Annotated in this window: 41 protein-coding genes and 2 tRNA genes (1 of these 43 running past the window's edge); 26 read left to right on the top strand and 17 right to left on the bottom strand. The window is 46.0% G+C overall.

The features are described 5' to 3' along the window. The 6 genes from QUF61_RS08990 to QUF61_RS08965 form a co-directional block, all read right to left on the bottom strand. Nucleotides 1-1259, bottom strand: the beginning of a protein-coding gene (locus tag QUF61_RS08990; protein ID WP_289681381.1) for a DUF4178 domain-containing protein. Its footprint begins 1810 nt before the window's first position; the window shows 1259 of its 3069 coding nt (coding positions 1-1259); its start codon is at nt 1257-1259; its stop codon lies off the left edge, out of view. 30 nt (nt 1260-1289) lie between these two features. Beyond that, on the bottom strand, nt 1290-2180 hold the full coding sequence (locus QUF61_RS08985; RefSeq protein ID WP_103922424.1) for a DUF350 domain-containing protein: 891 nt from the start codon (nt 2178-2180) through the stop codon (nt 1290-1292). A gap of 165 nt (nt 2181-2345) precedes the next feature. After that, nucleotides 2346-4127, bottom strand: coding sequence for a response regulator (locus QUF61_RS08980; protein ID WP_103922425.1), 1782 nt, complete (start codon nt 4125-4127; stop codon nt 2346-2348). Next, a complete protein-coding gene (locus QUF61_RS08975) occupies nt 4120-7275 on the bottom strand; it encodes a PAS domain-containing hybrid sensor histidine kinase/response regulator (protein ID WP_289681380.1) in 3156 nt (1051 codons plus the stop codon). The genes QUF61_RS08980 and QUF61_RS08975 overlap by 8 nt, the downstream gene beginning before the upstream one ends. Nucleotides 7276-7408: 133 nt before the next feature. Next, complete coding sequence (locus tag QUF61_RS08970) at nt 7409-8290, bottom strand: hypothetical protein (protein ID WP_289681379.1); 882 nt, start codon at nt 8288-8290, stop codon at nt 7409-7411. Between the two features lie 13 nt (nt 8291-8303). After that, nucleotides 8304-9296: an AAA family ATPase gene (locus QUF61_RS08965; protein WP_103922533.1), complete on the bottom strand. Its 993-nt coding sequence runs from the start codon at nt 9294-9296 to the stop codon at nt 8304-8306. A gap of 374 nt (nt 9297-9670) precedes the next feature. Here QUF61_RS08965 and QUF61_RS08960 point away from each other — a divergent pair, with 374 nt between their 5' ends. The 4 genes from QUF61_RS08960 to QUF61_RS08945 all read left to right on the top strand — a co-directional run bounded on the left by QUF61_RS08960 (nt 9671) and on the right by QUF61_RS08945 (nt 16118). Continuing rightward, on the top strand, nt 9671-11908 hold the full coding sequence (locus QUF61_RS08960; RefSeq protein ID WP_289681378.1) for a RelA/SpoT family protein: 2238 nt from the start codon (nt 9671-9673) through the stop codon (nt 11906-11908). Nucleotides 11909-12023: 115 nt separating this feature from the next. Next, complete coding sequence (tssG, locus tag QUF61_RS08955) at nt 12024-13466, top strand: type VI secretion system baseplate subunit TssG (protein ID WP_289681377.1); 1443 nt, start codon at nt 12024-12026, stop codon at nt 13464-13466. Nucleotides 13467-13479: 13 nt separating this feature from the next. Further along, complete coding sequence (locus QUF61_RS08950) at nt 13480-14682, top strand: hypothetical protein (protein WP_289681376.1); 1203 nt, start codon at nt 13480-13482, stop codon at nt 14680-14682. A 14-nt stretch (nt 14683-14696) separates the two neighbouring features. Continuing rightward, on the top strand, nt 14697-16118 hold the full coding sequence (locus QUF61_RS08945) for a DUF4139 domain-containing protein (RefSeq protein ID WP_103922431.1): 1422 nt from the start codon (nt 14697-14699) through the stop codon (nt 16116-16118). A 106-nt stretch (nt 16119-16224) separates the two neighbouring features. Here QUF61_RS08945 and QUF61_RS08940 read toward each other — a convergent pair whose 3' ends face one another. Next, on the bottom strand, nt 16225-17574 hold the full coding sequence (locus QUF61_RS08940; protein WP_103922432.1) for a S41 family peptidase: 1350 nt from the start codon (nt 17572-17574) through the stop codon (nt 16225-16227). Between the two features lie 358 nt (nt 17575-17932). On the opposite strand from QUF61_RS08940, the gene QUF61_RS08935 reads away from it, so the two are divergent. The 7 genes from QUF61_RS08935 to QUF61_RS08905 all read left to right on the top strand — a co-directional run bounded on the left by QUF61_RS08935 (nt 17933) and on the right by QUF61_RS08905 (nt 22622). Continuing rightward, a complete protein-coding gene (locus tag QUF61_RS08935; RefSeq protein ID WP_177428697.1) occupies nt 17933-18568 on the top strand; it encodes a Cj0371 family chemotaxis-regulating polar lipoprotein in 636 nt (211 codons plus the stop codon). Between the two features lie 20 nt (nt 18569-18588). Then, nucleotides 18589-20034 carry an aminomethyl-transferring glycine dehydrogenase subunit GcvPB gene (gcvPB, locus tag QUF61_RS08930; protein ID WP_289681375.1) on the top strand — a complete coding sequence of 482 codons (1446 nt, stop codon included), beginning with the start codon at nt 18589-18591 and terminating at the stop codon, nt 20032-20034. Continuing rightward, a complete protein-coding gene (locus tag QUF61_RS08925; RefSeq protein ID WP_103922434.1) occupies nt 20018-20404 on the top strand; it encodes a diacylglycerol kinase in 387 nt (128 codons plus the stop codon). The genes gcvPB and QUF61_RS08925 overlap by 17 nt, the downstream gene beginning before the upstream one ends. Nucleotides 20405-20417: 13 nt before the next feature. Further along, entirely contained in the window at nt 20418-21377 is a 960-nt protein-coding gene (gene trxB / locus QUF61_RS08920; RefSeq protein ID WP_103922435.1) for a thioredoxin-disulfide reductase, read from the top strand. A 5-nt stretch (nt 21378-21382) separates the two neighbouring features. Beyond that, nucleotides 21383-21904, top strand: a complete 522-nt coding sequence (gene moaB / locus QUF61_RS08915; protein ID WP_103922436.1) for a molybdenum cofactor biosynthesis protein B — start codon at nt 21383-21385, stop codon at nt 21902-21904. Nucleotides 21905-21987: 83 nt separating this feature from the next. Next, on the top strand, nt 21988-22512 hold the full coding sequence (locus QUF61_RS08910; protein ID WP_286019595.1) for a MotA/TolQ/ExbB proton channel family protein: 525 nt from the start codon (nt 21988-21990) through the stop codon (nt 22510-22512). 33 nt (nt 22513-22545) lie between these two features. Further along, a tRNA-Arg gene (locus QUF61_RS08905) sits at nt 22546-22622 on the top strand. A gap of 88 nt (nt 22623-22710) precedes the next feature. Here the strand turns inward: QUF61_RS08905 and QUF61_RS08900 are convergent. Further along, a complete protein-coding gene (locus QUF61_RS08900) occupies nt 22711-22878 on the bottom strand; it encodes a hypothetical protein (protein WP_177428203.1) in 168 nt (55 codons plus the stop codon). Between the two features lie 51 nt (nt 22879-22929). Here QUF61_RS08900 and QUF61_RS08895 point away from each other — a divergent pair, with 51 nt between their 5' ends. Further along, on the top strand, nt 22930-23058 hold the full coding sequence (locus QUF61_RS08895; protein WP_289681374.1) for a hypothetical protein: 129 nt from the start codon (nt 22930-22932) through the stop codon (nt 23056-23058). A 266-nt stretch (nt 23059-23324) separates the two neighbouring features. On the opposite strand, the gene QUF61_RS08890 is transcribed toward QUF61_RS08895, so the two are convergent. After that, on the bottom strand, nt 23325-23819 hold the full coding sequence (locus QUF61_RS08890; protein ID WP_103922438.1) for a Uma2 family endonuclease: 495 nt from the start codon (nt 23817-23819) through the stop codon (nt 23325-23327). A gap of 147 nt (nt 23820-23966) precedes the next feature. Here QUF61_RS08890 and sucC point away from each other — a divergent pair, with 147 nt between their 5' ends. The 4 genes from sucC (at nt 23967) to QUF61_RS08870 (ending at nt 31312) form a co-directional block, all read left to right on the top strand. Beyond that, the gene (gene sucC, locus QUF61_RS08885) at nt 23967-25139 is read left to right on the top strand and encodes an ADP-forming succinate--CoA ligase subunit beta (RefSeq protein ID WP_289681373.1); all 1173 of its coding nucleotides are present in this window, start codon (nt 23967-23969) and stop codon (nt 25137-25139) included. Beyond that, on the top strand, nt 25136-26008 hold the full coding sequence (gene sucD / locus QUF61_RS08880) for a succinate--CoA ligase subunit alpha (RefSeq protein WP_289681372.1): 873 nt from the start codon (nt 25136-25138) through the stop codon (nt 26006-26008). Before sucC ends, sucD begins: the two co-directional genes overlap by 4 nt. 135 nt (nt 26009-26143) lie before the next feature. Continuing rightward, nucleotides 26144-26482: a nitrogen regulatory protein P-II gene (glnB, locus tag QUF61_RS08875; protein WP_103922441.1), complete on the top strand. Its 339-nt coding sequence runs from the start codon at nt 26144-26146 to the stop codon at nt 26480-26482. Between the two features lie 321 nt (nt 26483-26803). Then, entirely contained in the window at nt 26804-31312 is a 4509-nt protein-coding gene (locus QUF61_RS08870) for a choice-of-anchor D domain-containing protein (protein ID WP_289681371.1), read from the top strand. A 58-nt stretch (nt 31313-31370) separates the two neighbouring features. Here the strand turns inward: QUF61_RS08870 and QUF61_RS08865 are convergent, their stop codons facing one another. From QUF61_RS08865 to QUF61_RS08845, 5 genes are all read right to left on the bottom strand, one after another. Continuing rightward, a complete protein-coding gene (locus QUF61_RS08865; protein WP_177428698.1) occupies nt 31371-33491 on the bottom strand; it encodes a two-component system response regulator in 2121 nt (706 codons plus the stop codon). Continuing rightward, nucleotides 33488-35677: an ATP-binding protein gene (locus QUF61_RS08860; protein WP_289681370.1), complete on the bottom strand. Its 2190-nt coding sequence runs from the start codon at nt 35675-35677 to the stop codon at nt 33488-33490. The genes QUF61_RS08865 and QUF61_RS08860 overlap by 4 nt, the downstream gene beginning before the upstream one ends. Nucleotides 35678-35679: 2 nt before the next feature. Next, nucleotides 35680-36207 carry a YfiR family protein gene (locus QUF61_RS08855; RefSeq protein WP_289681369.1) on the bottom strand — a complete coding sequence of 176 codons (528 nt, stop codon included), beginning with the start codon at nt 36205-36207 and terminating at the stop codon, nt 35680-35682. Beyond that, nucleotides 36207-38156, bottom strand: a complete 1950-nt coding sequence (locus QUF61_RS08850; protein WP_103922446.1) for a TonB-dependent receptor plug domain-containing protein — start codon at nt 38154-38156, stop codon at nt 36207-36209. The genes QUF61_RS08855 and QUF61_RS08850 overlap by 1 nt, the downstream gene beginning before the upstream one ends. A gap of 338 nt (nt 38157-38494) precedes the next feature. Further along, a complete protein-coding gene (locus tag QUF61_RS08845) occupies nt 38495-39763 on the bottom strand; it encodes a cytochrome c family protein (protein ID WP_103922447.1) in 1269 nt (422 codons plus the stop codon). 364 nt (nt 39764-40127) lie between these two features. Here QUF61_RS08845 and QUF61_RS08840 point away from each other — a divergent pair, with 364 nt between their 5' ends. From QUF61_RS08840 to QUF61_RS08830, 3 genes are read left to right on the top strand one after another with little or no spacing between them, the layout of a single operon-like run. Continuing rightward, a complete protein-coding gene (locus tag QUF61_RS08840; RefSeq protein ID WP_289681368.1) occupies nt 40128-41591 on the top strand; it encodes a multiheme c-type cytochrome in 1464 nt (487 codons plus the stop codon). 4 nt (nt 41592-41595) lie between these two features. After that, nucleotides 41596-42237, top strand: coding sequence for a cytochrome c3 family protein (locus QUF61_RS08835; protein WP_103922448.1), 642 nt, complete (start codon nt 41596-41598; stop codon nt 42235-42237). Further along, nucleotides 42234-42485 carry a hypothetical protein gene (locus QUF61_RS08830; RefSeq protein ID WP_103922449.1) on the top strand — a complete coding sequence of 84 codons (252 nt, stop codon included), beginning with the start codon at nt 42234-42236 and terminating at the stop codon, nt 42483-42485. The genes QUF61_RS08835 and QUF61_RS08830 overlap by 4 nt, the downstream gene beginning before the upstream one ends. A gap of 419 nt (nt 42486-42904) precedes the next feature. On the opposite strand, the gene QUF61_RS08825 is transcribed toward QUF61_RS08830, so the two are convergent. Continuing rightward, nucleotides 42905-43735, bottom strand: coding sequence for a glycosyltransferase family 2 protein (locus QUF61_RS08825; protein ID WP_289681367.1), 831 nt, complete (start codon nt 43733-43735; stop codon nt 42905-42907). Nucleotides 43736-43837: 102 nt separating this feature from the next. Between QUF61_RS08825 and QUF61_RS08820 the strand changes: the two genes are divergently transcribed. Beyond that, a tRNA-Met gene (locus tag QUF61_RS08820) sits at nt 43838-43914 on the top strand. 140 nt (nt 43915-44054) lie between these two features. On the opposite strand, the gene QUF61_RS18210 is transcribed toward QUF61_RS08820, so the two are convergent. Continuing rightward, a complete protein-coding gene (locus QUF61_RS18210) occupies nt 44055-44201 on the bottom strand; it encodes a M48 metallopeptidase family protein (protein ID WP_407079421.1) in 147 nt (48 codons plus the stop codon). Between the two features lie 558 nt (nt 44202-44759). On the opposite strand from QUF61_RS18210, the gene gltB reads away from it, so the two are divergent. From gltB to QUF61_RS08790, 6 genes are all read left to right on the top strand, one after another. Beyond that, nucleotides 44760-49397, top strand: a complete 4638-nt coding sequence (gene gltB / locus QUF61_RS08815) for a glutamate synthase large subunit (RefSeq protein WP_289681366.1) — start codon at nt 44760-44762, stop codon at nt 49395-49397. Between the two features lie 145 nt (nt 49398-49542). After that, nucleotides 49543-50952 carry a CHASE2 domain-containing protein gene (locus tag QUF61_RS08810; RefSeq protein WP_289681365.1) on the top strand — a complete coding sequence of 470 codons (1410 nt, stop codon included), beginning with the start codon at nt 49543-49545 and terminating at the stop codon, nt 50950-50952. 4 nt (nt 50953-50956) lie between these two features. After that, a complete protein-coding gene (locus QUF61_RS08805; protein WP_289681364.1) occupies nt 50957-51787 on the top strand; it encodes a hypothetical protein in 831 nt (276 codons plus the stop codon). An 86-nt stretch (nt 51788-51873) separates the two neighbouring features. Beyond that, nucleotides 51874-52503: an REP-associated tyrosine transposase gene (locus QUF61_RS08800; protein ID WP_289681363.1), complete on the top strand. Its 630-nt coding sequence runs from the start codon at nt 51874-51876 to the stop codon at nt 52501-52503. A gap of 215 nt (nt 52504-52718) precedes the next feature. Beyond that, nucleotides 52719-55529 (top strand): CHAT domain-containing tetratricopeptide repeat protein, encoded by a 2811-nt coding sequence (locus tag QUF61_RS08795; RefSeq protein WP_289681362.1) that lies wholly within the window; start codon nt 52719-52721, stop codon nt 55527-55529. Nucleotides 55530-55663: 134 nt separating this feature from the next. Next, entirely contained in the window at nt 55664-56353 is a 690-nt protein-coding gene (locus QUF61_RS08790) for a zinc metallopeptidase (RefSeq protein WP_289681361.1), read from the top strand. A gap of 23 nt (nt 56354-56376) precedes the next feature. Here QUF61_RS08790 and QUF61_RS08785 read toward each other — a convergent pair whose 3' ends face one another. After that, a complete protein-coding gene (locus QUF61_RS08785; protein WP_289681360.1) occupies nt 56377-57411 on the bottom strand; it encodes an ABC transporter substrate-binding protein in 1035 nt (344 codons plus the stop codon). Nucleotides 57412-57671: the final 260 nt, after the last annotated feature.

Raw genomic sequence — 57671 nt, 5'->3', positions numbered from 1 at the left:
TTTTCCAGTTGATAAGCAGAAAGGGTTCTGCCGGTAAAATATTCAATTTCATTACGGCTACGCTCTACGCTGTAACGTTTTTGTCCATTTTTAAAGTCAGCATAGTCTGACTGATCACCGCAGGCCACTTTCCAGGGAAATGCGCCATCAACATAAGTGACCTTATTACTGCCATCTTCAATAAAGCGATATGGTTTTTTATTAACTTTTATCCATTCACCTTCATCCAAATCAAAAGGATCGGCATTAGGCGCAGATAAGGTGGCATGTAGCAGGGTGTATTCATTTTCAGATTCTTCTAAATACAGATAGCCCTTTTTTTCATGCCACAACAGATACAAACGGGAGACATAACCCTCATCATCAGTGTTGAGCTGGCGTCCACAGATTGCGTAATCAATACCGGAAAAACGTGCTTGTTGACCAATCTCATAAATAAAATCAGCATTGAATTGTTTGGGGTTTTTGCCCATTACTTCAGCCGCTGCGCCGCTGAGATCATTTTGACTGCCGCAGTATTCACACACCAGGGTTTGAATTTCCTGTTGTGCAGCGGGTTTTTTCAGGGGTGCGGCACAAGAAGCACATTGAATGCTGTCGCTGGACTCACTGCGGGTTTCAATGGCCTGTAGCGTCCCATCCTGGTCTTTAACCGTCAGTTGCCCATGTTCAAGGGCTTGACCGATAAAACAATGCGGCTGCTGGGTTTGGTCATACTCCAGCGTGGCGAAATGCTGACCATCTTTGGAAGCCAAGTCGGCATATTGATATTTTGAGTCTGGCAGCAAGGTAAAAGGCAGTTGTCCCCAGCCCCCGATGCAGGTTGCTTCACCCAGTTCGCGAACTGTAAAATAGGTACCGTCCAGATTCAGGCTGCGCCCCACTTGAAGCTGTCCGGCAGCCGGTAAAGTAGTTTTGGCGCTAACGGGTGTTTCCAGTGTCAGTTTACGCGCATCCTCACTGAGCCAGATGGTCTCACCATCGGTAAGTGCCAGATACCATTCATCCCAGTGACCGCTGGCATGAGCGTAACGCACATGACCAATCACTTCAAAGTTTTTGCCGTTGAGCTGACCGGTGGCCCCGTCAAATAAACGGGTGTCGGCTTCCGGTAAAATGGATTTTTTACCCGCCTGTAATACGGCTTGTTCATCCCAATACAAGGTGCTGGAACAATGTTCACACACCAGCATCCGAATGCCTGGGTTTTTACTGGTTTGCGGACTGCCGCAATTAGGGCATTGAATCTGTTGACCCATGATCGACTACTCCTTGTTACATCCTGACTCTTATCCCAGCAGCCCCAGAAAAATCAGACCCACCGCCATATAAATTGAGGCTTCCAAAGCACCAATGGCGATATTACGCTGTTCAGTGACCTCCTGACCGACATTGACACCGGGCAACAGAATAAAACGTGCGGCAATAGCAATCAGGGTTTGCGCAACAAACAAGGCTAGAGCTACTAATAGCCATAAGCCTAAGGCCCAGGCTAATTGTTCACTTTGGTATAACACCAGACTGGAAGTGCTGGTAATTGCCAGCGCCAGACCAATACGATGACCGGAAAAACGAATGGCCAAGGCGATATTATTGGTTTCCAGTTCCTGATCCAGAGAGCGTTTTGGGTGGCGGCGCATAAACACCCAGCGCCGATACCAGGTTGCCAGATACATGATGAGTTGAGAGAGCGCAAAACCCAGTAATACAATGCCAAAACCCAGCCAGGAGTCTTCTTCCACCCACATCATTACCGCACGCACAATAATCGCTGTGGCAATCATATTGCCAGCATCCACCAGCCCCGCTGCTGCATTGTCAGACAATATCAGTTGATGAATGGAGACTTTTGCAAACAAGACATGATCAAATAACTTGCGGGTAAGCCACATCAGCAAAATACCAAAAACCCCGTAAGCCGCCATCATCACCAGTTCCTGCCGGGGTGATGCGGCCACCTGCCCACTGACCGCGCCCATCAGCATAATAGCAATACTGATAATGGCACCCGCCAGGGAGATGCCCAATGCAAAATTATCATCTTCCGCCAGACGCTCATGCAAAGAAGCACTGGCAATTAGGTTGGAGAAAAAACGGAAACCAGTCAGTATGCTTAAAACAATAACAAAATCAATTAAGTAATACATTAAAACAGATTCATCAAGACTCAGATAAGTCATTACATCAATCCTCGTAAAATGCGCGTAAAAGAAATTGGAATACTGTATCACATTCCAGGTTTAAAAAACCCAGGAGGCTGTCTGAGAACAGAGGTCGTGGCGATTAGACGGGGGTTTAGAAGCCATTTTTTGCGCCATAAGCGCAAAAAGAAGCTTACGTTGAACTCAGGTTAAATATTTTTTTATTTCCAGTAACTGAAAATTTTCAGCCAGGGTAAATAAGTGTTGTAACTGCTTGCTTGAGGTATTTTCAGCTTGTTGCATTTGTTCTTGTAAATAATCCTGGAAATCTTCCATATCCCCCATTTTCAGCATAAGTGTTAACTTACTGTGTTGCTCCGGGGACAATATGCTGACATCAGCCTCTTCTATTTCCTCATTTTGTGTTGAAAAATCAAGCTGCATTGGCAGATGCTTGGCAAGTACCCCAAGCAAAGTATTTAACTGAATAGGTTTACTGATATAATCATGACACCCGGCCTGCAATGCCTTATCCTTTGCTTCTTTAAAGGCATTTGCTGAAATGGCAATAATCGGCAGATCGATAAACTCAGAAATATTTTGTAGTTTTTGCGTGACTTCCAGACCATTTAAGTCCGGCAAGCTTAAATCCATGAGTATGGCATCGGGTTTCCAGCTATGTGCCAGTGCCAAACAATCCTTGCCACTAGAAGCGATTGTGATACTGAAATTGAAAGGCTCTAATAAGCTGCGCGTAATACTGCTACTATCGCTCATGTTTTCGGTTATCAGAATTTTAAAAGGCCCTGCTCCTGCCGTGCGCAGATAGCCATTAATTTGAACATTATCATCAACTGTTTGCGTATCATTTTGTACAGGCAGGACTTCTTCTGTTGGCAGACTCACCTGAAAGCAGCTACCCTGACCAGGGACGCTTTTTAGTGTAATTTCCCCGCCCATGATTTCAATCAGGCGGCGGGTAATAGATAAGCCAAGCCCCGTACCTTGTTGTTTATGCGAGGCATTACCAGCCTGGATAAAGGGTTCAAATATTTTTTTTATGGCGGACTCAGGAATACCAACGCCGGTATCTTTAACCGTGAGTATTAACTGGTTTTCAGAAAATGCGGTATGCAGACTTACCTCACCTTGTTCAGTAAATTTAATCGCATTACTCAGTAAGTTCATCATAATCTGACGCAGGCGTTTTTCATCACAATATAAAGTTGCCGGTAAGTTATCCGCAGCTGAGTAATTCAGGCTTATATTTTTCTGCTGCGCACGTATGAGAAACATCTGATTGAGGTCATTAAAAAAACTTTTGCTATCCAGGTTGCCAGGGAAAAGTTCAAAACGCCCGGCTTCAATTTTTGCCAGATCCAGAATGTCATTAATCAGCGTCAGCAGGTAATCGCCACCACGTTTAATACTTTGAACCTGATTAAGCTGGCGCTCAGTTAAGGCTTCATCTCTTTCCAGAATCTGGGAAAACCCCAGTACGGCATTAAGCGGTGTACGCAGTTCATGGCTCATGTTGGCAAGAAAAGCGCTTTTAGCACGATTGGCTACTTCCGCCTGATTTTTTGCTTTTTCCAGATCAGTTTGTAGCTGGTAAATGCGTAAGTGGGTTTCCACCCGCGCCAAAACTTCTTCGGCCTGAAAGGGCTTGCTGATAAAATCAACGCCACCCACGCTAAAACCTTTAATTTTATCTGCGGTTTCTTGTAAAGCACTGATAAAAATAACCGGAATATCACAGGTACGGGCATCCGCCTTTAATCGTGTGCAGGCTTCATAACCATCCATCTGCGGCATTTTAATATCAAGTAAAATCAATGAGGGTGGCATGGCCTGCGCTGAAGCCAGACCCAGCATTGCGCTGGGCATTTTACGCACTTCATAATCATGCTGCGCAAGTATGTTTTCTAACACATCCAGATTGGCAGGGGTGTCATCAATCATCAGGATACTGGTGGGGTTATGCATTTTTTGCCTCGCTAATGGCGTCTAAAATACGCTGGTACTCATAGAGATTAAACCAATGCGTTAAGCTCGCGGCAAGCTCTGTATGCTGGTCTTGTATGTGTTCTAATAATTGCTGAGTTTGTTGTGAGTTACCACGCAACATAGATTGTTCCAGTTGTTCTAATATATCAGGGGATAATACAGATAAATCCAGTGTGTGCGTTGATAAATTGTCTGAGTTGATGGCAACAGCTTGCGTATAAACCCATTCCAGTGCCAGGTGTTGCTGCAAAACCTGTTGTAATTGTATTTCATTTACAGGCTTATCAATATAACCATGACAACCTGCTTTTAATGCGGCTTGCTTGGCCTTGTCAAAAGTGTGCGCGGCAATGGCGACAATCTTTGTTTGTTGCAGGCTTTCCTGCTTGAGCAGCACGGGAAGCACTGCCAGGCTTTCCATTTTCGGTAATAGCAAGGTCAGCAATATTATATCTGGTTGTTGAGCCAAAGCCTGTTTTATACCTTCCTCACAATCTTTTGCTTCCAATACAGTAAAACCCAAGGGTTCTAATAAATCAATAATCAGTTGCCGATCAACTTTGGTATGATCAATTACCAGCACGCGATAAGGTACTGACTGATGATCGTTGCGTTGATAAGCAATGGCAGGATGCTGGCTTGTGCTTGATTTTTCATCCCGTTTTTGTTGTTCAAGCACGGGGAGAGGAATTTTCAGCTTAAAGCAAGTACCCACGCCCTCTTCACTATTAATGCTGATGGTTCCCTGCATTTGTTCAATCAGATTTTTACTGATAGACAGACCGAGTCCTGTGCCCTGCTGTTGATAATATTCACTACCCACTTGTACAAAAGGCTGGAATAAGGTTTTCAGGCGTTGCGTTGGAATACCAATACCGGTATCGCTAACTTGAATTTCAAGCATGCCATTTTGATAGGCTGTTTGTATATCCACCTGCCCTTGTTCGGTAAACTTAATTGCATTACTGAGCAGATTCATACAAATTTGTCGTAAACGTTTTTCGTCAGCAGCGACAGTATTGGGTAAATCAGTATTTGCCTGGTATTTAAGCATGATACCTTTTTGCTGCGCCATCACTTGAAAAAGGGTGTATAAATCTTCAAAAAATCGGGGTAAAACACAGTTATGGATATGTAATTCCAAACGTCCGGCTTCAATTTTAGCGAGATCCAACACATCATTAATTAATAACAAGAGGTGATCGCCACTGTGTTTAATGGTGTTTATTGCCTGTTTTTGTTTGTCGGAAAGTTGTGTGTCTCGTTGCAGAATCTGCGCATAACCCAGCATGGCATTTAACGGGGTGCGCAGTTCATGACTCATATTGGCAAGGAAAACGCTTTTGGCGCGGTTTGCCGATTCTGCCTGTTGTTTGGCCTGTTCCAGCTTCATTTCAGTTTCTTTTTGCAGCACCAGATCCAGTTGCAGTTGGCCTTCCATTTTTTTGCGTTTGCTGATGTCCTGTAACATGGCAACAAAGGTGATGACTTCTCCTGCTTCATTACGAATCGCAAAGGCGGAGGTTAATGACCAGATAAATGTCCCATTTTTATGTTGATAACGCTGTTCTAAAATAAAACTGTCGCGTTCTTCTCGCAATAATGCGCTTAAAGTATGTTCGTTTTTATGTTGTTTATCAGATAAAAACAAGTTATAGAGATTCATGCGCTTCAGTTCGATTTTGTTATACCCCAGCATACGCTCAACCGCTGGATTGCAATCTTGTAAAAAACCTTCCGCAGTCAGCCAGAGTATGCCAATAGGAGAAAAGTCAAAAACGGACTGGTAGCGGGTTTCCGTAAGTTTACGTTGGCTAATGTCAACCATCATCCATACCACGCCCTGACTCAGATCGGGCGGGGCAATAGCGCGACCACTGATATGACACCAGAATAGCTCACCTGACTTCTTGCGAAACACCTGTTCAACCTGCTGCACTTTGCCATCAGCGGTCTGGGAATAAACCTGTTTGCCGAACTTGATATAGCTGGCATGGTCACAATATAGCATTTCTGTTGATTGACCCAACAAAGCCTGCTTTTCATAACCAAGCATTTCCAGCAGGCGCTGATTAAGATCATAAATTTTACGATATTGGTTGGTGACTAAAATGCCCGCGCTGCTATTATCCAAAATAGCCTGTTTCCAGGCTAACAATTCCTGCCCTTTTTCTGCTAATTGTTTATGTTCAGTGATATCATGAACCATGATGAGCAGATAATCAGGATCGTTGTGATTGTGGTGTATCAGCGTCACCGTTAAGTCAACCCAGGCTATATTGCGATCTTTACGCAGAAAACGTGGCTTTATGCTGTAATGGGGCAGCTCTCCTGCAAGTAATTGTTTAAATTTTTTGATATTAAGTGCTCTGTCTCCAGTATGAATAATATGTAAAAAATCAGTCTCTAATAAGGCGCTGCGTTGATACCTTAAAATTTCACACAAGGTATGATTTACTTTTAACCAGGAACCATCCTGCGTAATAAAAGCAATACCTACCGCAGCGTGTTCAAAAACGGCCTGAAATAAGTTGGTGATTTGTTGATTCTGGTTTTGCGCGACTGTACGTTGCTTGAGTGTTTCATTAAAATACTCAACCATCTGGGAGAACTCATCGTGTACCATAGGCGGTAAACATAACACCGGGTTGCTATCAGAAACTTTATTGAATATTTGCTGATAGCAACTTAGTGGACGTGCAACGCGGGTATGCAGAAAAAATAAGAGTGTAGTCAAAAATAGGGCAAAAATGATAAAACTCAGACTAATTAGCAATTGTAACCATTGATTGCTTTGCAGGATATCTGTTTCCGTTTGTCGATGTAATATTGTTAAAACCGTGCGCATTTTAGTCAGCAACAAGGCTAAATTTTGAACATTCTCCTGATATAAGCGTGGATTTGCATCCACCTTAAATATTTTGGCAAAGAATTGAGCTAATTTTTCATGACTGTGTAACAGTGTTTGGTAAGCTGAATTATCAACGAATTCAGCTTGACTGCGTTGCAGTGACAGGGATAGGCGATTGTATTTTTGTTTCCACTGAGAGATAGCATGATTTTCGGGATAAAATACATAATCAGTAGCCAGGCTGGACAGCAGATTGAGATCTTCGGTTAAGTTCACAATCTGTCGCTGTAAGCTTGTATTTTGTTCAAATTGTAAAAATACATACAGCAAAAGTGATAAAGCTAATGCAATCAAACTGATGCCGATATAATGGAATCGGCTAATTAATGCCTGAATATTCACGGCTGAATTAACAACGATAACTCAGCCAGGCAATCCGCACGATTAAAAACGTCACGAATAAAACCAGGCCTAAGACTAAAGCTGCCTCCAATAATGCGCTTTGCTGATAATTTTGATACAACGCGGGACTGGACAATACCACCAGTTTCCATAAACTACCGGGAATTTGCAGATGTTGGTGAATTGAACGCTGTTCTGCGCGATCAAGCTGATGCGCCCGTTGCAATGTTTCCCGTCCACCTTTTGCCGTGATCTCAATCAAACCCGGATCATCTTGTTTGAGTAACATTAATTGATAACCCGGTAATTCATAGTCAGCCAGAATCTGCGCAAGTATATGCGCCTTAAAACTGACCAGAAAAATACCTTCTTGCTTTAGCCCTCGTTGATTGAGGAAGGGACTCATGATGTTGATATGATGTTGTGATTGGTGAGGATGCGTATACAGTGGATGCAAATGATCCGCGCCATGCTGGCGGCTCATCTGGGAAAAGCGTAACAAGTCATTTTGGCAATGTTCTGAAATAGGCGGTGCTTGCTCAGTGAATTTCACAAAACCGTTCGCATCAGCCAGCATAAAATTAGAATAATCGGGAAAATGGCGTTTAACGCGCTGTTGCATGGCAACACGCAGCGCAGCATTATCCGGATATTGTACCAACTTGGCAATTTGCGGGTGGTGTTCCTCGCTGAACAGCAATACCCGCGTTTGCAGGTCTTGAATACGCTGTAATAACTGATTTCCCGCGCCCTTGAGTAACGCACTTTCCAATACCTGTTGGTTGGCTGAAAAGCGGTTTAAGCGATCCATGGTATTCCAACTCAGCAGAATAAACACCATCAACAACAACATACTGGATACCAGCATAATCTGAAAACGCGGAAACATGTTGTTTTAATTCCTAGGGTACTGGTACGGTATTTAACAGTTCATCAATCACATGGTCTGCGGTTTTACCTTCTGCTTCAGCAGCAAAAGATAAAATCAAACGATGGCGCAACACGTCATGGGCAATGCTTTGAATATCACCGGGGGATACGTAATCCTGTCCATGCAACCAGGCATGTGCGCGGGCGCAGCGTTCCAGGGCAATGGTGGCGCGTGGACTGCCGCCAAATTCCAGATAACGCGATAATTCCGGATGATAGGCCTGCGGATTGCGCGTTGCCGCAATCAAATGAATCATATAGGTTTCCAGCGCTGGATCCAAGTGCATATCCAGTACTTCACGCCGGGCGCTGAATAATATGTCCTGAGACAACACCTCAGTTTCTGTTTCATGGGTTTGAGTTGTCGTTATCGGCTCTTCCGCACAATTTTCCCGCGCTTCCTGCCGCGCCAGTGACAGAATCGTTTGTTCTGTATCTGGGCTGGGATAATCGATGAGTACTTTCATTAAAAATCGATCCAATTGTGCTTCCGGTAAAGGATAAGTACCTTCCTGCTCAATCGGGTTTTGTGTTGCCATCACCAGAAATAAACGTGGCAGCCCCCAGGTTTCCTTGCCGATGGTAATCTGGCGCTCCCCCATCGCTTCCAATAAGGCCGATTGTACTTTTGCCGGTGCCCGGTTGATTTCATCGGCAAGCACCAGATTATGAAACAGTGGCCCTTGCTGAAAGACAAAAGAGCCATCCTGTGGCCTATAAATTTCAGTACCGGTTAAATCAGCGGGTAATAGATCTGGAGTAAACTGCACCCGGTGAAAATTACCTTCCAGCCCACCGGCAAGGGTTTTAATTGCCGTTGTTTTCGCCAATCCCGGTGCGCCCTCAACCAGGAGATGACCATCGGCTAACAAGGTAATCAATAAACGCAGTACCAATGCTTCCTGTCCGACAATGCGGTTTTGAATACTGGTTTTAAGCTGGTTTAGCGCATCTTGCGTGGACATAAGCGTATTTCTCGTTTCAATGTATAATAAAATAACGGTGTTACGCAAAAGCTTCTTTTTTGCAGGTTTTGAAGGTTTGAAACACAAAAAAACCACTTTTGCTTCACGCTGATTTGTATTTGCACCTTGCCAAACACTATTTTGGTGCAAAAAAGCAGCAACTGTGCAACATCAGTACAACATAACAATCATTAAAGATAAAAAAATAACGGTATTTTAACATAAGCTGAATCTAGGAGGCTGTCAGGCTTAGGGAAATTTTATCATTCTTCAAATCCTGCAAATCCTTGCTTCAGCTTAATCCGCCGATTATTTGGACGATTGCCAGAAAATAGTGTAATCGTTATCGCTTGGTCTTTGGAATAAACCACCTTATGAATACAAATGCACTTAATATGAGCGAACCTGCACACAGCAACAGCAAACCCGGCTTGTTACAACTAGATGCCTGGTTTGAACAAGTCAGTCAAGATCGCACAGCTAAGGAACGGGATACCCTGATACGCGCTTTTAAACTGGCGCAGCAACGCTGTCAGGATAAATTACGCCCCACCGGTGAACCGGCTATTAACCATGTTTTTACCGTGCTTGATTTACTGGCGCAACTGAACATGGATACCGACACGCTGATTGCTTCTATTTTGCATGATCCGGTGGAAACCGGTGATCTGGATGTGCAAACTGTGCGCCAGCAGTTTGGGGACGCTGTCGCAAAAATGGTTGATGGTGTGAATAAAATGGGTTTTCTCAGTGAGCTTAAACTTGATGCTGAAGAAAATCTGAATAATCAGGGGCAAAATCAACAAACGGAAAACCTGCGCCGGATGATTCTGGCGATGGTCGAAGATGTACGGGTGATGTTGATTAAACTCGCTGAACGCCTGCATGAAATGCGCATGTTACGCCATTTATCCGCTGCCCAGCAACGCCGCATTGCCCACGAAACCTTGGATATTTTTGCACCACTGGCCAATCGCCTGGGTATCTGGCAGATTAAATGGGAGCTGGAAGACCTTTCTCTGCGTTATCTGCAACCTGAGCAATACAAGCAAATTGCCAGTTTATTGCAAGAGCGCCGCACTGATCGGGAAGCACATATTGCGCAAATGATGCAGCAAATCAGGGAAACGCTGGAGCAGGCAGGTATCCAGGCGCAGGTCATGGGGCGTCCCAAACATATCTACAGCATCTGGGAAAAGATGCAGCGCAAGCAACTGGATTATCATGAACTGTATGACGTGCTGGCGGTGCGGGTTATCGTCAATACCGAACAGGAATGTTACCTGGCGCTGGGTTTGATTCACAAACAATCACCACCCGTGCCGGGGGAGTTTGATGATTATATCGCCAACCCCAAAATCAATGATTACAGCTCCTTACATACTGCGGTCATTGGCCCCAATCAGCAGACCTTTGAAGTGCAAATCCGCACCCAGCAGATGCACCATCATTCCGAGTTGGGCGTGGCCTCCCATTGGCGTTATAAGGAAGGTTCTCATCCTGATGAGGATTTTGAACGTAAAATTGCCTGGATGCGGCAAGTGCTAACCTGGCAGGATGAAGAAGTCAGCGCGGGGGACTTTATTCGGCGTTTTCAATCAGAATTACATGAAGCCAGAGTTTATGTGCGCAGCCCTGAGGGTAAAATCATTGACTTACCCAGTGGTGCAACACCGATTGATTTTGCCTATTATATTCATACCGAATTAGGGCATCGCTGCCGTGGGGCACGGGTTAATGGACGCATTATGCCCCTGACCTATCCTTTGCATACCGGCGATCAGGTTGAAATCATCAAATCTGAACATGCGCGCCCCAACCGGCGCTGGCTGGATGAGCAACTGGGCTATGTTAAAACATCCCGTGCACTTACCCGGATTAAACAATGGCTGAAACAACAAGATGATGAACACCATGTTGCCGAAGGGCGATCTGCGCTAAATCGTGAGTTATATCGCTTAAATGTTGCGGATGCCAATTTATCGGAACTGGCAGAGCAGTTTGATTTTGAAGACCTGGAAGGGTTTCTTGCCGCGATTGGTCGTGGCGACCTGGAGACTTCGGAAGTAGTGACCTCTTTTGGCAGCAAATTATTACCCCATCATGCCCAACCGCGCACCTTGCGCAGTCATCCGCTGATGTCACACAGTAGCGCCGTAGACGATGCCCATATTAAAATGTTCACTGCCGATTGTTGTCACCCGGAACCCCATCAAGCGATTACCGGTTATTTTACCTCCCGTGGCGTTGAGGTGCATCGTTCAGACTGTCTGAAAGTGATTACCTGGAAAGCCGCCAACCATCCAGGGCTGGTCACGCTGAACTGGGAGAGTCTGCCGGAACAAAGTTATGCAGTGGATATTGAAATTAAAGCCGATGACCGGTTTGGTTTAGTACGCGACATCAGCAGCATTCTGTCCGATGCCCGGGTTAACATCATGGCAATGCAAACCCAGACGGACAAAGAAAACATCGCCAATATGGTGATGAGTATTGAAATCAGAAACTTGCGCCAACTGAGTAAAGCGCTGCTGCAAATTGAAAATCTACATCACGTTTATGGCAGCCCCCGGGTGATCAACATGAAAAACAGTGTAGAGCCAATAAATTGATAAACCAATTGTGTTCTCAGACAGCCTCCCAGGCATCGCCGCTGGCTGGGAAATATTTATTTCTGGGCTGAAAAACAAGACTTTGTTTATTGGCTAACGCATGATATAACAGGTTATGCCCCCATTAAAACGCCGTATTACAGTGTTGGAAAGCTTATTAAAAGAGGCACATCGCTTTGAATTTTATCAGGCGGTGCGCCTATTATTACAATGTGCGCCAGCAGCCCATCGCCCTGCACAACATAATAACCCGATGCAGGAAGCTATCTGTTTTCGCTCTAAAGTCGACATTCGCTTTCCTGCAACTGAGATTGATGAGATTGAAGTCCCGGACGCGCAAGACCCCAACATAAGCGATACCCGTCCACAAATGCAGGTTAATTTCATGGGGCTGGCGGGTGCTAACGGCCCCTTGCCCACACCCTATACTGAACTGATTATGGATCGGGTATGGAATAAAGACACGGCGCTAAAAAGCTTTCTGGATATTTTTAACCATCGTCTGTTATCACTGCAATACCGGGTGCGCAGTACCCACCGTTTGGGTTATGGCGAAAACACCCCCTGGCAATCACGCTTTGCGCGCTTTTTATTTTCTCTGTTTGGCATGGGTACGGAAGGTTTGCAGCAGCGCATGCAGACTGAAGACCATGCCTTATTGCATTATGCGGGTATATTACAGCATGAGCCACATTCCCAGGTTGCGCTGGAAGCCATGTTATCGGATTATTTCCGGGTTAAAATGAAGGTTTTACCGTTTATTGGGCAATGGTTAGAGTTATCAGAAGATGCCTGCACCCATCTGGGTTCCGCCAAAGGCCAACAGCAAAGCCTGGGGCAGGGTGCGGCTTTAGGCAGCCGGGTCTGGGATCAACAAGGCAAACTGCTGATACAAACTGAAGCCCTGGATTTCCAGGCTTTTCTCAATTTTCTGCCCATTGGCTGGGGATTTATCCCCTTATGTGAACTCACCCGTTTTTTTATTGGCCCCGAATTGGATTTTGATCTGGAAATTCGCTTAAAAAAAGCAGCCGTGCCTGCTTGTACCCTGAGTCATAAAAAGGGTGCGCGCCTGTCCTGGACCAGTTGGTTGAAAAGTGCTGATTTCCAGCAAAATCCACAGGTTACGCTACGCCCCAAAAAATTATTAAAGGAAAAATCAGAGACCACGATTCCATTGCTGGCTTACTTACCCCAGGAAGCGCGTGAAATGATACACAATAATATGCAGGTGCATAACCTTCCGATGCATACCGTGGTCATACAACAGGGGGATCAAAGTCATTCCCTGTTTTTAATTCGCTCCGGGTCGGTGCAGGTTGTCCGTAAAACCGTAGAAGGTCAGGAAAAAACATTGGCCAATCTGCAAGTGGGTGATTTTTTTGGAGAATTTTCTTTACTTACCGACAAACCCCGCATGGCAACGGTGATTACCACCGCAGACACCAAATTACTGGAACTGGACAAAGCCGATGTGGAATGGATTATAGAAAAATATCCCAGAATCCGACAAATGCTAATGTCTATTTATACTCATCGTAACCATTATAAAGTCTAACAGGAGAACGCTGATGTCTTATCCATTTCAACTCAGCAAAATTGTAACAACGGCTTTTATTTTAGCACTGGTACTGTTTGCACCCTTAGAGGCCTGGGCGCGCATTAAACTCATCACCCTGCCCCCCCGTGAGCGTGTGGAAGTACATCTTGATAATGCCGCAGTGACCTTAGTGGAAGAAGAGCGCCTGGTGCCTTTGATTCAGGGCAATAATCAAGTTGATTTTTCCTGGGCCAATACCGGTATCGACCCGGACAGTATTGTATTTCGGGTGATGGAACCCAGTGGCGATGCCGTACAGGTATTATCGGTGAGTTATCCGCCTGGGGAGAATGCACTGGTCTGGAATGTTGGTGCGCAACAAACGGCAACAGCCCGGGTGCGTATCAGTTATATACTGCATCAACTGTCACGCAGTTTCAGCTATCGCGCACTCAGTGACGGCGAGGAAAAAACCCTGAGCTTATCACAATACCTTAAGGTGAAAAATCATGCCGGAGAGTCATTTACTGACAGCCGGATTCAGGCAGGTTTTGGTGGTGTTTTTCAACGCTCTATTGCGCTTAATGAAAGTCAGAAATTGTTATTTGCATCTTATACCAATGTACCGATAGAAAAAACCTATACCGCAGACCTGGAAGACTATGGTTATCTCAATGCGCCACAAAAAAAATTAAAAGTCCCCATGCATTATGTCTTAAACAATGATGCCGAGCATCATTTAGGCAAAACCCCGCTGGCGGCGGGGAAAGTGCGTATTTTTCAAACGGACAGCCAGGGCAGTCAGGTATTTATTGGTGAGGACTGGGGACATTTTACACCGCGCGATGATGAAATGGCTTTATACCTGGGCGTGGCACAGGATATTGTGGTCAAGCGCAGCATAGAAAAAAGCGAGCAACAGCGGGTTGCTGGCAACTTATACAACCATAAAGTGATTATTCGTTATGAAATTGAAAATTTCAAAAATAAAGCCGTTGCACTGAACATTGCAGAAAACCTGTGGGCCGTGCGTAATGAGTTGCGCGGTTATACCGATCAGGATGTGGAGTGGGAAATTCTGGATGAAACCACGTTCAGCACGGCTGCCGATCCGGAAAAAAGCAGTTTTGAAAAATTATATTACACCACGGATCTGCCTGCGCGCAATGCCGATGGCAGTGCCAGGAAAATCGTGCACAAACTGGCAATTTTACTGAAAAATGAATGGCGTTAAGGGAGTTATAAACCATGAATATTTTTAAGTCTTGTTTGTTTATCAGCTTGTTATTTAGCAGCTTGAGCGTGTTTGCCAAAAATATTGATTTATCAACCGTACCACCGCGTCAGCAGGTGCAATTAACCATTTATAATGCTGAGGATTTAACCCTGGTGCGGGAAAAGCGCACTTTAAGTTTCAAAAAAGGTAAAAATCCCCTGCAATTTTCCTGGAGTAACACCTTAATTGATCCCTCCTCGGTGGAATTGCGTTTTCTCAACCACGGCGCTGAACTGGAAATTTTAGATATTCGTTTCCCGCACGATAAACCGCAAATGCTGTACTGGCAGATACACAGCGAATATCAAGGTGCAGTTGAATTGGAAATCAGCTATTTCACTTCCGGCATTTCCTGGCAGGCGGATTATCTGGCAATTGCCAATCCTGAAGAAACCACGCTGAATCTGGAAAGTTTTGTACGCATCCGTAATCATTCCGGGGAAGATTATGAAAATGCCCAGGTGCGTCTGGTGGTTGGCACGATTAACCTGGTTGAATCAATTAGCAGTCTGACCAGTAGGCAAACACAAATTAAAGCATCCGGGCGTTATCAGAAAAAAGCACAAAACAAGCGCCGTATGAAACACGCAATACGGGCCTTAAAAACAGAAGCCACGATGGAAATGGCAGATATGGCTGTGCCAGCGGCTATGGCTGCGCCTAAAGAAGTGGCTAAAGAAAGTCTCAGTGAATATTTTTTATACACGATTGAAGGCACGGAAACCATTGCTGACGGCTGGAGCAAGCGCCTGCGCAGCTTTAAAGCGGATGCCGTGCCAATGCAGGTTGAATACCGCTATCGCCCACGCGAATATGGTAATCAACTGGTGCGTTTATATCTGATGAAAAATGACTCGGCCTCTGAACTGGGTAAGACGCCCTTGCCGGAAGGACAGGTTCAGGTTTTCCGGGAAAAAACGCAACAAGGCTTAAACTGGCTGACTGCGCAACACCTGAAATATGTACCGATAGGCGATAAGATTGAATTAAATCTGGGGGTTGACCCGGAAGTACAATTTGAGCTGCGTAAATTAAAAGTCTGGCGCGATGCCTTTTTAATGAAATTACGCGGCCCTAACGTCTACCGTAAACTGGATAGTGGCAAATTACAGTTTGACAGCCGCAGCACTGTCGCGGGTTGGGATAGTCACACCCGTTACAGTCAACAAGTGATTAATTACACGCAACGTCCCATTCAACTCGAAGTACGGCGGCAATATGAGGGTGATGTATTATTTCGCAGCGATCTAAAGCCTACACTGCACGATTTTCGCACTGTGCAATACCAGGCACATATTCCTGTCGGTCAAAAACAGGAATTAACCTATGAAGTGGTCTTACGACAGGGTAAAAATGCACATAAGAATAATGTGACATTAGAGACGCTTAAATAACCTGAGTTATGCTGGTTTCTTTACTGTATTTTTTGTGATGATATTGTTTTGACCAATGCCAGACCTTCCAGGTTTTGAAAACCTGGAAGGTCTTTACTCAGATAAATCAACGCTGGCTGATAATACTCAAGCCTTTTAACAAATTAAGTGCTTCATATAAGACATAATCACGTTTAATTAACGGTATATCTTCATCATCTTTGGCTTTCTGCTTATCAGCTTTATCATCCCCATTTTCACTATCTTTGTTATTTTCAGCTTTTTTATCTTCATCACCTTTTTGCTCTAAATGCCCCCGCAAATCTGATTCAGAAACAATAATGGACTCATCCGGCATTTCCACAGAATCAATTTTAACCCGGTTAACCTGAATATCCGGCTCAATGCCTTCAGCCTGGATAGAACGACCGGAAGGGGTGTAATAACGCGCCGTGGTGATTTTTAAAGCCGCGTTGTTACCAATCGGTTGAATACTCTGTACGGAGCCTTTACCAAAAGTTTTAGTACCTAAAATAATTGCGCGTTTGTGATCCTGCAAAGCCCCGGCAACAATTTCAGAAGCGGAAGCGGAACCGCCATTCACCAGCACCACCATCGGCGCGTCACCCAGCAAATCTTTGGGTTTAGCGTTATAACGCAGCTCGGAATCCTCAATGCGGCCTTCGGTATACACAATTAAACCTTTTTTCAAAAAGGTATCAGAAACGCCCACCGCAGCGCCTAATACACCGCCGGGGTTATCGCGTAAATCCAGCACTAAACCTTTTAAGGAGCCTTCATTGTCTTTTTTCAGCTTATTAATTGCCTTATGTAAATCACTGGCGGTATGATTTTGAAACTGGCTAATGCGGATATAACCATAACCGGTTTCCAACACACGACTTTTAACGCTTTTAACCTGAATCACATCACGGATAATTTCAATTTTTAAGGGTTTTTCAGAACCTTTACGGACAATGGTTAAATTGATTTTAGAACCCGGTTTACCGCGCATGACCTTAACCGCTTCCCGTAGCGTCATGCCCTTTACCGGGGTTTCATTGAGGCGCACAATCAAATCCCCTGATTCAATGCCGGCACGTTTTGCCGGTGTGTCATCAATCGGTGCAACCACGCGCACAAAACCATCTTCCATGTTGACTTCAATGCCCAGACCACCAAATTCACCACTGGTGCCGACTTGTAATTCTTTAAAAGCTTCTTCGTTAAGATAAGAGGAATGTGGGTCCAGACCACTCAACATGCCTTTAATGGCATGTTCGAGCAATTCTTTATCGGATACTTCCTCCACATAATTTTCTTTGATCCGGGTATAAATCTCGGTAAAGGTATGTAAATCTTCCAGCGGTAGTGTGGGAATTTTATGTTCGCGCTCAGCAAAGACGTTATGACCTAATGAGATGAAAATACCTAATAAGGTTCCCAGTAATAATGCGAATATATGACGTGATTGCATCACGGTGTCTCCAATTATTAAAAAATTTCAGGCTATTATATACTTTCAGCATATTGGAATGTGCGGCTTTTTATCATATTTGACCTTGAAGTTTTCATACTTGCCCTGCAAATATGAAAGCTCAAGTTGACAGTCGCTGGTTTAGCAACAGCTTTTTAGCCCTCATTCAGCACTTATCATATGAAAGCTGCTAAAATCTCACGCCATTATTATGAATCGTCCGATATACACTTGTATTAGATATACTATCTGGTGCATCTCTCTGAGAGTTCAAGAGGCTTTGGACAATCGGTAGCAATCAGGCGACTGAAAACACTTGGTTTTCTATTTTTATTATTTTAAGACAAAGGAAATTTAAATGAAATTGACTGCAATATCGCCAAAATTATCGCCTGTTATCATTGCCAGTCTGGGCTTGAGCCTGGGATTGTTATTATCTGGCTGCGGTGAAGGTCAGAATAATCAAAGCCGTAGCGATGACGGGGCAAAAATTGCGGAAAGCGTCAATACGCAGCAGAATTTTTTTCTGGTGATCGAACAAACCGGTGTTCAACCTGATACCTATAAGCTGGTGGAAAAACATCCTTCCACCGGTGCCACCCGTGCGGTTTTGCGCGATATGCAGGGCAATGAAAAAATGCTCAGCGAAGCAGAATTAAAACAGCTTGCGGAAGCTGAAGCGGCTAAAGTAGAGGCAGGTACTTCGCGTTTAACCCAGGAAGGCACGGCTTCTGAATCCTTAGGTCTGGGGGAAACCATTATGGCTAGTGCCGCAGGTGCCTTAATTGGCGGCATGATCGCCAACAAACTGGCAGGGAACAATAATTTCCAGCAGCATCAACAGCAAGCGAACCAAAACGCAGCAGAAGGCAATAAAAAAGCCCTGGCAAATAATCAGAAAACACAGGCGGCTGAAAAAGCAAAAGCCACCAGCAAAAGCCAAAAATCAGGTTCACGCCGTGGCACGCGCCGCAGCCCAAGAAGACGGCGTTAAACAATAAAAAGGTCTTTGATATGCTGATTTTTGAACATAGCAGTCCGGGGCGCAACACAGCTTCCTTGTATCCTGCAAAGCACCAGGATATCAGCGATATTCCCGAAAATTATCTGCGTAAACAGCCAGTCGCTTTACCGGAAGTGTCAGAATTGCAGGTCGTGCGGCACTATACCCGCTTGTCACAGAAAAATTTTTCCATTGACACGCATTTTTATCCGCTGGGTTCCTGCACCATGAAATACAACCCGCGTGCCTGTAACAGTTTAGCGATGCTGCCCGGCTTTTTAAGTCGCCACCCCGCAGCGCCGGACAGTCACAGCCAGGGGATTCTGGCCTGTTTGTATGATTTGCAACAGATTTTGCAAACCGTTACCGGTATGCAAGGGGTGTCGTTGGCACCTGCTGCCGGGGCGCAGGGTGAGTTTGCCGGGGTTGCGATGATCAAAGCTTATCATGACAGTCACGGTGATACCGCGCGCACTGAAATGCTGGTGCCGGATGCCGCGCACGGCACCAATCCCGCATCGGCGGTCATGTGCGGTATGAGCGTACGGGAAATTCCCACCCATGCCAATGGTGATGTTGATATTGACGCGCTACGTCAGGTGGTAGGGCCGCAGACGGCAGGCATCATGCTGACTAATCCTTCAACGCTGGGGGTATTTGATCGTAACATCACTGATATTGCGGCTATCGTACATGAAGCGGGGGGGCTGTTATATTATGACGGTGCCAATCTCAATGCGATTTTAGGCAAGGTGCGCCCTGGTGACATGGGCTTTGATGTGATTCACATGAATCTGCATAAAACTTTTTCCACGCCGCATGGCGGTGGTGGCCCCGGTTCCGGGCCGGTTGGTGTCAGTGCGCGTTTATTACCCTTTTTGCCGATACCGATGGCGGCTTATGATGGTGATGAATATCATTGGCTGACAGAAAAAGACCAACCACAAACAATGGGGCGTTTAGTCAGTTTTGCCGGTAATGTCGGCATAGCATTGCGCGCTTATATTTATGCCCGATTGTTAGGGCGTAAAGGGATGCAGCGGGTGGCAGAATTTTCCAGCTTGAATGCCAATTATTTATTAAAATGTTTAACCCAGGCTGGCTTTGATGCGGCTTTCCCTGAGCGCCGTGCCAGTCATGAATTTATTCTGACCCTGAAGAAACAGGCCAAGGAACAAGGCTGTAGCACCATGGATTATGCCAAGCGTCTGCTGGATAAAGGCTTTCATGCACCCACCACGTATTTTCCCCTGTTGATAGCCGAATGTCTGCTGATTGAACCGACCGAAACTGAAGATAAAGAAACACTGGATGCTTTTGTTGTTGCCATGCAGGAAATTGCACAAGAAGCGGAAAAGCACCCGGAGTTATTACATAACGCACCGTATACACTGCCAGTACGACGTCTGGATGATGTTAAAGCAGCGAAGGAGCTGAATATTGTCTGGCGAACCTGAACCACAAAGAGCCGTAAAGCCGGTTGCTGGCATACAACGCATTATTAATGCTTATGGTTATTCCCTGTCGGGTCTACGACTTGCCTGGCGCAGCGAGGCTGCTTTTCGGGAAGAAGTCGCGCTGCTGTTAGTGGGTTTGCCACTGGGTTTATGGCTGGGTGAAACCCCGATTGAAAAAATTTTGCTCATTGGCGTATTGTTTTTGGTGTTAATCGTAGAATTACTCAATTCCGCCATTGAAGCCATTGTTGATCTCAGCAGTCCACAATATCACCCTCTGGCAAAGCAATCCAAGGATATTGCCTCTGCCGCCGTATTTATTTCATTATTACTGGCGGCAGGCGTATGGCTGACAATTTTATTATTTTAAGGAGAATATTCACATGAGTGACAAGCAACATTGTCAACTTTTAATTCTGGGTTCCGGGCCTGCGGGCTATACCGCTGCGGTTTATGCCGCGCGCGCTAATTTAAAGCCCACCATTATCACCGGCATGGATCAAGGTGGGCAGCTTACCACCACTACCGATGTCGATAACTGGCCGGGAGATTTTGAAGGGGTGCAAGGCCCGGATTTGATGGAACGGATGCGCAAACACGCTGAGCGTTTTGAAACCGAAATTATTTTTGATCACATCAATGAAGTGGATTTGCAAAATCGCCCATTCACCTTAAAAGGTGATTACAAAACTTATACCTGCGATGCGCTGATTATCTGCACCGGCGCATCCGCCCGTTATCTGGGTCTGCCTTCAGAAGAAGCCTTCAAAGGCAAAGGCGTTTCCGCCTGTGCAACCTGTGATGGTTTTTTCTATCGTAACCAGGATGTCGCGGTGATTGGTGGCGGTAACAGCGCCGTTGAAGAAGCCCTGTACCTGTCCAATATTGCCCGTAGTGTGACCGTGGTACATCGCCGCGATCAGTTCCGTGCGGAAAAGATTCTGATTAAGCATATTCAGGAAAAAGCCGAAAGCGGTAATATTAATATTGAATGGAATCATACACTGGATGAAGTCTTAGGCGATCAAAGTGGTGTTACCGGAATGCGTATTAAAAACACCCAGGATGGCAGCAGCAAAGACATTGATTTAATGGGGGTATTTATTGCCATCGGTCATCACCCCAACACTGAAATTTTCAAAGACCAGTTGGAAATGGAAAATGGTTATCTGAAAATTCACGGCGGCACCAATGGCAACACCACTGTAACCAGTATTCCCGGTGTTTTTGCCGCAGGTGATGTGTGTGATCATATTTATCGTCAGGCAATCACTTCTGCCGGTACCGGCTGCATGGCTGCGTTGGATGCGGAAAAATATCTTGATGAGCTGTGTGGGGATTAAGGAATATGAAACAAGAACGCCAATTTATTCCCTTAAATATCGCGGTACTGACGGTTTCAGACAGTCGCACGGAAGAAACCGACAAATCCGGGCAAACCCTGGTGCAACGCCTGACGGATGTTGGGCATAAGCTTGCAGAAAAAGTTATTGTGCCAGATGATGTTTATGACATCCGCGCCGTGGTCTCGCGCTGGATTGCTGATAAGGATATCCAGGTAATTCTCACCACTGGCGGCACCGGCATTACTGGTCGTGATGGTACACCGGAAGCCATCAGCGTATTGCTGGACAAAACCGTTGAAGGTTTTGGTGAAATGTTTCGCACCATCTCCTATCGCGACATCAAAAGCTCCTCTTTGCAATCCCGCGCCCTGTCTGGCGTTGCCAATGGCACTTATGTATTCTGCGTACCTGGCTCTACAGGTGCCTGTCAGACTGCATGGGATGAAATCATCGTGGAACAACTGGATCACCGTACCCGTCCCTGTAATTTAGTTGATATGATGCCGCGCTTACTGGAAGTTTAGTGCGCTACCTTGTTACCATGCTCCGCGTGGTAACGGTAACTTATCTGCTCCGTGGATTCCTTTTTTATACAATGGCTTAAACCATGCCTTATTTTTCTGTAGAACTGGACATATTGCTGGATTTTATGGAACTGGGCGGCGCTGTTTTATGGGTGATTTTCTTCACATCCTTGTTGATGTGGACGCTCATCATTGAACGCTACTGGTTTTTCCATTTCACCTATCCGCGTTATCGCAAACGCTGGCAAACACTGTGGAACGCTCGCAAGGAACATCAATCCTGGTATGCACACCGGGTACGCGAAGGGCTGATTGCGCAAGCTGAAAACGACTTGCGCCTGGTATTACCCATCATAGAAGTCCTCACCCGCATCCTGCCACTATTAGGTTTGCTCGGCACCGTCGTGGGCATGGTCAAAACCTTTGACACCTTAAATTATTTTGGCATGGATAATATTCGCGCCATGATGTCGAGCATTTCCATTGCATTAATTACAACCATGGCAGGATTGCTGACCGCACTTTCCGGCCTATACTTCAGTGCCAATCTCAGCCGCCGGGTGCATGATGAAACCCGCAAAATGGCCGACTTATTAACCTTTGATTGAGTGCTGTACTCCTGCTATACTCCCGCCTGTAGCGTCCTCGTAGCTCATCAGGATAGAGCGACCGCCTCCTAAGTGGTAGGTAACAGGTTCGAGTCCTGTCGAGGACACCATTATTTCATAGCATTCCGCGCATTTTGCTGACCTTAAAAACCATCTTTTAGATATTTTTTCCTATAAAAACGGATGCTTCACAAACCATCAAATGTCCCCCATCCCCTCATCAAAGCATTGCACAATGTCCATTAAAGCATCCATCACCCGCTGGAATATTTTCTTGCGTTGCATCAGCTTCGGTTTGCTTTGCATGGCGGCGAACACGGTTTCGCGCAGTGGTGCCTTGCCGCTGAACAGATATTCGTCAAGCATGGCGTAGACGGCTGCTTCATTATCCCAGGATTTAGGTATGGGCTACGAATAATGGCGTACTTCTCCGTTGGCTACGATGCCTGCGTACTGTACCCCGCGCCGCTGCGTGATTTGCTGATGCCTCTGGCGCTCACGGATTTGTTCCGGGCGCATTGGACAGACCAAATCCACCAGGAATAGATAAACGCCTTATTGAGAAATTGAGAACCGGCAAGCACACCCCTGAGCAACTGGAAAATGTCAAAAATCTCATGGATACCCACGTCCGCGATGCCAAAGTGACTACAGTGCTGTTGAGTTGCTCATTTTTTCCCGCACAGGTGCAGAGATTTTTGAATGGCCTTCAAATTTTTCTCTGCACCCCTGCATCTCTGCGGGAGATATAAAAAATTGTCCAATCAAAAACGGGGGGGATTCGTGAGACCAATGGGAACAAGATCCCCCTTTCATACCAACACCTTGCACCCACATTCCAGCTCAATCTCAACTGGAGAAATCTGGCGTGTGGCACGCTCTTTTCTAACATGCAAAACCAGCAAGGTGAGAGGATCAAAAACAATCACATCTTTCACCCCCTGGGATAAATAAAAAGGTGGGCCAATTTCCAAATCTTTGGCTTCATAACCTTTACTGACGACCTCAATCACCGCTTCCGGAATCAGGGTTAAAGCAGCATCCTGCTCTTCTTCAGTTGGCTCCCGGCAGAATATAGAAATATCCGGGCGTTTTAAGCCATTGGGAAATTGTACATAAACATCCATGACATGAACGCAGTCACAGGGGGCATCCTTGTGAGCTGTCTTGCTGATGCCCTGACAAATACGCTCAATATGTTTCTGATGACGATACAGCGGTTGTGCTTCCCAGATTGGCAGGCCATTGACAATTTCCAGGCGTATACCCAATTCACTTGCCTGGAGCAGCGTTTGTTGTAATGTCATAACATTGTGTTCAGAAATGAATAGAAATTTTATAATACCCGAAACTTGGTACATCTTTATAAAATTCTTTTTAAGCGTGCATAAATCACTGGTGACAACAGTACCTGCCACGATATACTGTTTAACTTTACATCGTATTTGGAACTTATGAATATACACGAATACCAGGCAAAAAAACTGTTTGCCGATTATGCGGTGCCGGTTTCAACCGGTTTGGTCGCCAACAGCGTTGATGAGGCGCTACAACATGCCAATACACTGGGCGGTACGCAGTGGATGGTCAAGGCGCAGGTTCATGCCGGCGGGCGTGGCAAGGCGGGTGGCGTTAAAAAAGTAGCAAGTCTGGAAGCCGTAAAGGAAGCGGCGGGGGCTTTGCTGGGACAACATTTGGTGACTCACCAGACCGATGCGCTGGGTCAACCCATTCACCATGTATTGATTGAAAGCCCCACCGCATTTAAGCGCGAGCTTTATCTGAGCATGGTGGTGGATCGCAGCAGCCAGAAGGTGGCGGTGATTGCTTCCCAGGCAGGCGGTATGGATATTGAAGCGGTTGCCGCAAAAACCCCGGAGCAGGTATTTACGCAATTGATTCACCCTGTCACGGGTATACAGAACTGGCAGGCACAGGAATTGGGTTTTGCTTTGGCTTTGGATAAAAGTCAGCGCCGTCAGTTTAATCAATTATTGAACAACTTATATCGTTTGTTTACAAGTTGTGATTGCAGCCTATTGGAAATCAATCCGCTGGTAATTACCGAGGATGATAAATTGCTGGCACTGGATGCCAAAATTAACCTTGATGAAAGTGCTTTATATCGCCAATCACAACTGGCGCAACTGCGCGATGACAGCCAGACCGATGAAAAAGAGAATATCGCCCATCAGTTTGATTTGAATTATATCGCTTTAGACGGTGATATTGCCTGCATGGTCAATGGCGCAGGACTGGCGATGGCAACCATGGATTTAATCAAGCTGCATGGCGGCGAACCGGCTAATTTTCTGGATGTTGGTGGCGGCACCACCGCTGAGCGGGTGACGGAAGCATTTAAGATTATTTTATCCGATAGCAAAGTCAAAGCCATATTGGTGAATATTTTTGGTGGTATTGTGCGTTGTGATTTAATCGCCGAAGGTATTATCCAGGCTGCGCAGCAAACCGGTATCCAACTGCCGGTGGTGGTGCGTTTGGAAGGCACCAATGTTGAACAGGGTAAGGCGCTGTTAAAAAACAGCGGGCTGGATTTGATTACTGCCGATAATTTAGCCGATGCCGCACAAAAAGCCATTACTGCTGCCAGGGAGAGCGCCGTATGAGTATTTTAATCAATGCCGAAAGCCGGGTGATTTGCCAGGGGTTTACCGGTAAACAAGGCACGTTTCATTCTGAGCAGGCGATTGCTTATGGTACTAACATGGTCGGCGGCGTGACGCCGGGGCGCAAAGGTGAAACCCATTTAGGTTTGCCGGTGTTTAATACCGTCTCTGATGCCGTTACCGAAACTCAGGCTGATGTCAGCATGATTTATGTGCCTGCGCCATTTGCTGCCGATGCGATTTTAGAAGCGGCTCATGCCGGTATCAAGGTTATTGTTTGTATTACCGAAGGCATTCCGGTGCTGGATATGTTAAAAGTGAAAGCGGTGTTAAAAGACTTTCCCGATACCCGTCTGATTGGCCCAAATTGTCCCGGTATTATTACGCCGGGTGCCTGCAAGGTGGGTATCATGCCGGGTTCGATTCATCAGGCTGGCAAAATTGGCATCGTCTCGCGCTCTGGCACTTTGACTTATGAGGCGGTGCATCAGACGACATTGAATGGTTTAGGGCAAAGTACCTGCATTGGCATCGGTGGCGACCCCATACACGGCATGAATTTCATTGATTGTTTGTCACTGTTTGAAGCCGATCCACAAACTGAGGGCGTGGTGCTGGTGGGAGAAATCGGCGGCAGCGCGGAAGAAGAGGCCGCAGCCTATATTCAGGCACAGGTGAGTAAACCTGTTGTTGCCTATATTGCTGGACTGACTGCGCCTCCTGGTAAACGCATGGGCCATGCCGGAGCAATTATCTCCGGCGGCAAAGGCACAGCAGAAGATAAGTTTGCTGCATTAGAGACCGCTGGCGTGCGTTTGGCGCACTCCCCTGCGGAAATTGGGCAACAGATGCTGGCAGCGATGAACTAGGAGGCTGATTTTGACGGGCTTTAGACCTTCCAGGTTTTGGAAACCTGCAAGGTCTGGGAGGCTGTCACAAAGAACAAGAATTATGCGTTATTTCCCATGCGGAGGTGCGTATTTCCATTAACAGGAGAACATGTAATGAAAAAAATTGAAGCAATTATCAAACCGTTCAAAATGGATGATGTGCGTGAAGCTTTGGCCGAAATTGGCATCACCGGCATGACTGTTACTGAAGTCAAAGGTTTTGGTCGTCAGAAAGGGCATACTGAATTATACCGTGGCGCGGAATATGTGGTGGATTTTCTGCCAAAAATTAAAATTGAGTTAATTGTCAGCGCAGATAAGCTGGAGCAGTGCCTGGATACCATTATTGAAGCCGCACACACCGGAAAAATTGGTGATGGTAAGATTTTTGTCAGTGACGTTAGTAAAGTTATTCGCATCCGCACTGGCGAGGCGGATGAAGAAGCTTTATAAGTAATCATAATTATCCTCACCGACTTAAGCTGATTAAGTGAAGGATATTTAAGCTTTGCAATAGAAAATGTGGGTTAATTTTTTCCATTAATAATTTCCTTCCATTGACGGAGTCCTCCCCTCCTCCCCCCCAACTAGGAGGCTGTCCGAAAATAGTAAAATCAATGATTTTGCTATTCTCGGACAATCTCCTGGCAAATATGCCCAACTTAAACTTATATTAAACTCAAATTAAATGGCATATCTATAAAAAATAAACTATAACTATAGATCTGTATTTTATAAAAGTTTCTTATTTGCCGTAATGTAAGGAGATACAGCATGTTATTTCTAAGTTTTAATGCTTTCCCCACTTACCGTGGGAGCATAGATAACACCAGAAGTCTTTTCTGGTTGCGAATACTACTTATATGGTTGTCAGCGTTATTATTGGTCAGCAGTCCTGTTGCAGCAAACCTGACACTTGAGCCTACCGCACATGATTTTGGTACGCTGGAGACGGGGCAGTCCTCGACAGAACAAAACTTTAACTTAGAAAATGGGGGGCAGGGGGCTGTATCACTGGGTGTCATTGATGAGCTTGCCAATGTCACCACCACTATTGATGACTTAGGTAATGTTTCTGCGGTGCATGGTCAGGAATTTAAAGTCACTACCGATAACTGCTCTAATACAGAACTCGCCTCCGGGTCAAGTAATCCATGTAATTTCTCAGTAATTTTTGAACCAACTTCAGTCGGTAGCAAACAACTTAATCTGCCATTATCTTATATAGATGAGTTCGGTAATCCCACTTCGCTTAGCCTGCCTTTGACGGGTTTAGCCATTGCCGCTGGAATCCCTGATATTTCAGCTGAGTCGGCTTCCTTTGATTTTGGTGCAATCAATCTTGGTACAACGTCTCCCAGTCAGTTGCTGAAAATCAACAATATCGGCAATGCACCTCTGGAAATCGGGCAGACTGCCCATGTCAGCAGCGAGTTTAATAGCGTTGATAGAGCATGTACCAATACAACATTGCAAGCGGGCGGTTCCTGCATCATCAAGGCTGCTTTCAAACCGACCTCAGAGGGCGCGAAAAGCGATACGATTTCTATACCTTCCAATGATCCTGATACACCTACACTGGATCTGGCTCTGAGCGGCACGGGCGCTGCCTGGTGTGGCGGTAATTATACGCATCACTTAAATGCCTATCCCAATCCGCTTGATTTTGGTGTGGAACCGGTGGGAGGCAATTATACGCTGTATTACGGGGTTTATTCCTGGACCCAGGGTTGTGATGCACTGGAAATCAATAATATTACCACCACCGGCGCAGATGCCGCTGAATTCAGTATCAACGGTATGCAATGCTACCACGGTCGCTGGCGGGATAACTCCTACTCTTCCTGCTGGTTCCGGGTAAGTTTTACCCCTACAGCAGTGGGCACTAAAGATGCTGCATTTAGTATCGCTTACAGTGCACCAGGTGTTGATCCAGGAACTGTTCCCCTGCAAGCTTCCGCCGTTAATAGTGGCGAACCGGCTATTGCCTTGGTTCCCAGCGCCCTGGATTTTGCTGAAGTCAAGCTCGGCTTTGGCAATGGTCAGTCCAAAAGTGTGACTCTGAGCAACAGCGGTAATGTCAATCTACGTTTGCGGCATGGTTCTTTCTCTCTCAGTGGTGATTCTGCCAGTGATTTTCATGCCCAATCCTGGGGCTGCACCTGGCGCGCGCTGCATCCGGGGCAAAGCTGTCAGGCGGGTGTACGTTTCACTCCGGCAAGTACAGGGGATAAAACTGCGAAACTACTGGTTGCAGCACCTAATACACTGGTTGCAGGAGAATTGCCATTAACTGGCAAGGTTGTGGCACCCGCCAACTGTGCAGATGCCAGCGTAACTATTCAGTCCTCCACTGGAGGAGGCAAGTGGAGCGATACTTCCACTTGGCAAGATACTGCCGGTGCTTCCGCTGGACGCATTCCCGATGTAAATGACGTGGTGCGGATTAATACGGGTGCCTTGGTAGACGTTTCTGCCGCCGGGGTTAAAACGCTATGTGTGCAACAAGGTGCTACGCTACAGAGCGTGGATGTCAACGGTACGCCTATCGAGATTCAGGCCAGTGATTATATTGAAAACCACGGCTCCATTCTGGGTACAGCAGGGAGCGCTGAATTGACCGATTCGCCCTGTACACAAAGTGCTTTGGGCACAGCTCAGTGCGCTTATCCGGGGGCTGATGTGATGCTCAAGTGTGGCGCCAATGTTAAGAGCCACGGCAAGGCGGGGGATACCTGGTGGTATGCCTACAACTCCGGTTGTCCAATCCTCAATACCGGTCTGATTCAAGGTGGTGACGGCGGTACCGGCTCAGCCTATGGCGCGGATGGCGGCAATGCTATCGTGCTGGCGCGTAATCTTACCAATAAGGGGACGATTGCAGCCGGACGTGGTGGTAGTATCTACGGCACCCTCGCAGGTCAAGCCGGACGCGGTGGCGTTACCCAGTTGTGGGGCAAGCTCGGCGGTTCCGGTCATCTCTATAATACCAATGGCGCAAAAGCAATTGCCGGTGATGGTGGCAACTGTAACGCCGCTGCCACGGCTGCACAAAATGGTGGCCCCGGTGGTAATCTATGGCTGGTTTCCCTGCCTAATGTCCACCTCAGTGGCGGTATCCATAAGGCGGGTAAAGGCGGAACCCATTGCACACCTCTGGGTAGTAATGGCAGTGACGGCTGGGTGCGTATCGAGCCTAATGTCATCGATCTCTCCGGCGCGCAGACCCGCATTGAAGGCGGTAACGTAGAAATCTTCGGTGGTGGTGACTGGAATCTGGATCTCAGCGGTGCCAGTGAAGCCTTGTTTAATGTGCCGGGAGACATTGTTCTCAGCGTAGGTGATGGCGGTGCTATCGATCTCAGCGGTGCGGCTAACGGTGTGCTTACAGCTGGTGGTACAGTACGCATTTTTGCGGATACCATTTTGCTGGATGAAGGGCGACAGTTATCTGATGTCATTGAAGCAACCGAGATTATTGTAGCCCCAGCCAAGGTTCTTTACGCGGCCTCTCTCAGTGGTCCACAGGCCATGAGTGGCGAACCGGGTGAAACCCTGACGGTTAACCTGACTCTGAGCAACAACGGTGCGACTGAAGACAGTTACACTCTGACTGTAGTCAACAGTGCTGGCTGGACTCTGGGTCAAATACCGGGTCAAGCACCTGATACCGTGGATGTACCTGCGCTCTCCAGCGTTGATATCGCGGTGGAAGTTACCCTGCCCGCAGCTCATGATCAGAATGCCAGTCTTAGTGTTAGCGCACTCTCTGCTGGTGATACTGAAGTAAATAGCAGTGTTAGCGTGCAGTTGAGCACCAACCCCTCCAATGATGTACCGGGCATGGCTCTCTGTCCTGAAACCGGCGCAGTGAGCGGTGCCTGCAACAATCGTGGTCAGATGTTACGCAATGCCACGCTGGCTGCGGATGCAGAAGTTCAGGGTGGAACCCTGAGCGGCACTGTTAGCAGTCAGGGCATGGTTAATAATGATGTGACTATCCTGGCTGATACCCTGTTAAGTGGCGGTGTGTTATCAGGCAATGTGCGCAACTTCGGCACCCTGGCTGACTTTGAACTGCGTGATGGCAGCATCAGCGGCGGTCTCCTCTCCGGTAATGTAACTGCTGCTGGAACCCGCAGCCTGTTCCGTGATGTGCAACTGCTGGCAAATGCCATACTCAGTGGTGGTATTTTGCAAGGTGATGTCAGTGGTGATGCCACAGCACCAGCGAAATTGACAAATCTGAGTATTACTGATGGCGCGAAACTGGCCAATTTGATTATTGCTGAAAATGTCACCCTGCCAGATGATATAGAATTTGGTAGTGGTGTGCGGTTCCTCAATAAGGCGCTTATCCCGGCTGGTTTTGATCTGTCAAAACTGTTGCCTAAGTTTGCAACTCATGAACTGTTAGGTACGACAGCACTGGAATATCCTGAACGGATGGATTTCACAGTGAAAGTGCTGGAAGGTGACAGCAGTGTACTGGATGCCATCAATGCTATTCCGCTGCTCAAGGATTCAGATATTTTGCTGACTCAGGAAACTGAAGCAGGCTTCTTTGAAATTAGCTTTGCAGGTTTGCAAATCTCACTACAGCCCACTTCTCTGGGTGTGACGGCACAAAGTGGTGGCGTGGAAAATCTGGGGCGTCAAAGCTTCAGGCTCAACACCCTGGATGGTTTGACTGTGGATGTACACCCCGTATTGCAGCAACCTAAAAAATTACAGCAACTACTGGCAGGGGCTAGTTTAGGACTCAAGGTGCTGGATGATGGCAATTTGCAGGTTGGTCACAGTGCAACGCCAGGACTCTGGTTCAGCGTGCGGCCTGACTGGTTATCCGGGCCAATAGGCCCAGCAGGTACGAGTGAACCGGGATTATTATGGCTGATAGCAGATGGTGATGGACAAACCGGCTTGCAGGTACGACTCTCACCATTAGGTACTCTTGCTCTGGCATTGGTATTTAACGATACTGCGGGTAATCTCCGTGAGCAATATATCTACCCGGCTCTGGCAACACCATCAGCCTTAACCACAGCGGCAGAAAGTGTACAGGTTGAACCGCACGGCCTGGTGCGTTTCCGCCTTAATGGTCAGGACTATGCCGGGGTTGCGGATTATACGGTAGATGGTACGGCACGCGGCCTTGGCAATGGTAGTTTGAGTGTGGAAAGTGGAACAGATCTCAATGCTGATGGGCTAGCGGATTTCACGCTGGTGTATCCATCAGGTGAGCGTCAAAACCTGTTTGCGCTGCCGACAATAACACCCTAATAATGCAGTGGCTTTCCTGGAACACCGATATGTGGTGTTTCAGGAAATCCAGTTTAGTTCATTTCAGATTTTTTTGTAAAAACTGATACAGCCTCTGGGCAGGTACAGGCTCCGAAAACAGATAGCCTTGCCCATAGGGGCAATTAAACTGGCGCAGAGTATTACTCTGTTCTTCAGTTTCAATACCTTCTGCGACAACCTGCAAGCCCAATCCTTCACTCATGGCAACAATGGCGCGCACTAAAGCTTGATCACTGCCATGACGGGCCACTTCACGCACGAAGGCCTGGTCTATTTTAACCGCATCTACGGGAAAATTTTTCAGATAAGATAAAGAGGAATAGCCCGTACCAAAGTCATCCAGATAGATGCGAAAACCCAAAGCCCGCACCTGTTTTAACCACGCCGCCACCTTATCTACGTCTTTGACAAAAACACTTTCCGTAATCTCAAGCACCAGCCGATCTGCGGGTAAGTCCACTTCATTAATAAGCTGCTGTAACCATGCAGGTGAAACTTTTTGTGGGATCTGATAAGCCGATACATTCACTGAAGCATAAAGTTTCAGACCCTGCTTATGCCATTTTGCAAGCTGGCGACAAACTGTTTCCAGCACCCAACTACCAATGGGACAAATCAATCGGGTGTCTTCTGCGATAGGAATAAATTTTTCTGGAGAAATCAAACCCAGCGTGGGGTGCTGCCAGCGTATCAATGACTCAACACCTATCGTTTTTCCTGTCTGCAAGTCAATAATTGGCTGGTAATACATCACCAGTTCTTCGCGTTCAATGGCAAGGCGTAATTCTGATTCCACGCGACTGCGTTCAAGAAATTCTTTTTCCATGCTGTCAGTGAAAAACTGTAATTGCTGCCGCCCGTTTTCTTTAGCCCGAAACATGGCAAGATCAGCATTACGCAACAACACTTCAATGTTGTCACCATCATCAGGGAACATGGCGATACCAATGCAGGCACCGAGTTGCACCTGATAACCATCCACCTCAAAAGGTTCATTTAAAACTTTGATAATTCTTGATGCTACGCGCTCACTGGACATCTGATCGACTTGGTCGGTCAGCATCAACACAAACTCATCGCCTGCGAGGCGGGCTGCGGTATCCACTTCCCGGCTCTCAGACTGTATCCGTTTTGCAACTTGTTGCAACAACAGATCACCAATGGTATATCCCATTGCGTCATTGAGTTGTTTGAAGCGATCCAAATCGATAAATAATAAGCTCAGTTTACGCTGTTTACGCTGATGCTCTTTAATGGCGTGGGCAAATCGTTCCAACAGCAAATAGCGGTTAACCAGTCCGGTTAAGGGATCATAATTGCCCCGGTAACGGATATCTGCTTCAGTCAGTTTTCTGCGCGCAAGGTCACTGTATTGTGAAACATAACCGATAATTTCATGCTGATTATTACGAATCGCGGTAATCATTTCCCATTTGGGATAGACCGAGCCATTTTTACGCCGGTTCCAGATTTCTCCTTCCCAGCAGCCTTCGGTTGTCAACTTATCCCACAATTGACTATAAAATTCCTGATCATGATGCCCGGACTTGAGCACCCGTGGCGTTTGCCCCGCCACTTCTTCAAGTGTATAACCGGTCAATTCGGTAAATGCGGGGTTTACCCGGTGAATAACGCCTTGCGCATCCGTCAACATAATGCCTTCACTGCTGACTTCAAAGACGACGGCTGCTTCTTCAAGCCGATGTTGAATACGCTCCTGCTCACTTAATAAGCTGCGTAGTTGTGCATTTCTGGAAACCAGTGATTTTTGTAAGTGCTGAAAATTTAAGTGGGTTTTTACTCTGGCCAATACTTCTTCAGATTGAAAAGGTTTAGTGACATAATCCACACCACCTGCTGCAAAAGCCCGAATTTTGTCATCGGTTTCCTGCAAGGCGCTGATAAAAATGACAGGAATATCACAAGTCTGTGGATTTTTTTTAAGTTGGGCGCAAACTTCATAACCATCCATGCCCGGCATACGAATATCCAGCAAAATCAAATCCGGTGCTTTGCTCTGCACAGAACGCACTGCCAGTGCGCCATCAGGGGAAACCCGTACCTTATAGGCTTCTTTACTCAGGATGTTTTCTAACAGCGCCAAGTTGGCGGGGGTATCATCCACCACTAAAATACTTGCTTGTTGTTTTTCGCTCATTGCCCGACCCTGTTCTTTTCTATCCATTCTAACAGTCGCTTGGACTCATAGCTTTCAGCCCATGATGCCAAAGTGCTTCCAAGCTTTTCATCCTGTTGTTTGACGACATTTAACAGACTCAAAATTTCCATGCGGCTACCTTCAACCACAGCCTGTTCCAACCTGTCAAACCAAGTAGCCGGACAACTAATCTTAGCAGAAAGTCCGCTTTCCTGTTGCTCAGTTCGCTGGCTATTCTCAGCATAACACCATTTTACAGACAAATGAGTTTGCAACAAACGCAATAAAGCATCATTATCAATTGGTTTACAAAGATGTGCCTGACAACCTGCCGCCAGACTTTCTGCATAATTTTCCTTAAAAGCACGGGCGCTGATTGCAATAATTAAATGATTGCAGTTATCGGTACGTGCCAGAATGCGGCGTGTCGCACTTAAACCATCCAGCTTGGGCATGACTAAATCCATCAAAATAACATCAAATGCTTGCTTTTCAGTCAATGCCATTGCCACCAAGCCATCTTCTGCCTCGGTGATAACAAAACCCAGTGGCTCCAATAAACCACGCAACACTGCACGATTATCCTGGTTATCATCCACTACCAACACTTGCAAAGCATCGCTTTTACCATCCAGACGCTGATAAGCAACAATCTTGCTGCCAGTCTTGGTATCAGTTGTCTGGTGTTCAGTCTTGCCTGCTGATATTTGCTTGAGTACTGGTGCAGGTATCATAACGCTAAAACAACTGCCATGTCCTGTTTCACTATCCAGTTTAATACAACCCTGCATCTGTTTAACCAAGCTATGGCTGATAGCCAAACCTAAGCCTGTACCTTGCTGTTTATACTGATCATCACAGGTTTGATGAAAAGGGTTAAAAATTTCTTTATGGCGGGCTTCAGGAATCCCAATCCCCGAATCTATCACTCGAATCAACAGCTTGCCCGCCTGATATTCCGTTTCCAGGTTCACTGTGCCTTGTTCAGTGAATTTTATGGCATTGCCTAACAGGTTCAGACACACCTGACGTAAGCGTTTTTCATCTATTTTTATGATGTCCGGTAATTTACCACGGGTTTTTGCCTGGAATGTAATGCCCTTGTCAATTGCATGCAAACGGAACATGTCACTTAATTCTGTAAAAAACCGACTCAGTTCACAGGGACCGGGTATCAACTCTAAGCGTCCCGCTTCGATTTTTGCCAGATCCAATACATCATTAATCAAGGTTAATAAATATTCGCCACTACGTTTAATCGTTGCCACGCTTTGCTGCTGCCCTGCATTAAGCAAGACATCGTGCTGGAGAATCTGTGCATATCCCAATACTGCATTAAGCGGTGTACGCAGTTCATGACTCATGCTGGCAAGAAAAGCACTTTTTGCCCGGTTGGCTGATTCTGCTGCCTCTTTGGCTTGTTCCAGATCAGCTGTGCGCACGGCAACCATTTCTTCCAAATGGGTTTTGTGTTCCAGCAGTTCCTGGTCACGTTGCTGCACCGCTTCCAGCATCATGTTAAAACCATGTGCAAAAGTATAAAACTCATCACCACTGCGTGCATGAATCCGTTGGCTATAATCACCACTACGCGCAATTTTATCCGTAGTGGCGACAAATCGTGCCAGTGGCATTGAGACCCGGCGGTTTAGAAATTTTGAAATCAACAAGGCGACGCTTAAAGCAAACCCCAAAAGCAATAAAAAGATCAAAAGTAGTCGCTGTTCTAGTGCGCGGAACTTCCCCATATCCGATACCAGAACCAGGGAGCCAATTGTTTTATTTTCAAAATGGATAACTTGATGTATGACTAAGGCTTTATCCGTAAACTGCTTTTCCGGCAAAGCCGCTGGATTGGTAAGGGTTTTGCCATAATGCGCCAATTCCCGGCCATCAGGATAGAGTAATACGGCTGCAACCAGTTTAGGTGAGGCCTGCAAGGGATTAAGCAATTCTGTTGCAGCTTTTTCATCATCAAATAATAATGCCGGGATACTGCTTTCAGCAAGTGTTGCCCACTGCACATGCATGGCCTGGGCTTCGTGTTCCAATAAGGTATTGCGAATTTTAAAGCCCATGATGATAAACAACAGCATTATCAGGCTAATCATCACCAGTACGGAAAGGCTGATGGTTTTGTGGATGGATAAGGTATGGAGACGTTTATCTTGACGGCTGTGATGCATGGCTATTGTACTCGGTTACGCGCTAAACCCAGAATACGCGCATTGATTTCCAGGCCTTCCCAGGCAATCGCGTCAAGATTTACTGAGAAACGGTATTTATTACCTTCCCGAAATAGCTCAATCATGCCGCCACTGTGATTAAAGCCGGGCAGATCACTGATAGTTAATACCGCTGTATTCGACAATTGTGCTAAGATTTCATTGCGTCGATAAGCATCGTGATGACCAAGATAGACAATGCGGCAATAGTGTAATTCATTCAGCACAACTCCTCGGTGCACCTCCAATTTCTGATTTTGAATAGCTACCTGGGCATATTTTCGTGTCATCACTGCACCGACAGGTTCAGCTACGGTAGGAAAGCAAATGACCATATTTGTTGTAGTATTAACCGGCCAGCGGGTGAATTTAGCAAAATTAATAATAAATGCTGCTTTGATTTCAGCCGATTTCTTTGGCTTATCTCCCGCACTGAGATTGCCGGTAAAACTCAGCATCAACAGTAATAATCCTGCTATTTCATATCGCATCAGAAGCGCCATTCTGATTTAAGATAAACGCCACGTTGAATTTGTATGGCTTCCGCCTGAGAAAAAAGACTCTCCTTCTCAGGATGTTGCTTATCTAGTAAATTTTGCCCCACTAAGCTCAATTCCAGATTGTGCCAGGGTCGCCATGCCAATCGCAAGTCGAGCGTTGTATAAGCGGGTGTCGGCAAAACCCCCTTATATGTAGAGACATGTTTCAGCCAGGCATCCAATTCAGTATGTGGGGTTGGTTTATGAGAAACCCGCAAAGACCAGTGATGCAGTGCATGTTCCAATTCTGTATCAATATAACTGTAAGCACTGCTGATACGCCAATTATTCACAGGACGCCAGTCAAAAGACAGTTCCATACCTTTGCCCTGTTGTTTGCCTGTAATATTTTGGGCAAACCAGGGAAGCTGTAAACGATCTGCCAATACATTGACCGTACTGCCATCCCATAGAAAATCAACATGTTGATCATATTGGTGAAAAAAAGTCACCCATTCCACTGAAAGATGTTGACTCCATTGGCCCCGATACCCCAGTTCAAATGCATCCATGACTTCTGATTGTAAGTCCTGGTTGCCCAGTGCAATGATTTCCATTGGCAGCGGAAACGGATTCTCTGCTGACTGTGCGGGAATGGTGGCCTGACGCAACCACATATCATTCTCGGCGCGGGATGGGGTGCGAGTTGCGTGAGAGACACTTAGCCACACCCCATGACCAGCCTTGGGGTGCCATAACAGACGTGCATTTGGCTGAAATTCAAAACCGGTATAATCATTATGTTCCAGACGCCCTCCCAAGATCAGCTTCCAGCGCTCTGCCTGCAATTCAATCTCATCCTGAAAAAAGATAGAATACAGTTTAACTGTACGTTCTGTAGGCGTAAATACAGATACTTTATCTGCAACATTACGATACCCGCCCCCCCAAATCCATTCATGACGACCACTACGGGCTTCATGGCGTTGAAATTCTAAATCCACAGTCAAGCGTCGGTCTTCGATATAAGGCAAATTAGCATGGGTATAATCCAAAAAACCTGTCAGCTTCATTGTGGCTCCATCTATGCCTACATGTTGCCAACTCCCACTCACAGCAGCACCATCATAACTTTCTTTAACCAGGCCTAAGGTTTTCCAAGGGGGGGCAAGCAGGTTGAACGCTTCTCTACTCTGACTGCTACCACGATAGTAGTTGGCATTGAGCGATACCTGATCGCCATGAATCAAGGTATCCCAGCGACTGCTCAAGCGTAAACTGTGCGCCCCATCATCGGCAGAGGCCTCTTGCAGGTTAAGACTCTCATCAACTCGGTGCAGTTTGGCGCTAAGACGCAGAAAATTATCTTCACTAAAGGCCATGCCGTGACGTAATGCCAAGATACCGCGTTCTTCAGTGCCCGCCGTGGCAGCCAGCATAGTGCCCTGGCTATCACCGGCATGACGGGTAATAATATTAATTACGCCATTAACTGCATTCGCCCCCCATACCGCAGAACCTGGGCCACGAATCACTTCAATGCGCTCAATTTCTTCCAATAACAAATCCTGGGTTTCCCACATGACACCTGCAAACAACGGGGTATACAAGGTGCGACCATCCAGCATCACCAACAATTTATTGGCAAAACGATCCACATTGCCACGAATCGACACCGCCCAACGACTGGCATCAATGCGCCCGACATTAATACCCGGTGCCAGGCGCAGTGCTTCAGGCACACTGGTTGCGCCAGAGCGCCGAATATCCTCGCGGGTTATGACAAACACCGATGCCGCAGACTGGGTAATAGACTGGGGTTTTTTGGATACGCTTGTTACTTCCATATCCATCAGTTCTTCGATGCTTAATACGCCATGTTCCTCAGCAGCAATATTGAGACTAAAAAAATAACTGAGTATGGCAACAAAAATAAAAATGATTGTTTTGCTTTGAGTCATCTTTAAATGCCCCTTTCGGATTTACAAGATAATATCCAATCCTAAACTTTATGATAATGTACTACAGAATAAAAGCTAACACATATCAGTTTGTTTTGATAAATTTTCACCAGCCCACATATAACTTCTTGTAGCCCACAAAACAGATACGCCACCCAGACATCTATGAATATTCATTTGCTTGAATACAACATTGATAGCTGGATGGCGTATTAAAATCTACCACAGATTTAGCAACGGTTGTTTAGTACATTGTCAACTTTATTTTGATGTATACCAGACCTTCCAGGTTTTGAAAACCTGGAAGGTCTTTTAATAAACCAACCGTCATTAGAATGCTAGAGACTGAACTCAGCACTGGCAATCATTTGTGGCGCAACCAGATCTTCCGGCAAATGCTTGAATTTTTTCACCAGCCCCGGCCACAGCAAGTTGTAATATAATTCACCACGTACCAGCACCACGCCTTTAGCAGGAATATCATAACTTAAGCTGCGTTCTTCATAAGGGTTAAGACGTGTATCTTCACCTGATTGCTTGGCAGTCGGTGGTGGTGCAGGTTTGCCCTTGTCATCTTCCAGTTTATAAACCAGATAAGCTTGTGGATCAGTTTTCGCAGGATGTCCCTTGGCATTTTCCCAAACCACATTACCTTCAGTATCATAAGCTGTTAATTTCATATAAATATTACGAAACGGTGCACCAGTAGGCAGGCTGTGCGGCTGTTGGTTTTTCAGGATAACAGTGGTTTTAATACTGTCACCGGTTTTGTTACCACTGATGTCAAATACCACAGCACGTTGTAATGTGGCTAAATGATGACCACCGCTCATGCTGTGATCGGCAACCTGACCATTAATCGGCATATGACAGGATAAGCAGCTGACCTTCGCCTGACTGGTATCAAATTCCTTACCGGTCTGGCACAGCGCAACGCCATGTGGGTTATTACGTTTATCATGACAACCCATGCAGGCATCAGAGGTTTTAACTTGCAAGGGATTGCTTTCCATCGGCAGGGCCGGAACTTCCTGACCATCCATCGTCACAGGCTCGCCCAGATGGGGATTGGGTTTTTGCTCATCGCCGCCAGCGCCACCAAACATATCATTGGCTGCGGTTAAATTTTGCAGGCCACGATTGGAATGACGTCCAGGGCCTTGGATTTTATCTGAGGTTTCATAAGCTTTAATGCCCAGACGTAATTTGCCATTTTCCCCGTCAATACCCTTATATTTTTTTAAGGTATGACAGACAACGCAGTTTACACCTTCAGAATAGGCCGGTTTCGCGTCCAGCTTGGTCGTTTTATCTTTTGCAGCATTGGGTGCATGGCAATTTAAACACACCGGGAACTTTCCAGATGCTTTATGTTTGACGCCTTCCTTGGTGGGATCGCCCACCACTTTTTTATAAAATGTACCATGAATCGGGTCTTTCAGCGCGGTACTTTGCGCATGCATAGAACCTTTCCATTGCTTATAGACTTCTTTATGGCACAGCTTACAAGTTTGCGCAGAAACCTGATGAATAGGCTGAGCATAACTACTGACACTCAGACTGGTCCAAGCTAAAGCGAGCAATCCCGCAAATTGTTTTAAATACATAACTTCCTCCTGTGAAGTTTTTTATTAAGGAGTGAGGATGAAATAAATGCAGAAACTGGGTACAGAATTTTTATTCATTTTCAAGGCGTGAAAACAGGCATATAGCAAGCTATGTAACGGTTTTCATAACGTAGAAAATGGAGAAAAAAACCAGCCAGGTTGCTGAAGTTATAAAATTCTCACTCCTAAGCACTAATGTAACGCAGGCCTAATGTGCATGAATTGGGGTTATTCTGTCAATAAGTATTAGAATTTAATAATATTTCCATGTACTTTATTTTAATATTTTAGATTGAAAATAATAAGCACTGATGATAGTTTCTTTAGCAAACGAGAAAATAAAAGCCAAAAAAGGACAAAAATAATGCAATCATGGAACAAAACGCAACCCCCCTATTTCATTCAAACATTTATTTTCATGTTGGCAACCCTGCTGACATTTCCTGTTTATGCCGTTAAAGTCACCTTAGACCCTGCAAACTGGGGATTAGCACAAGGCAAAAGCTGCATCAGTTGTCATCAAAAATCCTCTGCGGGTCTGACCCATCAATGGCAGCAAAGCGCCCATGCCCAGGCCAAAGTAAATTGCTTTGACTGTCACCAGGCCGATGCCGGTGATGCCGATGCGTTTGAACATGAAGGCGAAGTGATAGCCACAATTGTGTCACCCAAAGATTGTGGACGCTGCCATCAAACTGAAACGCAAGAAGCCACGGCTTCAACACATAACAAAGCCCTGTTGCATTTGGAGCAAAAATTTCCCAAACTGGCTCAGAAAAATGATGGGCAGGGACTCAAACAAGCCGGTTGCACGGATTGTCATGGCACTCGCGTCACCGTGAAAGCTGATGGTACGATAGCACCAGATTCCTGGCCTAATACCGGTATTGGACGCATCAACCCCGATGGTTCTATCGGTTCTTGCTCGGCCTGTCATGGACGACACAGTTTTTCCAAAGCACAAGCCCGTGACCCGCAAGCCTGCGCCTGGTGTCATAGCGGCTCAGAATCACCTGACACGGAGAGTTATGCCAGCTCTAAACACGGTATGCTGTACCAGAGCCATCGCGCAGACATGAATTTAGACAGCGAACAATGGGTTACGGGTAAAGATTACGCCGCAGCCCCAACTTGCGTGACCTGCCACATGAGCGCCGCACCCGGTATCAAATCCAGTCATGATGTGAGTATGCGCAGCGCCTGGGAACTCAGCACACCAATTTCTGAAAAACAAAGTCTGGTTATTTTTGCCGACGGTGATCGCCGCGAAGTGGCTGAGTCAGAACCTGCGCCCAAGCGTGGTGCAGCATTGGCAAAAGTTGATGGCAGCATGGCAAAAGTCAAAGCCGTGGCATCCCCAAAACGGCGGCGGCAAATCATGAGCAAAGTATGCATTGAATGCCACAGCAAAGGTTTTACCCAGGGTTTTATGCGTAACTTTGATAATTTCGTCAAACATTACAACGAAAAATATGCCAAACCCGCAGCCGCCATTATGCAAGACTTGTATGCGCAGGGAAAACTCACACCTGAAAAACTAGATGAGCCTTTAGAGCAGCATTATTGGCAACTGTGGCACGATGATGGTATTCGTGCGCGTCATGGCGCGGCAATGGCCAGCCCAACTCAAGCCTGGACAGAAGGTATGCATCGTGTTGCGAAACGCTTTGATGGCGATTGGACAAATCAGTTAAAAGCTTTAGTGGGTGAACAAGAAGCCTTGCGTTTATTGCAAAAATACACGGGTGAAACCGATGCAGCCAAGGATGCAATTGAGGATGCAATTGGGGCGGAAACCGCTGAAAATACACAAAATACAGGGAAATAAGCGCATGAAACTTAAATTACCTGAATTTATCACCCAACATGTACTGATTGCATCCCTGATTGGTGGCCTGTTCGGCATGGGTTTTATCCTGGCCTTGATTGAGTTTGATCACTACACCGGCACCGAACAATTCTGCACCACTTGTCATTCCATGCAACTGGTTGCCGAACCTTATTACCAGTCAGCGCATTATATGCCGACATCCGGTGTGCGCGCTGATTGTGGTGATTGTCACGTTTCCGAAGGCGTATTTGCCGCCACCTGGGATCATTTTATCGGTGGCAAGGACTTACTGAAACAAATTTTTGGTGCAAATTATGACGATCCGGTGGTCAGTGCTTTACACTTACCGGATGCTGCTTTTGCCGCACGCAAGTGGTTTAAGGACAGCGACTCAGCCACCTGCAAGCGTTGTCATGTACAGGATGCCATTAACGGTATGCGCCCAGCCACACAGCAGATTCATCAGCAGGAAACTGAGGGTAAAAGCTGCATTGATTGCCACTATAATCTGGTACATCGCAAAATCCCCCATGAAAAAACCTTTAAGCGCGAGGCCTGGAACCAGATGATAGAACAGGAATTTAAGCTAAGCCCTGGCACGGCAGCAAAGTTAATGAAAAATAACCAGGATGAAACACAATGAGAAAGTTATTATTGATTGGCTGTAAAACCATGCGCGAAGGCGTGGTGGTTTCATTCATCTTTTTTATTTTCAGTATATTAATGATCCTGGCGGCAACCAATATTGTACCAACATTGTTTTATATGAATTTTATTATATTGCTTGCCGGTTTTTCATTGTTGCTGTTTGCACCGTTGATTCTGGTTAGCACTTATCTGCTGACTGTGTTGCCTGGTATGCGGGATAAGTTGAAAGATTGCGAACACTAACCCGGATATTTCATGAAGCAAGGGCATGAGCATATTTATGAAATATCCGGGCTAATGACAGTATGCACCTGCTTATACATGAAATCTGGTATCCATGCTCTATATCCAACACACACTGGAAAATCCGTAGCGCAAACATGCTACGGAATAGCTGTCGCAACCTTGATGGCATTTAACTCGACTCTCAGGCAAAAGCTTAGCCACCAACATTGGTTTTTTGACAGCTTGCGATTTGGTCTAAGTTCTTGGATGCCTTGATTAAGTTCATCAATAAATTTGCTGATGAAGGGTAGTGGTTTGGTAAAGAGTATCGGTTTTCTCCTGAATCAGGCAGGACTATCTATAAATTAGATGCTCATTTACTGAAAATTGTTAAATTTAAAATCCTTGATAGTCGAGTATTATAAAATTCTTATTTTTTAGTGTTCAGTCTTCTCATTACCTGTCTGGAAATTAAAAGATAATTTCAGATAGCGATAATACACACCTTCGGCATTAGAAACCGCCAGCATAAACCCTTCCCGCCCATCTAAAAAACCCAGCCGTAAAAAATAGGTACGGATAAATGTCCATAAACCGTGCAAAACCGCTTTACGCAAACCGCCACTTTTACCTTGCTGTGCATAACTTTCCGCGCCTGCCGTGGAGTAGTGATTGACTTTATTCAATACCGTTTCCAGATCGGGAAATGAATAATGTAATAAGGGGTTTTTGAGCCTGCCAATTTTACCCTGTTGTATTTCCAGCTTTTCATGTACGGGCAGATCACTAAAATGCGCGGTCTCACGTTTAAATAAACGCAACACATAATCAGGATACCAGCCGCCATGATGCATAAAACGACCACAATAAGTGGACAGGCGGGGAATATGCCAGCCATTGCAAGCCTGTGGATTTTCCAGCACCTGCTCAATTTCCTGTTTCAGTTCTGAGGAAACCCGTTCATCCGCATCAATAGAAAGCACCCAGGGTTTACTTGCCAGATCCAGCGCGCGGTTTTTCTGTTTGCCAAAACCGGGCCAGTCGGTTTGCTGTATACGAGGATTGTAAGCTTGCGCCAAAGTCAGGGTTGCATCGGTGCTGCCGGAATCAACAATAATAATTTCCCCTGCCCAGGACACGGATGCCAGACAGTCCTGGATATTATGGGCTTCATTGTGGGTGATGAGAATGACGGACACTTGAGATAGCACACTTTCTGAGGCGGCCTGTTCTGAAGTTGTTGATGAAGTCATGACAGAATTTTGCATAAATAACCTGAATTTTAATTTATATGAAAATAAACGTTGACAAGCTATCCGAGTATACCTATAATTACCGCTTCTTCAAGACGAGCATGTAAGAAATAGTGTTGCGGGGTGGAGCAGTCTGGCAGCTCGTCGGGCTCATAACCCGAAGGTCGCAGGTTCAAATCCTGCCCCCGCTACCAATTCACAGTTTTACACTGTGTCAGAATACCTAAAAACCCGCAAAGCATAATGCTTTGCGGGTTTTTTTATGTTTTTTTTTCGCACCTTGAATGCGAACAAAAATCCTGCGCCAATTCTTGCACCAATATTCGTTAAAGCGTCAGGTTTCCAAATTCTGAGCATTTACCTTCAACCACGCCTTGCATTCCAGATAGTCAGGAATTACCTGTGCTACACACTTCCAGAACTGCGAGGAATGATCATGCTGCTTGATGTGGCAAAGCTCATAAACCACCACATAATCCACAACCCGACATCAATATGGAGTGAGGATAAAATAAATACAGAAACTGGGCGCAGGATTTTTATTCATTTTCAAGGCGTGAAAACAGGCGCATAGCAAGCTATGTAACTGCCTAAGTCCAAACAGGCGGAACACAGAAAATGGAGAAAAAGACCAGCCAAGTTGCTGAAGTTATAAAATTCTCGCTCCTATACACCAAAACAGACTTCTGAGGTTGTGGAGAGGCCGACCCTTGCCCGTTATAAACTGCTTTATCAATCTAATGAAATAATTGATGAGGGTTCTGAATCGCTGCACCAAAAATACCCTGAAAAATATTCCCCCCCTATTATTTCAACACATTGATTTATATCTTTATATTTTCGGTGCTGAATTCCTGAAAAAAACCAGTAAAAATCCATTAAAAACTGGCTGAGCTTGATAACCACGACTTCAAAAAAAACATGTATAATAACCCCATTTTGCCCTGAGGCAGGGTGAAGGCTGTCTGTGAATAGTGCATTTATTCTCACAAATAGCCTAAATTATCGCTTTATCTATGTTTTTCAATGAGGTATTCAGATGACCCACAGTGTTTTTCCGTCCCCCCAGGGGCTTTATGATCCCGCTAATGAGCATGATGCCTGCGGCGTTGGTTTTGTTGCGCATATTAAAGGCCAGAAAAGTCATGCGATTGTTGCCCAGGGACTGGAAATTCTGAAGAACCTGACCCATCGTGGTGCAGTGGGCGCAGATCCTCTGGCAGGCGATGGCGCAGGTATCTTAATCCAGATACCTGATGAATTTCTGCGTAGTTGTTGCGAAGAATTTAATATCAATTTGCCCGCTGCCGGAGAATATGGCGTGGGCATGGTATTTCTGCCACAGGAATTGGATAAACGCGCCAGTTGCGAAGATCTGATTGCAAAATATGTGGAACAGGAAGGACAAAACCTGTTGGGCTGGCGCGATGTGCCAACCGATAACAGCACACTAGGCGAAAGCGTTAAACAATCTGAGCCGGTTGTGCGCCAGCTCTTTATTGGCAAGGGCGCAAACTGCGCCGATCAGAATGTTTTTGAACGCAAATTGTTTGTCATCCGCAAACAGGTGGAACACGCGGTAGAAAGCCAGGGCATCGGTGGGCGTGAAACCTTTTTTATCCCTTCTCTATCCTGCCGTACCTTGCTCTATAAAGGCATGTTATTAGCCAATCAGGTGGGGGTTTATTACCTGGATTTGCTGGATGAAAAAATGGTATCGGCCTTGGCTCTGGTACACCAGCGTTTTTCCACTAACACCTTCCCCACCTGGGATTTGGCGCAGCCATTTCGTATGATTGCGCACAATGGTGAAATCAATACCGTGCGCGGCAATGTCAACTGGATGAGCGCACGCCGTCATGCCATGGCCTCAGAAATTCTGGGTGAAGACCTGGATAAAATCTGGCCTTTGATCGATGCCGATCAATCTGATTCCGCGTGTTTTGACAATGCGCTGGAACTGCTGGTGATGGGCGGTTATTCCATGGTGCAGGCGATGATGATACTGATCCCGGAAGCCTGGGCCGGTAATCCTTTAATGGATGAAAAACGCCGCGCATTCTATGAATATCATGCAGCCTTGATGGAACCTTGGGATGGCCCGGCAGCGGTCGCATTCACTGATGGTCAGCAAATCGGGGCGACATTAGATCGTAATGGCCTGCGCCCGGCACGTTATCTTATCACTGACGATGGCTTGGTGGTAATGGCTTCAGAAATGGGTGTTTTGCAAATTCCTGAAGAAAAAATTATTAAAAAATGGCGTTTGCAACCCGGCAAAATGTTCCTGGTTGATTTACAGCAGGGGCGTATTATTGATGATGTTGATATCAAAGCCGCATTGAGTGAAAAACAACCTTATCAAAACTGGCTGGACAGCACCCAGATACAACTGGAAAAATTACCCAGTGAAGTGGCTGCCATGCCGCCTGCGCAGCAGACCTTACTGGATCGGCAACAGGCTTTTGGTTTCACTCAGGAAGATCTGAAATTCTTTATCCAGCCGATGGCGCTCAGCGGTCAAGACCCGATTGGTTCTATGGGTATTGATACCCCTATTGCCGTATTATCGGATCGTTCGCGTTTGTTATATGACTATTTCAAACAGGGTTTTGCCCAGGTGACTAATCCCGCCATTGATCCCATCCGTGAAGAACTGGTGATGTCGCTGGTGTCACTGATTGGCCCACGCCCGAATCTGTTAAATCTTGGCAGTGGTGGCGGCCATAAACGCCTGGAAGTACATCAGCCGATTTTGAGTAATGGCGATCTGGAGAAAATTCGCCAGATTGAAGCCCGTACTGGCGGCGCTTTCCGTACCAAAACCCTGGATATTTGTTATCCGGCAAAACAAGGCGCGCAAGGTATGGAAAGTGCGCTGGAAACTTTGTGTCAAAGTGCTGAAACTGCCGTGAATGAAGGTAATAACATCCTGATTTTATCGGATCGTAAAATGAATGCCGATCATATTGCGATTCCAGCTTTATTAGCGACTTCCACAGTACATCATCACTTAATCCGCAGCGGCCTGCGCACTTCTGCCGGTCTGGTCGTGGAAACCGGTGAAGCACGCGAAGTCCATCATTTCTGTACCCTGGCGGGTTTTGGCGCGGAAGCGGTCAACCCTTATCTGGCATTTGATACCTTATCTTCAATTCTGCCGCAGTTGCCGGAACAGCTCAGCGAAGAAGAAGCGCATTCACGTTACATTAAAGCCGTCAACAAAGGCATGTTAAAAGTCATGTCTAAAATGGGCATTTCTACCTACCAGTCTTATTGTGGCGCACAGATTTTTGATGCCGTAGGCCTGCGCACAGACTTTATCGCGCAATATTTCACCGGCACCAAAACCACAATCGAAGGTACCGGCCTTGCAGAAATCGCGCAAGAAACCGTAGGCCGTCACCATGCGGCTTATGGCGATGCCTTGATTTATCGTGACGCCCTGGATGTAGGCGGAGAATACGCTTACCGTATTCGTGGAGAAGAACACGTATGGAATGCCAAAACTATCAGTGATCTGCAACACGCCGTGCGCAGTGAACCCGGTGCCAGTGCACAGCAAAAATATGATGCTTTTGCCAAAGCGATTAATGAGCAAAGTGAAAAACTGCTGACCATTCGTGGTTTGATGCAACTCAAATCCAATCGTGACCCGATTCCGCTGGAAGACGTGGAACCCGCTACTGAAATTGTCAAGCGTTTTGCCACCGGCGCAATGTCGTTTGGCTCGATTTCTTTTGAAGCGCACACCACACTGGCAATTGCCATGAACCGCATTGGCGGCAAATCCAATACCGGCGAAGGCGGTGAATTGCCGGAGCGTTTCAAACCACTGGATAATGGTGATTCCATGCGCTCTGCCATCAAACAGGTGGCTTCCGGGCGTTTTGGCGTAACCACAGAATATCTGGTTAATTCCGATGATATTCAGATTAAAATCTCACAAGGTGCAAAACCGGGTGAAGGTGGACAGTTACCCGGTCATAAAGTGGATCAGGTGATTGCCAAGGTACGTCACTCCACCCCAGGCGTGGGACTGATTTCTCCACCACCGCATCATGATATTTATTCCATTGAAGATATTGCACAGCTCATTCATGATCTGAAAAACGTCAACCCAAAAGCCCGCATCAGCGTGAAACTGGTTTCTGAAGTCGGTGTTGGCACTGTAGCTGCCGGGGTTTCCAAAGCCCACGCCGATCACATCACTATTTCCGGTTATGACGGCGGCACTGGCGCAAGCCCGGTTACTTCGATTAAACACGCAGGTTCACCCTGGGAAATCGGTCTGGCAGAAACTCAGCAGACTATGGTGCTGAACAAACTGCGTGGTCGTATTGCCTTGCAGGTGGATGGCGGCATGCGCACCGGACGCGATGTCATTATCGGCGCGATGTTAGGCGCGGATGAATTCGGCTTTGCCACCGCGCCGCTGATTGCGGAAGGCTGTATCATGATGCGTAAATGTCATCTGAACACCTGCCCCGTTGGCGTTGCCACCCAAGACCCGGAACTGCGCAAACGCTTCACCGGCAAACCGGAACATGTGGTCAATTATTTCTTCTTCGTTGCTGAAGAAGCCCGCCGCATCATGGCTGAGTTAGGCATGTCCAGCATCAATGAAATCATTGGACGTACAGATTTTATCGACAGCAAACAGGCGATAGAGCACTGGAAAGCCAAAGGCGTGGATTTATCGCGTCTGCTGCATCGCCCTAAAGTGGATAAAGAAGTGGCGATTTCCCACAGTGAATTACAGGATCACGGCTTGGATAAGGCCGTGGATCATCAGTTGATCGCTCAGGCAAAACCTGCGCTGGAAAATCAAACACCAGTACAGATAGAAACGCCTATTTACAACTATAATCGTAGTTTTGGGGCTATGCTCTCCGGTGAAGTGGCGCGTAACTTCGGTCACACCGGTTTGCCAGACGACACGATTTATGTGAAAGCCAAAGGCACCGCAGGCCAGAGCTTTGGCGCGTTTCTCGCCCAAGGCGTGACCATAGAGCTTGCCGGAGAAGGCAATGATTATGTCGGTAAAGGCTTATGCGGTGGGCGCATAGCCATTTATCCACCAAGCGAAAGCCCGATTGTTGCCGAGCGAAACATCATTGTCGGCAATACCGTGTTATACGGTGCCATCACCGGGGAATGTTATTTCCGGGGTGTTGGTGGCGAGCGTTTCGCGGTACGTAATTCCGGTGCGATTGCGGTGATTGAAGGCGTTGGCGATCATTGCTGTGAATATATGACTGGCGGCGTGGTCGTGGTACTGGGCAACACCGGACGCAACTTTGCTGCGGGCATGAGCGGTGGCGTGGCGTATGTACTGGATGAAGTCGGTGATTTTGAGCAACGCTGCAATCTATCTATGGTGGAACTGGAACCGATTCCAGAAGAAGAAACCGAGATGGAAAAAACGCATCAGGAAGGTGATCTGGAAATGCACGGACGGGTGGACATACTGCGTGACATGACCTGTGGTGATGAAGCGCGTTTGAAAAAACTCATTGAAAATCATCATCGCTACACCAACAGCGAACGCGCTCAGGAAATCCTCGATAACTGGGCTAATTACCGTGAAAAATTCATCAAAGTCATGCCGGTAGATTACCGCCGCGCCTTGATGCAGATGAAGCAGGAAAATCAGGGTACGTCAGCAAGCGCTTAAAATATAAATAGAAGCTGTTAGTTAATAATGATTGATTAACAGCTTCTAATCTTCTAATTCCCATGACATATCATGCAGCAATATGGCTTTTTTTGAATAGATAATAAATTTGTGGCAGAGTTAATGTTTTTTGTGGAAAACGCTGATGTTCATAAAACGTATTTACCAAAATCTAATTCGTTTGCTACTGATTCGCGTCCTGTTCCAAGGGATGAGCAAATTCATTAAACCCACGCAACAACACTGGCAAAGCTACTGGCAAAAACTCAATCATTTCCAGCAAAACATTTTCATTGGCTGTTTCATCACCCTGATTATTACACTGTCCCATCATTCCGCCTGGTTACAGGAAATGGAAAATTTTGCAATGGACAGCATGATGCAAGTCAATCAATCCCTGCCACGCCTCTCAGCGACACAGCAAAACCTGCAATTTACGCTGCTTGACATCAACGAAACAAGCTACCGCGACTGGGGCGAACCTTTTTACACGCCAAGAGACAAACTAACCACCCTCATCCGGCTTGCCGCCAAACAACAAGCCAAAATAATCATCGTTGATATTGATATTTCCCACGCAGGACACCAGCCCAAAGCCGACCGACAACTGGAACACTTTTTACGCCAATATGATGATAAAAAATCTCCACCACTGATATTATTACGCAGTTTTTACCCAAGCCTCACTAACCCACTTAGCAATCCAACTAATGCAGTAAAACAAGCTCAACTGCCAAAATTACGCCCCCTGTTTTTTGATGAAAACCGCATCGGCAACCGTATTTTCTGGGCGCAGCCACTGTTCAAAAAAACCAACAGCGACCAGCAAGTACGCTACTGGCATTTGCTCAAGGCCGGATGCAAAGCCGGATACGAGCAAAACCCAGCTATTTTACTGCCTTCCTATCAACTCCTCAGTCATGCCTTGTTGCAAAACAAATACGACAAACTCAGCGAAGCCCTGCAAATTGCCGCCCCTGCTGATTGTCAAACCCTACCCCCCGACACACTGGAATACAACGATAAAACCCTTACCCTTTCCAGTCATAGTCTTGGCGAGCGCATTATTTACACGCTTACAGGCAAAGAAACAGATGATTTGCAGATACTTCCCGCAAAAGACCTGCTTAAATGTCAAAATCAGGCTTGTGCCAATGACCGGATTAAAAACCGCATTGTTGTTATCGCCGCCAGCCATGCCTATGCACATGACCAGCACGCCACGCCCTTAGGTCAACTCTCCGGCGGCTTAATTATTATTAATGCCATCAAATCCTTTTCCCTGTTCGGTCAAATCAGCCCACCGTCCGCATGGATAAAATGGCTGATTGAAATTGTATTGATTATCAGCATGGCATGGCTGTTTAGCCGCTTTCACTCCACCACTGCCACGCTATTAACAGGGAGTATCATCATGCTTGTGTTAATGCCACTCAGTTTCTATTTTTTCAAATTTGGTATCTGGATAGATTTTGCCCTGCCGATTCTGGCGATGCAACTGCATCAAATGTTTGCCCAATGGGAAGAAAACCTGCATCAAAAAAATGAGGGATAAGACCATGAATAAAAAACAAATATCCATTTTACTGCTAATTATTAGCCTGACAACGCCTCTTTCCGCTGCCTGGTGGATAAATGATATTAACGGCAAAGACTGTTTAATCATCCGGGATGCCGAGCCGATTCAACCCTTGTTACTCATGGCGTTGAAAAGTGGTGATGAGGTGCAGGTTAAAGCAGATAGTTCGCTGCAACTCACCACAGACCAAAATCAGCAACAAAAGGTTTTTATACAAAACAGCCCGTTTAGGATTCCAGAAACCCCGCCACCGCCCAGCCTGATAGATAACCTGTTTACCATGGTCAATAAATGGTTTTCTCAAAAAACCAATCAACAAGTTGCCAGTATTGACCTTAGTGCGCGTGGAATAGTTGGTACAGGCTTTCAAATACAAGGTGTGAATAAAAAGGGGAAAAACTATTTGTTACACGGGCAAAAAACATTATTTGTCTACTGGCAGGCAGGTGTCGCGCCCTATCAACTGACACTGCAACAGAGAGAAAAGGAAATTGCTACCCTTAAAACCAAGCAAAAAGACAAGCAAAAAGAGGCGCGTTTATCTTTTGCAGCCCTCTCTGTTGGGGAGTACCAACTTGTATTGGAAGATAATTATTACCAGAAAAAAATGATTCTTATTCGTGTAGTGGATAAACTACCTGCCAATGTTGAAGAAATTCAGCAAGCTGGTTTACCGGAAAATATCCAGCAAGCCTATATTGCTTTAGCACTGAGCAAAGACCCGGCATGGCGACTGCAAGCCCAGCAGATGTTACAAAACCGGCCTGCTTTGCTGGTGCAGGTGTTGACGCGGCTGGAAATTCACCTATAAGTTCGTAGTTCAACCTTTAGGTTGCCACGCCTCGCGTAGCGAGGCGTAACAAGCTAAAGCTTGAACTACAAACAACAAGCTAAAGCTTGAACTACAAACAAACACAAATCAAAATGTACAAATGGCGTAAAATGACACCTGCACAGCAGGCAGAAATATTAAAAGAGCGCAAACAATTACACCGCCCGTGGCATTCACCACCGCATTTGGCGCTACAAGGTGAACAAGTTTATATCCTGTCTGTCGCTTGTTATGAACACGCGCCGATTATTGGTAAAAACCATCAGCGTTTGCAAGAGTGTGTAGATTGCTTGTTGCCCATTTATCGTGAATATTGCAAGGAAATCCACGCCTGGGTCGTATTGCCTAATCATTATCACGCATTACTGACCACTGAAAATTTAGATATTTTGCGAAAAAGTCTGGGACAATTTCACGGTAGTTCTTCGTATCGTTGGAATGGTGAAGACAATCGGCGTGGGCGTAAAGTTTGGCATAATTGCTCAGATCGCGTAATGCGTTCTGAGCGACATTTTTATACGAGTTTGAATTATATTCATCACAATGCGGTTAAGCATGGTTTAGTTGAGCATTGGCAGGACTGGGCTTATTCGAGTGTGCATGAGTTTTTAGCTGAAGTGAATCGGGATGAGGCATTGCAGTTGTGGCAGACATATCCTGTTTTGGATTATGGTAAAAATTGGGATTATTCGTAGTTTGTTTGTTCGTAGTTTGTTCGTAGTTCAAGCTTTAGCTTGCGTTCGTAGTTCAAGCTTCAGCTTGTGTTCGTAGTTCAAGCTTTAGCTTGCGTTCGTAGTTCAAGCTTCAGCTTGCGTTTATAATATCAAGTCTCAGCTTATTACGCCTCACTACGTGAGGCGTGGCAACCTAAAGGTTGAACTACAAACAAACATTAAACGGAGTCTATTTCATGAAACCCCTGCTTTCATTTATTTTAATTTTTTTACTGCTATACACAGCCAATCCGCTATTAGCGCAAGACAACAAACAAGAATTATTACAACAGGCGCAATCCCTCAATCAGCAATTGGTAAAAGCCTATCAACAAGGTAAATACAAAAAAGCAATAACTGCTGGCAAACAGGCACTAAAAATCCGTCAACAAGTGTTAGGGGAACATCCCGACACTGCCACCAGCCTCAACAACCTCGCATTATTGTATAAAGCAATGGGCGACTATGCCCGCGCCGAACCGCTTTACAAACAGGCTTTGCAAATCAAAAAAATCACCCTTGCTGAAAATCATCCCAGCACTGCCACCAGCCTCAACAACCTCGCATTATTGTATAAAACAATGGGCGACTATGCCCGCGCCGAGTCGCTCTACAAACAGGCTTTGCAAATAGATAAAACTGCCCTCGGTGAAAACCATCCGGATTATGCTACAAACCTCAACAACCTCGCATTATTGTATAAAACAATGGGTGATTATGCCCGCGCCGCGCCGTTTTACAAACAGGCTTTGCAAATCAAAAAAACTGCCCTCGGTGAAAACCATCCCCGTTATGCCACCAGCCTCAACAACCTTGCAGTACTGTATCAAGCAATGGGTGACTATGCCCGCGCCGTGCCGCTTTACAAACAGGCTTTGCAAATAGATAAAACTGCCCTTGGTGAAAATCATCCGGGTTATGCTACAGACCTCAACAACCTCGCATTATTGTATAAAACAATGGGTGATTATGCCCGCGCCGAGCCGCTTTACAAACAGGCTTTGCAAATCAGAAAAACTGCCCTCGGTGAAAACCATCCCAATTATGCGTGCAGCCTCAACAACCTTGCAGTACTGTATCAAGCAATGGGTGACTATGCCCGCGCCGTGCCACTCCACAAACAGGCTTTGCAAATCAGAAAAACCGCCCTCGGTGAAAACCATCCCGATTACGCTCAAAGCCTCAACAACCTCGCAGAATTGTACCGAATAATGGGTGATTATGCCCGCGCCGAGCCTTTTTACCAACAAGCCCAACTCCTCTTGCAAAAAACACTCGGCAACAGCCACCCTGATACTGCGCTTGCACTAATGAACTACGCCCTGTTATTACAAAAATCCAACCCCCAGGCAGCAATATTTTTTGCCAAACGCGCCATCAACACTTTACAAGCCAGTCGCCAGCAAAACCTCAAACTATCTGAAGACCTGAAAAAAAGCTTCATCCAGTCCCAAGAAAACAAATACCGCACCCTTGCCAACTGGTTAATGGATACAGGGCGTTTGCCGGAAGCCGAGCAGGTGCTGGCATTGCTCAAGGAAAAAGAGGCATTTAATTATGTGCGCCGCGACCATAGCCGTGCTGCTAATTTCAGTCATGCCATTAATTGCAGCAGCGCGGAGCAAAGCTGGTGTCAACGTTATCAACAAATCAGTGAAAAACTAACTACGCTGGGACAGGAATATGTACGTCTGGAGAAAAAAGGCGGGCAACGTAGTGCCACGGAAGAAAAGCGTTTTATACAATTAGGGCAGGACTTGGATGTCGCGGATGCGGCGTATTATCATTTGATTGACCAACTCAAACAGGCATTTGCCGAACAGGATAAACAATTAAAACGCTTGAATATGGCGCAGCTTGATAATGAACCGGATAATTTTCAGGAAGTGCTGCTGGAACTTGGCAAGCAATTAGGCGGCAAAGCGGTGGCATTGCATTTCTGGCTGACCGAAAACCGCCTGAATATCATTATGGCAACTGAAAATAACCGTGTGGCAAAAGTGATCACAGTGGATAGTCAGGATTTGCGCCATAAAATTATGGATTATCGCCAAAAACTGAAAAATTATAAAAATGTCCGTGCTGAATCTCAATATTTATATCAGCAGATTCTCCAGCCTATTGCCAAAGACCTGCGACAAGTCAAAGCGGATTATTTGATGTTGTCGTTGGATGATGTGCTGCGTTATGTGCCGATAGCGGCTCTGCATGATGGTAAACAGTATTTTGCTGAACAATACGCATTGAGTGTTTATACCGCTGCCACCGGCGTGGGTTTGCATTTGACTAATAAACCACAGGCGCAGTGGCATGTGGCGGGCATGGGCGTAAGTCAGGGCGCAACTGCGGTGGAAAACAATAATGAACGCCTTGATTTTTCCGCATTGCCCGCCGTAGCAAAAGAGTTGGGCGATATTATCCGTGAAAATAACAAAGATGCGGGGATTTTATCTGGCAATGTCTGGTTAGATGAGAAATTTACCCTCAAAACCCTGCAAAACACGCTGGGAGAAAGAAAACACCAGGTGTTGCACCTTGCCACCCATTTTCACTTGCGCCCAGGCAATGAAAGCCATTCCTTTTTATTGCTTGGCAATGGTCATACCTTAAATCTGGGGGAACTGAACCAACGCCGTTACCGTTTTCGCGGCATTGATTTATTAACCCTGTCCGCCTGCAATACCGCGATGGGCAGTATCAAATCCGGGGCGGATGGTTCCGAGGTAGAGAGTTTCGGCACTATCGCCCAGAAAAAAGGGGCAAAAGCGGTATTGGCAACCTTGTGGCAAGTCAATGATGACAGCACCAGCCGGTGGATGCAGCATTTTTATCAACTGCGTGAGCAACAGGGTTTGAGTAAAATTGCCGCTTTGCGCCAGACGCAACTGGCGTTTATTCAGGGCAGAATTAAGGCGAAAAATGGTCAGGCAAAAGGGGGGCAAAAGGGTTTGCCTTATGATCATCCTTATCATTGGGCGGCGTTTATTTTGATGGGCAATTTGTTGTAACATCACGTTTCAGCATTCAATTAAAGTATAATTTGTGTGATTTGGGGATTTTTAACCCCAATATTGCATAATAGCCTGTGCCAAAAAAATAATATGGCACAGCATTTTGTACACGTTACTGGATCTGGAAACTGATGGCCTTTTTAGTGATATTGATTAGTCTGCTGATTGCGGGAATCTTTTTGCCACAATGGTGGGCGCAATATGTGTTGCGCCGCTACAGCAAACCCCGCGAAGACTTTCCCGGCAGTGGCGCTGAATTTGCCCGCCATCTGGCGCGGCAAATGAAATTAGACATTCGCATAGAACCCACGGAGTCCGGTGAGGGGGATCATTATGATCCGCTGAACAAGGTTGTGCGCCTGAGTCCAGAAAATTTTAAGGGGAACTCATTAACCGCCATCGTGGTTGCCTCCCATGAAATGGGTCATGCTTTGCAGGATAAGCTGGGTTATCAACCCCTGCATATTCGCACCCAGTTAGTGGGGATTGCCAGTAAAATTGAACGCATAGGCGCGGGTTTAATGATAGCCGTGCCACTGGTAACGGCAATTTTTCGTTTACCGGCAGCCGGTCTGTTGATGTTTCTGGCAGGTCTTGCCAGTCTGGGTACTCCGGTTTTTGTGCATTTGCTGACCCTGCCTGTGGAATGGGATGCCAGTTTTCGCCGCGCCCTACCCTTGCTGGAAGCAGGCGGCTATTTAGAGAAAAAAGACCTGCGCGTTGCACGGCGCATTTTAACGGCCTGCGCACTGACTTATGTCGCTTCTTCGCTGGCTGCGTTGTTAAATCTGGCGCGCTGGATTGCTTTGTTGCGGCGTTGAAACCTTGGTTCCACGCAGGTTAATCATTCTGCTGCAACAGAAAAAAGTAATTTTGCTTCCTGCAAGGCCATATCTGTTTGAAAATAATCACTGGCATTGCTGCTGTGTATTTTACGTCCAGTCTGTTTGAGAAATACCAGCAGCTCCTTGATATAGGTTTCCAAAGCCAGTGTATTATTCTGCTGAATTGATTCCAGATCTGTGTGAAATTTGCCACCGCTATGAAAAGCTTCCAGTTCTTTTTGGGAATAGCTTGTGTTCTTGAACATGGTTTGCTTTAAAATCTTAAAATACTCATCCCGGTTTGCCGGATTCGCCTGCCACTGTATTGCGCGCAGCCAGCCACGCAGAAATTTCTGCACATCTTCCGGGTTTTTCTGTAAGTGTTTTTTCTGCACACTGATACCTTCCGGTATCACGCCAGGGAAGTCCGCTGAGGTGAATAACAACTTACCGCTACCCTCTTTAATCACATTGGAGGCATCGGGTTCATAGCTGATAATGGCGGCAAATTTCCCAGCCTTAAATGCCTTGTTAAGATGTTTTGTATTTGCGATTTCAATCAGTTTAACATCATTAATCGTTAAATTTGCTGATGCCAGCACTTTCGTCGCAAAAAAACCAATGGGCGCAGATTTACTATAGACAGCAATTCTTTTACCCTTAACGGCTGCCAAGCTATGCAAGGCTTTACTTAAAATAAAAAAATCCCCCCCATGAGACCAATTATTTTCAAAAATAATGGTTTTATCTGGATTTCGATTAATCATTTCAAGCGTATTGCCTAACATGGACAACATAAAATCAGTATGTCCATTTTCAAATGCGCTGAGATTTTCTGTCTCATAATTCTGGAATTGTTTTATTTGAATGTCCAGTCCCTGTTCTTTCCAGAAACCTTTATTCTCCGCAATATATGCAGTCCCCCAGGGTAACCATTCTACAAGGCCCAGTTTATATGAGGCGGCAGCAGCGGATACAGAAAAAAAACTGAACAAGCCAGAACAGACAATGGCTAATATCGCATAGAACAACTTATATCGTTTTCCAAAATACATATCAACCTCCAATAGCTTTATATTTTATTTTCCATGCACAAGGTTAAAACCTTCGCCTTTCAGGCGAACAGATTTATCTCTAATGTTTAACGGTAAAACTTAAAATATGGGTTTTAGCGCTAACACCCCAAAAGGGTATTTTAATATAGCCTGGGGCAACGCCCCACTGCCATTAACTTAAGAAAGTATTCAAGCCCCAAAGGGGCAAAACATACTAGCCCAGGGCAACGCCCTGGGTTTGTAATGTGATGATACCAGAG

It is taken from the genome of Candidatus Venteria ishoeyi (genome assembly GCF_030378065.1).
GTDB classification, from domain to species: domain Bacteria; phylum Pseudomonadota; class Gammaproteobacteria; order Beggiatoales; family Beggiatoaceae; genus Venteria; species Venteria ishoeyi.
The sequence above is the reverse complement of the archived record's forward strand: the minus strand, read 5'-3'. Positions and strand labels throughout refer to the sequence as shown.

What these genes read in the sequence shown, in the direction of transcription:
- QUF61_RS08950 (WP_289681376.1), top strand. Translation starts at nt 13,480, where the DNA reads ATGTCTTATCCATTTCAACTCAGCAAAATTGTAACAACGGCTTTTATT.
- QUF61_RS08895 (WP_289681374.1), top strand. Translation starts at nt 22,930, where the DNA reads ATGGCGTACTTCTCCGTTGGCTACGATGCCTGCGTACTGTACCCCGCG.
- gcvPB (WP_289681375.1), top strand. Translation starts at nt 18,589, where the DNA reads ATGCTGATTTTTGAACATAGCAGTCCGGGGCGCAACACAGCTTCCTTG.
- QUF61_RS08940 (WP_103922432.1), bottom strand. Translation starts at nt 17,574, where the DNA reads ATGCAATCACGTCATATATTCGCATTATTACTGGGAACCTTATTAGGT.
- QUF61_RS08945 (WP_103922431.1), top strand. Translation starts at nt 14,697, where the DNA reads ATGAATATTTTTAAGTCTTGTTTGTTTATCAGCTTGTTATTTAGCAGC.
- QUF61_RS08830 (WP_103922449.1), top strand. Translation starts at nt 42,234, where the DNA reads ATGAGAAAGTTATTATTGATTGGCTGTAAAACCATGCGCGAAGGCGTG.
- QUF61_RS08835 (WP_103922448.1), top strand. Translation starts at nt 41,596, where the DNA reads ATGAAACTTAAATTACCTGAATTTATCACCCAACATGTACTGATTGCA.
- sucC (WP_289681373.1), top strand. Translation starts at nt 23,967, where the DNA reads ATGAATATACACGAATACCAGGCAAAAAAACTGTTTGCCGATTATGCG.
- QUF61_RS08910 (WP_286019595.1), top strand. Translation starts at nt 21,988, where the DNA reads ATGCCTTATTTTTCTGTAGAACTGGACATATTGCTGGATTTTATGGAA.
- QUF61_RS08870 (WP_289681371.1), top strand. Translation starts at nt 26,804, where the DNA reads ATGTTATTTCTAAGTTTTAATGCTTTCCCCACTTACCGTGGGAGCATA.
- QUF61_RS08840 (WP_289681368.1), top strand. Translation starts at nt 40,128, where the DNA reads ATGCAATCATGGAACAAAACGCAACCCCCCTATTTCATTCAAACATTT.
- QUF61_RS08825 (WP_289681367.1), bottom strand. Translation starts at nt 43,735, where the DNA reads ATGCAAAATTCTGTCATGACTTCATCAACAACTTCAGAACAGGCCGCC.
- moaB (WP_103922436.1), top strand. Translation starts at nt 21,383, where the DNA reads ATGAAACAAGAACGCCAATTTATTCCCTTAAATATCGCGGTACTGACG.
- QUF61_RS08970 (WP_289681379.1), bottom strand. Translation starts at nt 8,290, where the DNA reads ATGTTTCCGCGTTTTCAGATTATGCTGGTATCCAGTATGTTGTTGTTG.
- QUF61_RS08860 (WP_289681370.1), bottom strand. Translation starts at nt 35,677, where the DNA reads ATGCATCACAGCCGTCAAGATAAACGTCTCCATACCTTATCCATCCAC.
- QUF61_RS08855 (WP_289681369.1), bottom strand. Translation starts at nt 36,207, where the DNA reads ATGCGATATGAAATAGCAGGATTATTACTGTTGATGCTGAGTTTTACC.
- QUF61_RS08790 (WP_289681361.1), top strand. Translation starts at nt 55,664, where the DNA reads ATGGCCTTTTTAGTGATATTGATTAGTCTGCTGATTGCGGGAATCTTT.
- QUF61_RS08960 (WP_289681378.1), top strand. Translation starts at nt 9,671, where the DNA reads ATGAATACAAATGCACTTAATATGAGCGAACCTGCACACAGCAACAGC.
- QUF61_RS08785 (WP_289681360.1), bottom strand. Translation starts at nt 57,411, where the DNA reads ATGTATTTTGGAAAACGATATAAGTTGTTCTATGCGATATTAGCCATT.
- QUF61_RS08865 (WP_177428698.1), bottom strand. Translation starts at nt 33,491, where the DNA reads ATGAGCGAAAAACAACAAGCAAGTATTTTAGTGGTGGATGATACCCCC.
- QUF61_RS08965 (WP_103922533.1), bottom strand. Translation starts at nt 9,296, where the DNA reads ATGTCCACGCAAGATGCGCTAAACCAGCTTAAAACCAGTATTCAAAAC.
- gltB (WP_289681366.1), top strand. Translation starts at nt 44,760, where the DNA reads ATGACCCACAGTGTTTTTCCGTCCCCCCAGGGGCTTTATGATCCCGCT.
- QUF61_RS08980 (WP_103922425.1), bottom strand. Translation starts at nt 4,127, where the DNA reads ATGCATAACCCCACCAGTATCCTGATGATTGATGACACCCCTGCCAAT.
- tssG (WP_289681377.1), top strand. Translation starts at nt 12,024, where the DNA reads ATGCCCCCATTAAAACGCCGTATTACAGTGTTGGAAAGCTTATTAAAA.
- glnB (WP_103922441.1), top strand. Translation starts at nt 26,144, where the DNA reads ATGAAAAAAATTGAAGCAATTATCAAACCGTTCAAAATGGATGATGTG.
- QUF61_RS08935 (WP_177428697.1), top strand. Translation starts at nt 17,933, where the DNA reads ATGAAATTGACTGCAATATCGCCAAAATTATCGCCTGTTATCATTGCC.
- QUF61_RS08985 (WP_103922424.1), bottom strand. Translation starts at nt 2,180, where the DNA reads ATGACTTATCTGAGTCTTGATGAATCTGTTTTAATGTATTACTTAATT.
- QUF61_RS08845 (WP_103922447.1), bottom strand. Translation starts at nt 39,763, where the DNA reads ATGTATTTAAAACAATTTGCGGGATTGCTCGCTTTAGCTTGGACCAGT.
- QUF61_RS08890 (WP_103922438.1), bottom strand. Translation starts at nt 23,819, where the DNA reads ATGACATTACAACAAACGCTGCTCCAGGCAAGTGAATTGGGTATACGC.
- QUF61_RS08805 (WP_289681364.1), top strand. Translation starts at nt 50,957, where the DNA reads ATGAATAAAAAACAAATATCCATTTTACTGCTAATTATTAGCCTGACA.
- trxB (WP_103922435.1), top strand. Translation starts at nt 20,418, where the DNA reads ATGAGTGACAAGCAACATTGTCAACTTTTAATTCTGGGTTCCGGGCCT.
- QUF61_RS08900 (WP_177428203.1), bottom strand. Translation starts at nt 22,878, where the DNA reads ATGCTTGACGAATATCTGTTCAGCGGCAAGGCACCACTGCGCGAAACC.
- QUF61_RS08850 (WP_103922446.1), bottom strand. Translation starts at nt 38,156, where the DNA reads ATGACTCAAAGCAAAACAATCATTTTTATTTTTGTTGCCATACTCAGT.
- sucD (WP_289681372.1), top strand. Translation starts at nt 25,136, where the DNA reads ATGAGTATTTTAATCAATGCCGAAAGCCGGGTGATTTGCCAGGGGTTT.
- QUF61_RS08795 (WP_289681362.1), top strand. Translation starts at nt 52,719, where the DNA reads ATGAAACCCCTGCTTTCATTTATTTTAATTTTTTTACTGCTATACACA.
- QUF61_RS08810 (WP_289681365.1), top strand. Translation starts at nt 49,543, where the DNA reads ATGTTCATAAAACGTATTTACCAAAATCTAATTCGTTTGCTACTGATT.